Origin of the sequence: Brevibacterium linens ATCC 9172 (assembly GCF_900169165.1) — a bacterium.
Lineage (GTDB): Bacteria > Actinomycetota > Actinomycetes > Actinomycetales > Brevibacteriaceae > Brevibacterium > Brevibacterium linens.
Genome location: NZ_FXYY01000020.1, coordinates 1 through 57,671, shown reverse-complemented (window position 1 = coordinate 57,671; position 57,671 = coordinate 1). Strand labels below are relative to the sequence as shown.

Sequence of the window (57,671 nt, the reverse complement as noted above, 5' to 3'; positions counted from 1 at the left end):
ACACCAACGCATCGGCCTCTGCAGCAGCAAACGCGGACAACTCGGATGAGACCAACGCTGACACCACAGCGGCGGCCAATGCCGACGCGGCAGCAGCCGCATCGGTTGCGGCGAACGCGGACTCCTCTGCTGAAGCGTCAGCTGAAGCAGCAGCGGAAGCAGATGCTTCGGCCGATCCGGACGCAGCAGCTGATCCGGATGCTTCGGCAGCCGAGGAAGCTGACACGAACACCAACGCGTCGGCCTCCGCAGCAGCATCGGCTGATGCTGATGAGGACAACAACGCAGCAGCCGAGGCAGCGGCAGTAGCCGCCGCCGACGCTGACGCGAACGACACCGCATCCGCAGCAGCCAACGAAAACGCTGAAGCCGCAGCAGAAGCAGCAGCCGAAGAGGAAGCCTCGACCACAGCATCGGCAGATGCCACCGACGAGGCCAACGCATCGGCACAGGCAGCCGCTACCGCAGCGGCTGATGCCACCGATGAGGCCTCGGCAAGCGCTGACACCACTGCAGCAGCAGACGCTGACACGGCGGCAGCCGCAACCGCGGCCGCCAACGCCGAAGCGTCGAGCGCAGCCTCGGCAGAAGCCGCGGCCAATGCCGACGGTGACGAGGCAAACGCCAGCGCTTCGAGCGATTCTGAGAAGGCCGCCTCGGCGAACTCCTCGGCGTCGTCGGACGCAGGTTCGGCAGCGAACGCCGGATCCGCGGCCAACGCCTCGGCGGGTTCGAGCACGAACGCCTCGGGCAACGCCGGTGGCGACCTGCCGCGGACGGGTGCCGACGGCGTCCCGGCCATGGCCGGATTCGCCGCTCTGCTCATCGCCGGCGGTGCAGCAGCGGTGTGGGCAACCCGCCGCTACCGCGCCTCGGCTGGTAAGCACTGAAGCCGGCAGGCACTAAGGTGACCCAGCTCAGGCACTGAGCTGAAACCGCGAACGGCGGGATCGAAGAGAAATCTTCGGTCTCGCCGTTCGGCTGTTCCCCCGTCGTTCGTCATTGACTCGACGGACGCATCCGCCCGACGCCGCCCCAGCGAAGACCTACAACCCGCGCCCAGCCTCCCACGGCTCTTCCGAGGCACCGGTGATCAGGGCGTTGACCGACATCGCCTGCGCATCGGTGAACGAGGCGATATAGTCCACGACCGCCCGTGCCCGGCCCCGCCGCACGATCCCGGCCGCGCCCTCCTCCCCCAGCGCTTGAGGGTTGCGTGCATACAGATCCGAATACTCCTGCGTGGCCGCCTCGACGGAATCGACCAGACGCCGGGGAATCCGCGTCGCCTCATCCGGGTCGAGCAGCCACTCATGGAATCCCTCGACCAGGGACGCGATGATCCGCGTCTGCCCACGCTGATACACCGCCAGGTCAGACCGTTCGAGCACGAATCGCGCATGCACGAATTTGAGCACCACGACATCGTGCCAAGCCTCCTGGCTCAGTCGCACGTGACCGCTGCGGATATGCGGATCCGGGTCGACGACGATCGAGGCCTGCAGCCGATCGATCCACCGCCGCGTGAACCCGGTGACCGCCCGGTCCGCCTCCAGTCCCCCGTCGTAGGGAACGCCGAGCAGCCCCTCGACGAGATCCCGGTTGACCCGCTCCACCGACTCCCGGAACGCCTCCTCCGAGGCGATCCACGGATCCTTCTGCCCGATGTGCCGGCGAATCGCCTCGAGCGCATGCCCGGGCCGGCGCCGATCCAATTCCGCAGAATCCAGGGCCGCCAACTCCCGATGATCGCGCAGCCAGCGCCCGAGTTCGGCGGACACAGCCGTGTACTGGAGCACGTTCGACCGGTAGAAGTCGTCCAGGTCGTGCACCGCATACGCAATATCGTCGGCGACGTCCATGACCGCGCACTCGAGCGTCTGCTGATACGTCCCGATCGCCGGGAACGCCGAGAGCACGTCGGCCATCTCCTCGACCTCGGTGGCATAGGCGGAGAACTTCATCGCCCCCTCGCTGACATCATCACCGACCCCGCGCGGCATCCTGGCCGCCGACGACGCCCGATCGCCGATCCATTCCCCGCGCTCCCACGGGTATTTGAGCACCGCGGCCCGAATCGCTCGGGTGAGGTTGAGACCGCGCGCCGTGGCCTCGCAGCTGTCGAGGGCAGTGAGGATCCGAAACGTCTGCGCGTTGCCTTCGAATCCGTCCTCGAGGCGCAGCACCTGCCGCGACACCCGGTCGAGCTCCTTCTCGCCGAGGTGGCCGAACGGTGGGTGCCCCAGATCGTGGGCGGCTGCGGCCGCCTGGACGACAACAGGGTCACACCCGCCGAGGCGGCTGACCGCGTCCCGGGTCGCCTCGTCCGCGTTATTCAACGTGATCGCGATCGACCGGGCCACCGCAGAGACCTTGAGCGAATGCGTCAGCCGGTTGTGGATGACCGTGCCGGACCCGGCCTGCGGAATGACCTGCGTGACCGAGGCCAGGCGGGAGAAGAACGGGGAGAAACGGATCCGTTCGATATCGACGCGGAACTCGTCCTCTCCCGGGCGGGCCTCCTCGGCGACATTGCGATCGCGGCCCCCGGTCAAGTGAAATCTCTGGCGTTCCATGAACTCAGACTACCGATACCAGCCCCCACACATCCTTATTGCTACCTGACGGGGGCCCAGCAACCTGGCGCGAGGTTGCTGGGCCCCCGTCAGGTAGCAAGGGGAGTCGTTGAGACTCGTGTCACAGTGACGTATGGTCGGAATACCTATAGGAGGTGGTCACGATGACCGGAGTCAATGAGGATTTCTACCAGCCAGCGACCCAGCCTGGCGACATCATCGAAGTCGAGGACGAAGAGACCGGCGAGATGGTCAAACACATCATCTACCTCGACGAATTCGGCAACGGCACGAAGACGCGGCCGCTGACCGAAGAAGAGCTCGAAGACCTCGACGAGGCTCCCGAGGACTGACCTCGAACCAGCGCTCACTCAGAGCAGCTGCCACCGCGGACACCGGATCACCGGTGTGCGCGGTCGTGGTTGAGGGGTCCTGCTGCACCGCGTGATGGAGCAGCTCGACGAGCCGTCATCAGTCATCCGAGGTCAGACCCATGCGCGCGAACAGTCGCGCGGCGGTGGCGCGATAGCTCTGTTTGACTACCTGCCCGAGCTCTGGATCCCCGCCCAGCAGGGATTCCGCGAGGCCTTTTGCCTGTGCGAAGGCGATGTGCGCGGGCAGCGGCGGCGTGTTGCGGTCGCAGCGGACGTCGAGGACGACCGGCCGGTCGGCGGCGAATGCTTGGTCGAAGGCCGCGTCGATGTCCTCCGGATCGTCGACGGTGATGCCTCTGAGCCCGAGCAGCTCCGCATAGCCCGCGTAGTCCATCGACTCGACCAGCTGGGCCGTGTCCCACCTCGGGTCACCGGCCTCCCGCATCTCCCAGGACACCTGGTTGAGGTCGCCGTTGTTGATGACGAGGACGACGAAGGTGGAGTCCGACCATTCCCGCCAGTGACGTTTGACGGTGAGCAGACCGTTCATACCCATCATCTGGAAGGCTCCGTCGCCGATGGTGCACACCACCGGACGATCGGGATGCGCGAACTTGCCGGCCAGCGCATAGGGCATCGCGGCGAGCATCGAGGCCATCCGACCCGAGAGGCTGCCCATCTGGTTCGGCCCCAGTTCGATATGGAAGCCGTACCAGTCGGCCGTGCTCCCGGCGTCGCAGGTGATGATCGCGTTCTCGGGCAGACGTTCGTTGAGGGAGACGAAGACCCGGCGGGGGTTGATCGGATCGGCTTCGGTCTGCGCGACCCGCGTGTTCTCCTTCGCCCACGCCCGGTTCTCCTCGGCGATCTTCTCCTGCCACTCGGTCGCGTGCTGGGTCAGATGCGGCTGCAGGGCCGCCAGAGTGGTCTTCGCATCACCCCACAGGTTGACCTCGGTGGGGTAGCGCAGGCCCAAGTGACGTGGTGACAGGTCGATCTGCACGGCTCGGGCCCGCCCGGTCGGTGGCATGAACTCGCCGTAGGGGTAGTTCGTGCCGACCATGAGCAGGGTGTCGCATTTCTGCATCATGTCGTAGCTCGGCCGCGATCCCAGCAGACCCAGCTGCTGGGTGTGGTAGCCGACGTCCCCCGGCACGACCTGTTTGCCCAGGAGGGTGGTGATGACACCGGCACCGAGGCGCTCGGCGACGCTGATGACCTCATCGGTCGCTCCGATCGCGCCCTGTCCGACGAGCATGGCGACCTTCTCACCGCTGTTGAGGACTTCGGCCGCGCGGGCGAGCGCGTCGTCGTCGGGTCGCAGGCGGTCCTCGGCGTAGCCGATGCCGGTACGGGAGACGAAATGCTCGACCGCCGGCTCTTCCATGTCCATCGTCTGTACGTCGGCGGGCAGGACGACGACGGCCGGACCGCGGTAGGCCTTAGCCATGCGGACGGCTTTGTCGACGACGAGCTGCGCGTGCATCGGCGCGGCCACTGTCTGCACGAACATCGCGGCGTCGGCGAAGAGCCGTTCGAGGTTGATCTCCTGTTGGAATTCGGAACCCAACGACACTCGCGCCTGCTGTCCGACGATGGCCACGACTGGGGCGTTGTCGCCCCTGGCGTCGTAGAGGCCGTTCATGAGGTGGATGGCTCCGGGGCCTGAAGTCGAGACGCACACGCCCACGTTCCCGGTGAACTTCGCGTGGGCGGTGGCCATGAACGCGGCCTCCTCTTCATGGGTGGGGCGCACATAGGTGAAGTCCTTGCCCTCGTCCTGAGCTCGGCCCATGGCCCCGTCGAAACCGCCGATGCCGTCGCCGGGGTATCCGTACCACCGGCGCAGATCCCAGGCGATGAGTCGATCGATGATGAAGTCGCTCACGGACGTCGCCATGGCACTCTCCTCAGATGTCTCGAGTCGCAGATGTGATGCGGTCGTCGCGGTGCGCCGACCTGGCCCTCCAGGCTTGCCCTCGATATGGCTGCTGTCAAGACCCCGGGCCCTTGGCATCAACGCCTCACCGAACACCCCCGCGACCTTCTTGCGAGGCTCGGGAAGACCCGTCCGCGGGCGCGGGACGTTCCCCGATCCGAGGGGGCTTACCAGATCCGCAGGCGGCGGCTAACGTGAATGGATGAGCACATCACGACTGCAATCGTTCAGTCTCGGGGCAGCCACAGCCGTGGCTGCCGGACTCGCGGCAATCGGGTCGCGCAAGGTGGCGACGTGGGCCAAGATCGGCAAGGGGCATCCGCTCAAGCATCGGCTGCTCGACGTGTCATCGCAAGCTCTGCAGACGAAGTATCCGCTCGAGGCCATGAGCACCTATCTCGACGGCCTGCACATGTACGCAGATGACATGGGTCGGCAGGTCGAAGCGGCACACTTCTGCATTCACCTGCGCCACGAGCTGCACCAGTGCGTCATCTTCGATCGCAATGAACCCGACGCCCGACTCATCGGCATCGAGTACATCATCAGTGCAGAACGGTTCGACGCACTGCCCGCCGAAGAGAAGCGACTGTGGCACAGTCACCACTATGAGGTGAAATCGGGCATTCTCACGGCTCCCGGCGTGCCCAAGCTCGCCGAGCGCTCCTACTTCGAGGACCTCGTCTCCACCTATGGGAAGACCTTCCATACTTGGCAGTACGACCGCGACGACTTCCCCTTCGGCATTCCTCAGCTGATGATGGGCTTCACCGACGACGGTCAGGCCCAGGCAGAGCTGCTCAGCGACCGAGACGCCCGCGTGGGCGTGTCCACACAGGAGAGGCGCGCGCACCGCGAGAACATCCCGATGCCGCATGTCGCCGCCGAGGCGAACGCGTGGGAGAGCGGACACACCGTGCAGACGACGTTGCGTGACGTTCCTCTGCGGAGAGACTGAGGCGGGTCCAGCACAGGTCTGCCGATCCCGCACGGGCACCCGAATCCGTTGACGCACAGCGTGGTCTCGGAATCGACGTCACCACGACGCTCGGACGGTCTCCGTAGGTCCGTCGACCTCGGTGAAGCCGGCGTCGACGACGCTGATCTGCTGGTCGTCCGCCGCCCACGCGTCCGCCGTTGCAGTCTGCACGCGCAGACTGAATCCGGACTCACGCCAGCGGTTCCGCACATCGTCGGGCATCTGTTCGAACGCCAGCTGCGCGGCGTGACCGCATTGGGCGGCGGCCTTCCCGGTCGTCAGCGTCAGCTCCGGTGAGAGGTCGATCGTCACGACCGCCTCGGAATCGGGAACCGAGGACTCCCCCTCGTCAGGGAACTCGGTGCCGCCCACCTGGAGCTTGTTCAGCTCGTGAGGCAATGGTTCGACGGGGCCGGGTGCGAACACGAACGCCTCGGCGGGAGCGAATTCATCCGTGCCGCCGTGGGTCACACCGACACAGCCGAGGGTACGGGCGTCGTCGAGTTTCTTCCCATCACCGCGGCGCACGACCTTGCGGATGGCTCCGTCGCGCCAATACTCGACGGCATCGTGCCACTCACCGCCCTCCTGGGCACGCGGGTCGTCGAGGAACACCACAACGGCTCGGGCGGTGGCTTCGAGGACGTCGATGTGGCGGGCGATGGCGGTCTTCGACCGACGCACGACGACCGGCAGTGACCATGGGACTTCATGGTCGGTTTCGTGTCGGCGCATGTGCTCGGTCATAGAGCCGATCCTAGCTGTGCATCATCGAGTCCCGCACTGACGGCACACCAACTGCGGCGCCGAAGCCGCTGTGCCCCCGGCGCCGCAGTGGCGAACGCGCTGACGCACCCTCATCGGGTTATCAGCCTCGGCCGGGGTGCAGCAGAACCTTCGAATAGCCTTCTTCGCGTTTGTCGAATTTCGCGTATGCATCCGGAGCGTCGGACAGCGGCAGCTCCTGAGAGACGACAAAGCCCGGCTGCGCCCGTCCTGCGATGATGAGGTCGCGCAGCTGATGTGCATAGCGCTTGGCATCGGCCTGTCCGGTGCCGATCGACTGCCCTTTCTCAAACAACCGGCCGATCCTGATCAGCAGCTCCCCCTTTGCCGAATGTTCGTCGGGAGCTCCCGGATCGGAGGGCAAGTACAGACCGACGACGCCGATGCCACCGGTGTGACGGACCGTGCCGACGAGCTGGTTGAGCACTGCGGCCGGCTGCTCATCGCCGTCGGCCGCCGTCGCCTGATAGCCCACGGCGTCGATTCCGCGATCAACGCCGTAGTCGCCGAGAGCCTCGGTGATCTGTTCGACCGGGTCACCGTCGTCGAAGTTGATCGGCTCAGCTCCGATGCTTTTGACGAGGTCCAGGCGGCTGGACACGTGATCGACCGAGAAGACCCGGCTCGCCCCCTTGAGAAGGGCAGAGTAGGCGGCCATCATGCCCACCGGTCCGGCACCGTAGACGGCCACCGTCTCGCCGGGCCGCACTCCCGCCAGTTCAGTCGCACGATAGCCGGTGGGGAAGATGTCGGCGAGTAGTGAGAATTCCTTCTCGTGCTCGTCTCCGGGCGGCAGCGGCACACAGTTGTAATCTGCGAACGGCACGCGCAGGTATTCGGCCTGACCGCCGCCGTAGGGTCCCATGCCGACGTAGCCGTAGGCACCACCGGCGGTTCCCGGCTCGTTGACCGTCAGACAGAACGCCGACTTGCCGGCACGGCAGTTGTCGCAGAACCCGCAGGCCACGTTGAAGGGCAGAACGACGCGGTCGCCCTTCTTCACTGTGGACACACCCGAGCCGACCTCCTCGACGATGCCCATGTTCTCATGCCCGAAAGTGACACCCGGCCGGGCGTCGGTGCGCCCTTCGTACATATGCAGATCCGAACCGCAGATCGCTGCGGTGGTGATGCGCACGAGCACATCTGTCGGATCCTGGATCGTCGCATCTTCGACTTCTTCGACCGCGACCTCGAGCGGCCCTTTGTAGACGACTGCCTTCATCGGATATTCACCTCCGTGGCCGCCTCAGCGTCGGCCTCGTCGTTGTCGACGGTTGGTCCGCTCACCCCTGCGGCCACGGCCGCGTCATCGGGAAGTGCGAACGGAATACCGCCTGAACGCCATTGTGGACCTGCCTGCCGATCGGACGGAAGCCCCCTCAGCCGGCTGCCCGAGCAGCCGGTCCTCGACCACCGCGAAGGTTTCTGCGGGTATGGTGGAATCAGCAGTGAGGCGCACGCTGCGGCAGGGGCAGTCGTCGACACGAGCACTGTGTACGACTCGCCTGCTCTGGACAGTCGAGAGAGTTGAAGTCGTGACGGAGGAGTCTATGAAACTCGTCGGGGAGGCATCCGCTGGAGCGACATGCACTGCGATTCCCGCTGACATCCTCACCGGAATGTCTGACCAGATGCGGGCTGTGCTCGAACTCCAGGCCGCCCGCGCCGCGGACTGTGCCCAGGCAGGACTGCGGGCGGTGAAGGACGACATGGATCCCGAAACGGCACGCCTGACAGCGAACCGTGCCGAATACTGCGCCGAACGCTCCTACTGGAACGAAGGCGGCCCGACGATGGCCCGCACTGATGACGGGCATATCCGCGCCGCCGAAGTCGACGTTCCGATCCGCATCCACCGGCCCCTCGCCGAGGCGGTCCTGCCCGGGATCGTGTTCCTCCACGGAGGCGGGTTCACCGTCGGCAACCTCGACACCCATGACCGCATCATGCGGGTGCTCGCCGAGGCGAGCGGAAGTGCCGTCGTCGGAGTGGACTATTCGCTGTCCCCCGAAGCGAAGTTCCCGCAGGCACTCCACGAATGCGCGGGCATCGTCGACCACCTGGCCGCACACGGCGTGGACTTCGGCGTCGATGGTGCCCGATTGTTCGTCGCCGGCGACTCGGCCGGGGCCGGACTGACGCTGGGCACCGCTCTGCTGTTGCGCGACGACCCCACCGCCGCCGGGGCACGATCGTCGGCATTCTCCTCGCTGCGCGCTCTCATCTCGGTCTACGGCAGTCACGGACTGGTCGACTCCGCCAGCCGAAGGCTCTTCGGCGGGGAGTGGGACGGCATGGGCGCCAACGATCTCAACAACTTCAGGGACGACTACTTCGCCGTCCCCGAGGACGAGCAGTCGCCGTTCGCGTCCCATCTCACTGCTGACCTGTCCGGTCTGCCTCCGGTGTTCGTCGCCGGCGCCGGGCTCGACCCGCTGCGCGATGACAGCCGCGCCTTGGCTCGGTCACTGGCACGGGCGGGCAACGATGTCGAGTTCGAGGAGTACCCGAATGTGCTCCACTCTTTCCTCCACTTCGGCCGCCTCGTCGATGAAACCAACAAGGTGCTGGCCAGCGCTGCCGACTTCGCAGCCGACCGTATCCGTCGATGAATACAGAGCTGAGAGGACACGTTCAGCGGCCCGGGACCTGATTTCTCAACCCCGGGCGGCTCTGACTACAGGCAGCTGTGCGCCGACGACTGTCTCCATTCGACTGACCGGCTCTCTACGGAAGTCGCAACCGCTCGTCTGCGGCACCGTCGGACTGCCGCTGCCGCTCGCGTTCGATCTCAGCGTCGAACTCGGCACCGAGGAGCAGCGAGAGGTTGACCATCCATATCCAGGCGAGCCCGACGATCACTCCCCCGATCGACCCATAGGTGACGTTGTAGCTGCTGAAGTTGTTGATATAGAGAACGAAGCAGGCCGACACGGCAAGCAGCACGAGCAGAGCGACGAACGCACCGAGGCTGACCCAGCGGAACGTCGGCTGCCTGACGTTCGGGGTCACGTAGTAGAGCAGAGCGATGAGCAGCATGACGAAGAAGACGAAGACCCGCCATCTGACCACGTTCCAGATCAGCAGGGCAGTCGCGCCCATTCCGATGAGCTCGCCGAGCGTCTCGGCGATGGGCCCGGACAGCACGAGCAGCAGCCCCAGAGCGGCCAGCACGAGAAGCGTGACCACGGTCATCAGGAGCACGAGCGGCTTGAACTTCCAATACGGTCTGGTCTCCTCGACCCGGTAGACAGCGTTCAGGGCACGACCGAGCGCGCCGATGTATTTCGACGACGACCAGATCGCCAGCAGCAGGCTGCCGATGAGGGTGACTCCGGCCGAAGACGACTCGGTGAGTTCGACGATGAGTGGGCGGATCGCCGTGGCCGCCTCGGCCGAGACTCCGTGGACCAGGGAGAGCACCGCCTTCGTGGTCGACTCGGCTTCCCCGACCACGCCGAGCAGCGACACCATGGCGAGGATCGCCGGGGCAGCGGAGAGCAGAGCGTAGAAACTCAGCCCGGCTGCTCTGTCGAGGCACTCGTCGTCGAGCAGACGCCGAAGAGCGCCCTTGACGATTCGCACTCGATTCAGCCGTGGCCCGGCCCGTCTCAACGCTGTCCCACTCTGTAGTCCTTGGCCGCGTGGATCATCGCATTGAGAGTCGCGATGACCGGCACGGAGAAGAAGGCCCCGGCGATGCCCGCCACCGCTGCTCCCGCTGTCACACCGAGGATCACCGCCAAGGGGTGGATCTTCACTGTGGGTCCTGTCAGCCACGGCTGCAGGACGTGGCTTTCGAGCTGCTGGACGACGATGACGATCCCGAGCATGATCAGGCCGTGCACCCACCCGTTGAAGAGCAGCGCCAAGCCCACCGCGACCGCTCCGCCCACGATCGCTCCGACGAACGGCACGAAGGCACCGAGGAAGACCACCATGGCGATCGGCACCGCCAAGGGGACGCCGAGGATCAGAGCACCCACTCCGATTCCGATCGCATCGCTGGCCGCGACGACGAGCTGGATCCGAATGAAGTTCGTCAGCGTCTTCCAACCGGCCTCACCGGCCGCGAAGATCCGCGCATGCGCCTTCTTCGGCCAGATGTTGACGACCCAGGTCCAGATGCCGCGCCCGTCGATGAGCGCGAAGAGGGTGACGAACAGGATGATGATGACGCCTTCGATGACATGAGCCGCCGTCGTGCCCACCTCGGCGGCACCGGAGCCGAGACCGGCGGCGTTGTCCTGCAGCCACTTCCCCGAGGAATCGACGAGATCATTGAGTTTGGCTTCGGTGAGTCCGAACGGCTGCGTGGCCAAGAGCTGCTTCGCCGCGTCCAGGGTCGTCGCCACCTGCTTCTGGATCTCGGGTATCTCACTTCTGATCTGAAAGGTGATGAGGAGGACGAGCCCGGCCAACAGGCCGAGGACGACCACCCAGACGGTGACCACCGCCAACCATTTCGGCCACCGATGCCGTTGCAGGAACGTCGACATGGGGACCAGGAGGGCAGAGAGGACGAGGCCGGCCAGGAATGGAACGACGATCTGTGCGACCTGCAGTGCCACGAAGATCGCGACTGTGATTCCCGCGATGATCACCAGCAGGTATCCGGTGAAACGGGCACCCAGTCTGAGTCCCTCGGGTATCGGGTCATCGCGATTCGGAGGCGCGTTCAATGGACCTTCTGTCATGGACCAACACTAATGCCGCGAGGCACTCAGTGGGTGGGCCGTTTCCTTCTGCCCCGTTCCCTTCTGCGCCGGTTCCGGTCAGCGGCCTCCGAGAGAAATCCGAAGAATCACTCAAACTGAATCACTACGGTGTCCCGATGACCAGATTGCGACGTTGGCCCTACACCTTCGCCATGGCGCTCGCCCTCCTCGTCGGAGCGGCCGCCGTGGTCTCGTCCCTCTACCTCGACCTCCCGCTGCGGGACCCCGACGGATTCCTCGGCCCCTCATACATCCGCCTGCCGCTGCTGGTTCTCGGATTCATCGGCGGCGGGCTGCTCGTGGAAGCCGTGAGGCGACACGGGTGGCGGAACCTGCCGACGTCTGTCGTCGACATCGCCAAGAAGGAATGGAACGCCCACCGTCTGCTGTGCATCGGTGCGGGACTGCTGAGCTTCTACGTCTGCTACGTCGCCTACCGCAACCTCAAGAGCGTGCTGCCGGTGTTCCGCGAAGGCACCCTCTTCGATCAGCAGCTGTTCCGCCTCGACCAGTGGCTCATGGGCGGCAGCACTCCGGCGGTGGTCCTGCACGAACTCCTCGGCACCGGCATGGCGGCGAATCTGCTGTCGATCGCCTATCTCGCCTATCTTCCGCTCATCCCGATCAGCCTCGGCGCGGTCCTCGTGCTCAATCGCAGACACGCCGTCGGCGCCTGGTATACGACGATGCTCAGCCTCAACTGGGTGCTCGGCACCATCAGCTACTATCTCCTGCCGTCGGTCGGTCCGGTGTTCAGCCATCCCGACGCCTTCCGGGCGCTGCCCGACACCGGAGTCCGTCAGCTCCAGGAATCCCTCATCGACACGCGACTCGACTACCTCAGCAACCCGGTCGGCAGCGACTCCATCCAAGGTGTCGCCGCGTTCGCATCGCTTCACGTCTCCGTCACCTTCGCCGCCGCACTGTTCATGACGCTGACGAAACAGAACCGCGCCGTCCGAGCGATCACCTGGATCTTCTTCGCAGTGACGGTCGTGGCCACCATCTATTTCGGATGGCATTACCTCCTCGACGACATTGCGGGCATCGGCATCGGCGGGGCGTCGGTGGCACTCTCCGCATGGGTGACCGGGCACCGCAGAGCACGCCGACGGCCGGTCGCCGCAGTCTCCGAGCCTGTTTCCGTGCCCGCCGCGAAGCCCGCGAATTCTGTCTCACGCACCGCCGGGGCTATACTGTAATCACCTGCGAACCCGTTTTTCGGGTTCCCTGCGTCGTCAGGACGCCTCGTCTCTGCAGCTGGGTGAAAGAACCCGCGCATTTCCGAAGCCGTTTTCTCTCGGCGATCGAGAGCGCCGACAGCGCTCATTCCATGACCGGCTGCGGCTGCCTGCCACCATTTCACGGCACCGGCACGCCCTCCGGCACGTCGAAGGGCCACACCATCACTACTTCACAGACACGCACCAACCCCCGCACCAAGAAAGCCACCTCGGCACCGACCTCGTTCGCCGAGCTCGGCGTGCCCGCCGAACTCGTCGACTCCCTCGACCGTGAGGGCAAGACCCAGGCCTTCCCCATCCAGCAGGACACCCTGCCCGACACCCTGGCCGGCCGCGATGTGCTCGGCCGCGGAAAGACCGGATCCGGCAAGACCCTGGCGTTCTCCATTCCACTCGTCGCCCGCCTCGCCGAATCCGGCAAGGGCACCCAGAAGGTCCGCCACCCGCGCGGACTCGTCCTGGCTCCCACCCGTGAGCTCGCCACGCAGATCACCGATGTCATCGACCCGCTGGCCAAGGCCGCCGGCCTGAAGACGACGACGATCTTCGGCGGGGTCAAACAGCGCCGACAGGAGAACGCCCTCAATGCGGGCGTCGACATCGTCGTGGCCTGCCCCGGCCGCCTCGAGGATCTGCTCCAGCAGGACATCCTCACGCTCGAGAACATCGAGGTCACCATCCTCGACGAGGCCGATCACATGGCTGATCTGGGCTTCCTGCCCGGTGTCACACGCATCCTCAAGCAGACCCCGGCCGAGGGGCAGCGGATGTTCTTCTCCGCGACCTTGGACAACGACGTCGACAAGCTCGTCCGTCGCTTCCTCCACAATGAGGTCCTCCACTCCGTTGATGAGGCGACCTCGCACGTCTCGGCCATGACTCACCACGTGTTCGAGGTCTCGGTCGACGACAAGAACGCGCTCGTCCACAAGCTCGCCTCCGGCACGGGCCGCCGCATCCTCTTCACCCGCACGAAGCACCGGGCCAAACGCTTCGCCCGACAGCTCACCGCTGCCGGCATCCCCGCCGTCGATCTGCACGGCAACCTGTCCCAGGGTGCTCGCGATCGCAACCTCGCCGCGTTCACCGATGGTGACGCGAAGGTGCTCGTGGCCACGGACATCGCGGCCCGCGGCGTCCATGTCGATTCCGTCGAGCTCGTCGTCCACGTCGATCCCCCGACCGAACACAAGGCCTACCTGCATCGTTCCGGCCGTACCGCCCGTGCCGGCAGCGCCGGCGACGTGGTCACCGTGATGACACCCGATGAGCGCAAGGACACGCAGATCCTGCTGCGCAAGGCCGCCATCAAGGCCTCCCCGCAGAAGGTCACCGCCGACTCCCCTGAGGTGACCGAGCTCGTCGGTGAGATCGCCGAGTACGTCGCCCCGCAGCCGAAGGAACCGGTGCAGCCGCGCAAGAAGACCGAACCGGCGAAGTCCGGTGGTCGTTCGTCCCGCCGTCGCCGAGGTGGCCGTGGCGGACGCGGTGGAGGTGCGGGCCGCGATGGCGCCGCTGGCGAGAGCACTCGCACGAACTCGCGCAGCAGCGACTCCGGCCGCACTGGTCAGAACGGCCGCAGCGGCGAGGGCAGTCGCCGCCGCGAGACCGGTCGGGGAGGCCGCTCGGGCAATCAGAGCTCGGGAGCGCGCACCAGCCGGTCGGGCGGCCGCCGTACCGCAGACTCTCGTGGCACGAGCCCTGAGACCCGTCGCCGCAACCGCTCTCGCACCGGAGGTTCGCAGCAGGTCTACTCGACCAGCAGCTGACATCCTCACAGTGTGATAACTCTCCGCATATAGTACACTTTGGTGTACTATATGCGGAGAGTTATTCTTCTGCGATCGAGGGGCGGGAATCAGTAGGATTGCGGCATGGAGCCATCGGAGGCCGCGGGCGCTCACGACCCGATCACAGAGAATATGTACACCGGATCGCAGAACAGCTTTCCCGGCGACCTCATCGACTCCTCCGATCTGTCGAACGCCGACCGCGAGCAGATCGCTCAGCTTATGGACGCGCTTGCCCGACTGCGCGAGGCCGAACGCACCCTCGCCGAGGCTTCGCGCAGATTCATGAAGCTCAGCGAGCAGGACATGCGTGCATTGCACTATCTCATCGCAACGAAGCGGCAGAACGCAGTCGTGACCCCGAAGATGCTGTCTGCCCATATGCTCATGTCGGCAGCCTCGGTGACGAAGCTGATCAATCGCCTGGAGCGGGAGAGGCATGTCATCAGGAAGCTCCATCCCAGCGATCGCCGGGCATATGCCATCGACGTCACCGCGGAGACGGCGCGCTCGGCACGAGAGACCGTGGGGCGCGCCCAGGCCAGACGGATCCATGCCGCCGTCCGCCTCACCAGCCGCGAACGCGATGCCGTCATCCGCTTCCTCGACGGCATGGCCGACGAGCTGTCGCTGAGCAACGCCGACTGGGCGAAGCCGCTGTGATCGGAGGCGACCGGTGAGCCACAACCGTGAACACCTCACTCTCGTCTGGTTCCGCGACGACCTGCGCGTCGACGATCACGAGGCACTGACAGCGGCCCGCGCCGAGGGGCAGGTGATCGGTCTCTGGATCAGGGAGTCCCGCAGCGACGACGGCTTGGGCCCCCGTCCGCTGGGTGGGGCCGCGCGGTGGTGGGCTCATGAGTCGCTGCGCGTCTTGGAGGCCGAACTCGCGCAGCTCGGGATCCCGCTGCTCTTCGCAGCAGGCTCCGCCGCGGACATCGTCCCGCAGGCGGCCGCGGACCTGGAGGTCGATGCCGTCCGCTGGTCACGCCGTTATGCGCCGGCTGCACGTCGCCTCGACGCGCAGATCAAGACGGACCTGGCTGATGCCGGTCGTGCCGTGCACTCCCATACCGGCGCGCTGCTCGTCGAGCCTTGGACGGTCAGCCCTCAGGGCGGTGACTTCTACAAGGTCTTCACGCCGTTCTTCAACGCTGTGCGCGATCGCGAGGTCGGAGAGGTCCTGCCGCTGCCCGACGAACAGAGCCCCCTGACGGAGGCAGACCGGAAGAATCTGGACAATCACTCCTGGGGACGCAGTCTCGACGATCTCGGTCTTCTCGACGGAACCGACACGGGCTCGGGCAGCTTCGCCTCGGCGAGGACCCCGCAGTGGTGGCAGACGACCGTGGCCGAGCACTGGAGCCCCGGGTGTCGAGAGGCGGCGCGAGCGCTGGCGGACGTGAGCGACGGGGTCGAGGACTACGCAGATTCGCACGATGTCCCCGCCGACCCCGACAGCACGTCCGGCCTGTCTCCGAGACTGCGCTTCGGCGAACTCTCCCCACGGCAGCTGCTGGCCGCGGCCCTGGACCTGCCGACGGTCAGCGATGATGACCGGCAGGCATGGATCCGGCAGCTCTACTGGCGGGAGTTCTCCTGGCACCTGACCTATCACCTGCCGGCCATCGAGTCCGAGCCGATGCGGCCGGAATTCGCATCCTTCCCTTATGAGGACGACCCCGAGGCGCTTGAGCATTGGCGCAGCGGTACGACCGGGATTGCCCTCGTCGACGCCGGCATGGCGCAGCTGTGGCAGACCGGGTGGATGCACAATCGAGTGCGGATGGCCACGGCGAGCTTCCTGACGAAGAATCTGCTCATCCACTGGTGGCACGGCGAGCAGTGGTTCTGGGACACGCTCGTCGACGCCGATGAAGCCAACAATCCCGTCTCGTGGCAATGGGTCGCCGGGTGCGGAGCCGATGCGGCCCCGTACTTTCGGATCTTCAATCCCGAACGCCAACGTGAGCGTTTCGATCCGAACAGCGAGTACGTGGGCAGGTGGGTGGGCCGCGGGCCGGGCGGTCTCACCCGAACGGAACGTTCACACGGCGATCGCGAGCCGATCGTCGATCTCAAGGCATCGCGCCAGGCGGCGCTGGCAGCCTATGACCGGATGAAGAGCGAGGCGAAATGAGCACGACGAACGGACGCAGAATTCTCCTGGCCGGGTGCGGAGACCTCGGCACGCGGTTGGGACTGCGGTTGGTCGACCAGGGGCACGAGGTGATCGGACTGCGCCGGCGCGTCGCCGAACTGCCCGATGCCTTCGAGACGATCAGCCTGGACCTCTCCCTCCTCGGAGCGCCCGACCGCGGCCGGGCCGACGTCCCGGTCCGCAGCGATCCACGACTGGACGCACTCGACGCGGTCGTCATCACCCTCACTCCGGACGAACCGACTCGGGCCGGATACGAACGGTCCTACCTCCACGGGCTGAGGGGCCTCGCGCGTGTGCTCGAGTCACAGCCGGGCCGAGTCGTCCTCGTCTCCTCCACGCGTGTCCTCGCTGAGGACCAGACACGTGTGATCACCGAAGACTCTCCGAGCGCCCCGGAGTCCGGGCCGGGTGAGGTCCTCGCGGTAGCCGAATCCGAAGCGGCCGAACTCTTCGACCACGTCACGCTCGTGCGCCCGGCGGGTATCTACGGACCTGGCCGCACTCGTCTCATCGACTCCGTACGTCGCGGGCAGCAGTTCAATCATCAGCGGTGGACGAACCGCATCCACCGGGACGATCTGGTTCACGGACTGGAGCGCTTGACCCTTGACCCGGAACCGCCGAACCTGGTCCATGCCGTCGATTCCCAACCTGCCCAGATGGGCGAGGTCGCCGCCTTCATCGCCGACCGCCTCGGCGTGCCCGTCCCCGGCCATGTCGAGGACGAGAAGCCGGGCGGCAAACGGATCGACGGAACTCGCTTCCGCGCACTTGTGGGCGAACTCGGCTACCCCACCTACCGGGACGGCTTCGCGTCGATGCTGACGGCAACTGCCTGATCACGAACGAGATCGGGGAACGGTCACGCTCGCACCCGACGGCGCGCCTCGGCGGCGATGTTCTTCGCCATTGCGGGGAAGATGAATCGGTGGAACGGGGCGACGAGGGCCCAGTAGAGGCGGCCGCGCACACCGGTGGGAATGAAGGTCGCTGTCTGGTGGTACTCGCAGCCGTCGGCTGAGTCGGTCAGCGTGAATTCGAGCCACGCATGACCGGAGACCTTCATCTCGGCGCGCAGCAGCAGACGCGAGTTCCGCTCCAGCTGTTCGACCCTCCACCAATCGACGGGATCGCCGATGCGCAGGGAATCGGGCAGCCGTCGACCTCGGTTAAGGCCGGCGCCGCCGACGGCTTTGTCCCAGATTCCGCGGACTTTCCAGGCCAGGGGCCAGGAGTACCAGCCTTGAGCCCCGCCGATGCCCTCGATCACGGGCCACACATCGGCGGCCGAGAGACCGGGAATCGTTGCCGCGCGTTCGTCGGTGCAGATGCGCCGTCCCGCCCACTGCGGGTCATTCGGCAGCGGGCTGGCCGCCTCGTCGAGCTCTCCGGCGTCGGCGTCCCAGTTCGTGTCCACGGCGCCCTCGACTTCGCGACGCAGCGCGAGTCGGACGGCATCGTCGAACCTGATCAGCCCGGATTCGGGCGGTGGGATGACCTCGTCGATCGCATGTGATGTGGCCACCGCGTCCTCCTGCAGCGACTGGACGAGAGGGAGGGTGAGGCGGAACGGCAGCGGTGTCACCAGTCCGACCCAGATGCCCGACAGGGTCGGGGCGGGCAGCGGCAGCGCGAGGACATGTCGAGGCTTGAGACCCGCGACTGAGGCGAAGGTGCGCATCACGTCGGCGTATGTGAGGATCTGGCGCGAACCGATGTCGAAGGACTCATTGACCCGTCCGTCGACGTCAGCGGCGGAAAGAAGATAGTAGAGAGCGTCACGGACCGACAGCGGTTCGACGCGGTTGGCCACCCAGTCCGGTGCCGGCATCCACCTCAGCGTCAGGGCGAGATGGCGGATCATCTCGAACGAGGCGGAGCCGGAGCCGATGATGATGCCGGCGTTGAAGACGATCGCGTCGACCTCGGAGTCAAGCAGAATCCGTCCGACGGTCGCCCGCGAACGCATGTGTTTGGACAGTTCGCGTCCCTCCGGATGGAGTCCTCCGAGGTAGACGACACGGCCCACACCGGACCCGGCGGCTTCGTCGGCGAAACGCGTGGCCGCCGCGGACTCGGCGGCTTCGAAGTCCCCGCCAGAGCCCATGGAGTGCACAAGGTAGTAGGCCGTGTCGATGCCGGTGAGGCTGTCGGACAGTCCGCGACCGGTGTCGAGGTCGACAGTTCTCACGTCGACGTCGTCCGACCAGGGAACCTGTTTGAGCTTCTCCGGTCGCCGCACCCCGACCCGGACCTCGTGACCGGCCTGAAGCAGGCGAGGCACGAGGCGACCGCCGATGTAGCCGGTCGCCCCAAGCACGAGGACACGGCGCGGGGTGCGGGTCTGTCGGATGACTTCGTCACCGAGTGATTCCGAGTGGTGCGGTGTCGAGCGTTTCGTCGGGCGATTCATCCGAGGGTCCTTCCGGCCTGCCGGGATCGGCTGTCATGGACCAAGCCTACACATTTTATTAACCCATTGGATACTATCTACCGAGAGATAGTTGAACCTCAGTCCGCCAACGCAGCACCCACGTCGTATCGAAGGATTGCGGCGATGTTTTCGGACATCGGATCATGACTGAGCCCGATCTCTGCCGAGGACAGAACAGCCTGGGCGATGATGTCTGCCTCTCCCTCTGCAGCCTCGGCGTCGTCGAGCAGCAGGGTCGCCACTGCACCGCGCTCGACTGCTTTCGCGACTTCGGTGCGACCTTCGACCGCGCGGTCGTGGGCTTTGCTCTCGGCCAGCCGTTCGGAGTTATCGGCCTCGCGCTCGCCGGCGAGTTTAGTCACGAGTGTTCGCACTGCCACATCGATCGCCTCTTCGGCACCATCATCGTCGTTGCCGCCTTCTGATATCTCGTGCAGCAGCTCTTCGGCCCTCACCGACAGTTCGGCCTTGACAACCGTTCTGCCCTGCACTTCTCCTGCCAACACGACGGCGTTCGGTGCATGGTCGGTGATCAGTCGGTCGATGAAGTCGGCGACAGCGCGAGCGTTGTCTTTGATGATCTCGTCGACGCGACGCCGGATCTGGTTGTGTGAGTAGGCTCCTCGCCGCGGCTTGTTGATGTCTTCGTCGTTGTCGCCGGTCACGTGGACCGACTCGTTTTCGGTGCGTTCACGATCCGGAGTCACGCTCAGTTCACGCACGGCCGCTCCATCCTGTCCGGCGATGACAAGCACGACGTCGAACTGCCTGCATTCCTGGCGGAGGTAGGCTCCGAGTTCGGGCACGTCTCCGTAGTGCGCCGCGTCGCCTTCTCCCAACGCCGCATCCCAGTGTTCGTCAAGCAGAACTCCCCCCGAGTTCGCAACGATGGTCCGACCGTCCGTGTGCACCTCGGTGGGTTCGTCGACGAGGATGATCGCGTCAATGGGCTCGAGGAGCGACTCCTCTGCCCCGCTTTCGGACAGCTGGTCCCGCAGCTCCGACCAGCGCAGGCGCAGCTGCGTCTCGGCATCCGCTGAAGGAGCACGACCCTCAAGGTAGACCGTGGCATATGGACCGCCGCTCTCGTAGACCGTGCGCAAGTGACTGTGGTTCATCCCTTGTTCCTCCTCAGCATCTGTGTTTATCTGTCCGGACCCCGCGGGGACCCGCCGCGGTGTGCGCGGTCTTCTCAGCCTGGCATTGTGCGGAGACCCCTGTAAACAGTCTTGACAACCATGGGCCGGGCCTTTAACGATACGATCTCAGGTCAACTTCGCGGACCGGCCGGAGGCCCTCCGAAGAAGGCGGTCAGCACAGGACCGACGATGCAGGCGGCGATGAGACAGACGATGCCCAATTTGTACTCCTTTCGGAACAGAGCGAGGACGCCAGACAGCGCCAGAACTCCTGCGATGACCCACAAGACGATGAGCATGATATTCTCCTTCTCTCCGCGAGGCAGGACGTCTCGCTCGTCGGTTCGCCCAACTACACAATGGTCTTCATCGTGACACCTCTCACTCCCGCTGACAACGGCCCGAGCCTGACAATGGACCCCTGCGGAGACAGACGGTCAGCTCATCGACGACTTCGCCATCGAACAGCAGGGCCCCGCTGCACTCGGCCGCAATGCACCATCGCCCAGGGGATTGTCAGGACGGCTACGGCTTCTGAAGTGACACAATGGGACCATGAACACCGAAGCGATGATGCGCGCCGTTAGCCAGCAGACTTTCGGCAGCGCCGACGTTCTCGAAATCACCGAGATTCCGCGCCCAGAGCCCCGCCCCAACGAAATCCTCGTCAAAGTTCAGGCGGCGGGCCTCAATCCCACTGATTGGAAGCACCGTTCCGGCCGCGGCTTCATTGACACGTTGCCCTTGGTGCTCGGCTGGGATGTCTCTGGCGTAGTCGAAGATGTCGGCATCGGCGTCGCGACGTTCGCACCCGGAGACGAGGTGTTCGGCATGCTGTCGTACCCGTTCGGACTCGGCTCCCACGCCGAATACGTCGCCGCCCCGTCCAGATTCTTCGCAGCGAAACCCCGATCCGTTGATCATGTGCAGGCGGGAGCACTCCCCCTCGTCTCACTGACCGCCTGGCAAGCGCTCGTCGAGAATGCGGACGTGCAGTCGGGACAGCGCGTGCTGATCCACGCGGCCGCAGGCGGCGTCGGGCACATCGCTGTGCAGACCGCGAAGGCGCGGGGCGCATACGTGATCGGAACCGCGAGCGCGGAGAAACACAGCTTCTTGCGCGAACTCGGCGCCGATGAGGTCATCGACTACCGTACGGACGACTTCGCCGATCGAGTGCGAGACGTGGACGCGGTGCTCGACACGATCGGCGGTGACACAGCGATGCGCTCCCTGCACACTCTTCGCAAAGGCGGCTGTCTCGTGTCGCTCATCCCCGTCGGCTCCGCTGATCTCCTTCGCGAAGCAGATCAGCTCGGAGTGAGAGCTCTTCGAATGCTCGTGGACTCCTCGCGCAGCACGCTGGAAGTCGTCTCCGGACTCGTCGACGATGGTGCACTGCGTGCCACCATCGCCGGGACGTTCCCTCTCACAGAGGCAGCGGAAGCCCACCGAGAGGGCGAGACCAATCGCACAACCGGAAAACTCGTACTCACCATGGACGAGTAAACGAAACGCAGTCCTCACCGAGCTGGCGGCGGGGCCGCCGCGGCTTCGAGCTCCGTCTCGGCGGCAAAACAGGGCCCGGCACCTGTGCAACGGTGCCGGGCCCTGCGATTACGGGTGTCAGTAGTGCGCCGGCGGATCACTTGCGGGGAAGGACTCTTCCTCCCATTCATCGACCAAGTTGTCTTTATGCTGTATCGACGCGGAATCCGTGCCGGGCCTTTCTGCAACATCATCTTTGGCGTCCTCGGGGATCTTTGTCGGGTCCTTCTGGTCTTCGCTGGAATCGCTCATCACGATCATCCCTTCTCTATCGAGTGCATGCACCCATGCTGACACTGTTCCGGGCAACTCGGTAGGGGTGCTGCCCGGTACACCGATCGTGTCCCAGTCTGACCGCCTGAGCAATTGCCCGAAACCGATTTTGGGCGCAGCACCAGCCTTGCGTAGGATGTTGCAAGGTTAAGCAGGCGGCCTCCAGATGTGAGGACCCCTGATTGTGTATCGCCTTCCCCTTTGCCCGCAGATTCTCGCGCGGATCATCAACGCCAGCGGCTCAGAACTGAACCGCCGACGTTGAAAGACACCGTTGCTGCGTCCGACCCCCACCACGAATCGGTCGCAGAACTCCTCATCAGGCTCCTGGCCTCAGAAGACGAGCTCGGCACCTTCGTGGATGAGCTCGCAATCATGGCCGCCGCCGAAGTCAGTCAGGATTCTCCGGTCTCGTGCGGGATCACGCTGGTCCGCAACAGACGCAACACCATTGTCGGCGGCAGCGACGACGCAGCGAGACGATTCGAAGACATCCACACCTACCTCGGAGCCGGCCCGCGTGTGGAGGCAACGAAGAGCCGCACGATCATCTGTGTCGATGACGCCGAGGAAGAGAAGCGCTGGCGAGACTTCATGGACATCGCTGTGCTTGACGATCTGCGAAGCTTGGTGGCGGTCCCGCTCGACATCGATGACACTGCGCAAGCGGTCATGACCTTCTACGCCATGCAACCCCGCAGCCTCGGGGAGCCGATGCTGTCGAAAGTGCAAAGATTCGTGGAACCGGTGAAGAGGTCACTGCGCGTGGCAGTCCGAACCGCGCGCTTCGCCGAAGCAGCCGAACACCGACAGCGGGCGATGGAATCGCGTACCGTCATCGACGTGGCCATCGGAATCACCATGGCCCAGGCGGCCTGCAGCCAGGAGGAAGCTGTCGCCATTCTCAAGAAGGCGTCATCGCATCGCAATATCAAACTGCGCACGCTCGCCGGTGACCTCGTCGACTCACTCGGTCAACCCGAACGCCGTTCACCGAGTGAGTGACCGGCCCTCCACCGGATTGTCGAAATGTTCGGTCGACGCGCTCAACACCACCCCGTAGACTGACTTTCCACCCGCGCTTTCCAGCGAAAGGCGACTTTCATGTCGACCGAAGACAACAGCACTGACGACAGCACCGCAGGCAGTATGCGCAAGGCTGCGGAGAATCTCGACCACGATGCCGGTGGAGCGCCGTCGGCGGCCTACCTCGACAACGTCGATCCCGAGGAGTTCGGTCGGCACGACGATGCCGACGACGATGACGACAGCGATGAGGGCCCCAACGCCGACGTCGACTAGAACTTCGGCACGTCGCCGGCCAGAGCCCGCGCGGGGTCCATAGCTGTCGCCGCCACACTTTCAGCTGCGTCTACACTTGAGCGTCGCCTCTCACAGCGTCCTCGTCGTCGAGCTCCACGGCAATATCGCCACGCGGAATGATCGGTATGTACAGCGCCTTGCCGAACACTTTCGCGGTGATCGTGGTCATCCCCTCACGGAGGTAGGGCAACACGGTCATGACAGCAACTTCATTGACGAACTGCTTAATCGTCCGACTGCTGGGGTCGGCGCCCTCAGACATCGAATACTCGCCCGCCACGCTGACGACGGCTTCGCCGATTGCCACTTCTGCGGTGGCTATCAACCGAACGCCGAACCCGCCTGACCCTTCTCTGATCTGCACTTCGATCGAGATCTCCCCGTCCTCCCCGTCCGAACCGGAGTCGAAACGGCGGGCAGACACTTCATGGAATTCCACTGATTCAAGTTGCACCTGGTCAATGAGAGCTCGAACTTCATCAAGAGGGTCGTCGCCTTCAAATGTCATGGAAGATCACCTCGCAAGCCCGAAGTCGGACTGCTTGACGGTGCGCCATGATCTACCAGCGGCAGGTGCACCTCCACCACCAGCCGAAGACACTGAAACAGTTGTCGTTCGCGCAGTCTCCCACTCGCGGCGGGCTGCAAGCCACACCGACTGTCCCTGATCCTTCTGCACCTGGTGTTCATAAAACGCGCCGAGGGCATTCGCGTATCGTCGCAACGTCGACGCTTTCGGATCAGAGTCATAGCGCTCAAGTTTGTGAATAGCCTGCTGCGTCACTCCCATGATGTCGGCGAGCTCTTTCTGAGTAAGACCGGACTCTTGGCGGATTCTGATCAACTCTGCCTTGAGCTCCCGATCTTCACGCGCAAGAACTTTTGCGCGCGCTCGCACGAGCTCTGGATTCAGGGTCGACAAAGCATTCTTCCGCGCGGCAGTCATATCGTTCATTATACAGAAACAACCTACAGGTTGTTAGGTGGCGAGGAGCGCGGTTGCCAACCGTTCCCCGCACCAGCTCGGTAGCGCTCTACTGCAAAATCGATCTCACTCTGCTGGCTCGGAGAATCTGACTTGATATGCCGGTGCAGTGAGACCAATGCTGTCGGCAGTTCGACTGGTTCAGCGTGATAGAAGCGCAGTGCTTTGGTCAGCGCCCGCCTCCGCAGTTCGTAGACATCAGGATCACTGTAAATGGGCTTGATTCGGGCTGTCTCGTCGCCGCTGTCCCACAGTTCCCCGGCCGCGGCCGCCTCCATCAGCTCGGCGTTCTCCCCTTCTTGATGGAATCTCTCGAATGGAACAAGGCCATCCAACCACCGGTCCATTGCAACAACGGAGGGGTGCAGATCATCAACATAGTCCCGCCAAATCAAGGGAGGATCTTGCCGGGTGCAGCATCTCGAATCGCTGCCAGCGCGTCTCTGCTGTGCCATAGATCGACTGTATCTGTCGTCCCTGACATAGGGGACGCAGTTTGACTGCGCCCTCCCGGTGCAGTCGTCCCCGCCCCTCAGACGCAGCAACCAACTGCCTCAGCAAGAAAACGGGCGGGGGCCGTACCGCGCTGACCTCGCCCCGCCCGCCCGGATAGCTGCCCCTCAGAACTTCGGCACGTCGGCGATCAGCGCCCGCGTGTACTCGTGCGACGGATCCTCGAGCACCGAGGCAGTCGGCCCGTAGTCGACGATCTTGCCCTTGTTGAGCACGGCAAGATTGTCCGCGATGTGCCGGGAGAGTGCGATGTTGTGGGTGACGAAGAGCATCGCCAGCTGCCGCTCCTCCCGCAGGGTTCGCAGCAGGGCGACGATCGAAGCCTGGACGCTGACGTCGAGCGCAGAGGTGATCTCATCACAGACCATCACCGACGGCGCGTTGACCAGGGCGCGGGCGATCGCTGCCCTCTGCCGCTCACCGCCGGAAAGGTCGCCGGGCCGCCGGTGGTAGAACGTCCGTCCCAGCCGCACCGAGTCGAGCGCCTCCTCGACAGCGGCCTTCCGGCTCGCGGCCGTTCCCTGACCGCTCATCTCCAATGGCACCGTCAGCGACTGACCGATGGATCGTCGCGGATTGAGTGAGGAGAACGGCGACTGGAACACGTACTGGATGCCCACGCGCTCCTCGTTCGTGCGCTTGCGCGTCGACCGTGCCAGTTCCGTGCCGCGCAGCTTCACCGAGCCCTTGTAGTCGTCGTTGAGCCCGGCCACACACTGCGACAGAGTTGTCTTACCCGACCCGGATTCTCCGAGCAGCATCGTGCACTCCCCCGGCTCCAGGGTCAGGTTGATCCCGTCGAGGATCTGCGTCTTTCCGTAGGCGAGCGCCACATCTTTGACCTCGAGCAGAGGCGCAGTCACCGAGGGGGCCTCACCGCCCCCATCCCTCACCGAGGCGGCCGCCCCGTCAGCATCGGTCCGTTCCGTTTCCGAATCGCCGGACTTCTCCCCCGCCGACACGAGGATATGTGTCTTCTCATCGGCCTCGGCAACGGCTTTCGCCTCCGCGGCCCCGTCACCGATCGTCTTCCGTCCGGCCAAGTCCGGCACCGCTGCCATGAGCATCTTCGTGTACTCATGCTGCGGACGTTCGAGCACTGCCGACACCGGTCCCTCTTCGACGAGGTCGCCGCGCAGCATCACGGCCACTCGGTCGGAGATGTCCTTGATCACCGCGAGGTCGTGGGTGATGTAGAGGCCGGCGACGTTGTTCGCCACCGTCATCTGCCGGATCGTGTCGAGCACGACCGACTGCGTGGACACGTCCAGGCCGGTCGTCGGTTCATCGAGGATGAGCACATCAGGGTACATGGCGAAGGCCATGGCAATGCCGATGCGCTGCTGCTGACCGCCGGACAGCTGATGGGGCCAACGCCGCTGATAGGCACGATCCGCGGGCAGACCGACGTCGACGAGCACCTCTGCGACGCGATCAGCTCGCTCACGATCCGAGACTCCGAAGTCGTGGATGTCGAGGACTTCCCGGATCTGCTCGCCCACGCGCATGGCCGGGTTGAGCGAGAGGGCAGGATCCTGAGGGATGTACGCGATGCGGGATCCGCGCAGATCTCGCAGGGCCACCTCGTCGAGTTCGCCGACCTCAAGGTGGGTGGCGTCGCCGCGCGGCCAGATGCTCACGGACCCGGATCCGAACTTCAGGCCCTCTCGGAAGTGACCCATGCAGGCCAGACCAGCCGTGGTCTTACCGGAACCCGACTCGCCGACAAGCCCGAGGATCTCTCCTCGGGACAGGGCGAAGTCGACACCGTGGAGGATCTCGTCCCCGGCGTTCGTGAGCACGCGCAGGTCGGACACGCGCAGAACGATCTTCTCGTTCGGTTCGTTCGCATCATCGTGGCGAACGGTCTCTGTCTTCGGGCTCATCATGCCTCCACGGATGTCGATGCGGTGGCTCGGGCGAAGGAGTCCGCGAGCAGGTTGGTGCCGATGGTCAGCAGTGCGATCGCGATGACCGGCAGCAGCACACCCCAGGGTTGGATGGACAGGGCGATGCGGTTCTCGTTGATCATCAGACCCCAGTCAGCCGCGGGCGGCTGCAGGCCGAGTCCGAGGAAGGACAGCGAGGCGATGTAGCCGATCGAGTAGGTCAGGCGCAGGCCTGCCTCCACGCTCAGCGGTCCGGTGATGTTGGGCAGCAGCTCACGGATGAGCACCTTCCACCGGGGCATCGCGTACATCTCCGCTGCCTTGATGTAGTCCTCGGTGATGACGCCCAGCGTCGCGGACCTCGCGACGCGGGCGATGCGTGGTGCGTGGGTGAGACCGATGACGGTCACGAGCACCCATCCCTGCGGTCCGAGCACGGTGATCGCCAGGAGGGCGAATACGAGCTGCGGGATGGCGAGGATGACGTCATTGAGCCGCATGATCACGGCGTCGAAGGTTCCTCCGACGTAGGCGGCGAGCATGCCGATGATCGCGCCGACGACCATGCCCAGCGCCGTGGCGAGCACCGCGTAGACGATGAGGGTCAGTCCTCCGGCCAGGAACCTGGAAAGCACATCGCGGCCGAGGTTGTCCGAGCCAAACAGACCATAGGGACTGAACGGCTTCGTGACGAATTCGGTGGCGGTGTTGCCGGTCGCCCAGGGCAGCAGCAGCGGTCCGCACAGGGCGAGCGCCACGACGACCACGGTGATGATCAGGCCGATCTTGCCCTGTTTCTGGGCGAGCACCCGCTTGTAGAAGGGCACATAGGTGGTCTGGGATTCCTTGGGCACCTCGGCGGCATCGGTGGCCGCGGACTTGAGGTCATCAAGACTGTTGGCGTCGGTGCTCATGCTGCGCTCCTGAGTTTCGGGTTGGTGAGGATGCCGACGACATCGGCCGCCAGATTCACCACGACGTAGACGGCGGCGACGAGCATGGAGATCGCCTGGACGACCTGCACGTCACGGTAGGTCACCGCGTCGATGAGTGCTTGGCCGAGTCCCGGATAGCGGAAGAGGAACTCGACGACGACCACACCGCCGGCCAGCCAGGCCAGCTGGATCGCGACGACCTGAGCGACCGGGCCGAGGGCGTGAGGCACGGCGTGACGCATGATCACGCGCTTCTCCGGGACGCCTTTGAGTCGCGCCATCTCGACGAATCCCGAGTCGAGGACTTCGATCATCGTCGCTCGCATCATCCGCACGATGTAGGGGGTGACGACGAGGATGAGCGTCAGGGTCGGCAGAATGAGCTGCTGAGGTCGGTTCCAGACGGGTTCGCCCGGCGGTGCCAGGGTCACGGCCGGCAGGATCTGGAATACCGAGGTGGCGAAGATCGCGATGAGTCCGATGCCGATGACGAACTCGGGCATGGCCGCCAGCACCAGGCTGATGCCGGTCATCGCCTGGTCGCGCCGCTTCCCGCGATGTAGGGCCTGAAAGACACCGAGTCCGATGCCCAACGGCACGGAAATGACCGCGGCCAGTCCCATGAGGATAAAGGAGGCCCACACACGATCACCGAGGAGTGCCGCCACGGAGCCGCCACTCGCCGAGGAGGTGCCGAAGTCGCCGACGAAGAGGCCTCCCAGCCAGGTGAGGTACCGCTGCCAGGCGGGTTGGTTGAGTCCCAGCTGTTCGTTGAGTGCCGCGATGCGTTCGGGTGTGGCCTGTTGGCCGAGGATCGCGCGTGCCGCGTCACCGGGCAGCAGCAGGGTGGCGCCGAAGACGAGCAGGGAGACTGCGATGAGGATGAAGGCGGAGAAGAGCAGCCGCTTTCCGATCACTTTTCCGAACATGTCACACCTTTCCAATCCACACGCGGTCGAATCTCCAACCGCTCAGCGGACGTCCTGTGGAGTTGGGGACGAGCCCTCCGACGTATTTCTGGAAGGCGTCGACCTGGTTGGCGAAGCCCCACACGATGTATCCGCCTTCGTCGTAGAGCATCTTCTGCAGCTCGTGCTCCAGGTCCCGGCGCTTCTCAGCCTCCGGAATCGCGCGGGCCTTGTCGAAGACCTTGTTGAACTGCGGGTCGTCCCAGTGGGTTTCGTTGAAGGGCGATTCGGACAGGGAACAGGAGATGACCTGCGGCATGAAGTCGCGGGTGTACCAGAAGTCCTGGGCGAAATCCCATTGGAGGTATCCGTCGCCGAAGAACGTGGTGGCATCGACTTTGCGGATCTTGACCCTGATTCCGGCGTCGGCGGCTTGCTGGGCGAAGACCTGGGCGGCTTCGACGGCTCCGGATTGGATGGGAGCAGTGACGAGCTCGACGTCGAGTCCGTCAGGATAACCCGCCTCGGCGAGGAGCTTCTTCGCTTTGTCCAGATCCTGTTTGCGCTGCGGGAACTTCGGGTAGTTCTCACTCAAGGGCCCGAACATGTCGTTGCCCAGGGTTCCGTAGCCGGAGAGCACCTGTTCGATCATCTGTTCGCGGTCGACGACGAGCCGGAAGGCCTGTCGAACCCTGACGTCGTCGAAGGGCTTCTTGTCCACTCGCATGGTGAAGGGCAGCCACATGCCGGTCTTCGAGTTGAGGATGGACATGCGCTCATCGGCGGCGATGACTTCGACGAGGGCCAGCGGGATGCCGGCGATCGCATCGACCTGGGTGGACAGGAGGGCGTTGATGAGAGCGTCGTCGTCGTTGAAGTTCAGCACCTCCACCTCGTCGAGGTACATCTTGTCGAAGTCGAAGTAGTGCTCGTTGGGCACAAGCACGGTCGACTGGGCAGCGGTGAAGGATTTGAGTTTGAACGGTCCCGAGCACACCGGGTTCTCCGGATCGTAGCCGACGGGGACGATGGCGGCGGTGTATTCGGCGACGGCGTCCTGGAACAGACCGTTGGGTTCGTTCAGCCGGAATTCGACGGTGCGATCGTCCTTAGCGACGACCTTCTCGAGCATGGAGAAGTTCGCGGCCGCGGTCTTCGGGTCGCCGGGGTCGTTGATCCGCTCGAAGGTGAAGACGACGTCTTCGGAGGTGATCGGTTTGCCATCGGAGAACTTGATGCCCTCCTTCAGCGTGCACGTCCACACGGTGGAGTCGGAGTTGGCTTTGATCGATTCGGCCAGCAGCGGTACGACCTGGGAGTCGTCGTCCCAACCGTAGAGGGCGTTGTAGAGGTTGACGGTTCTCGCGATGTCACCGTTGTTGACGGGGATGTGGGCGTCGATGGTGTCCGCGGAGTTGCCGCCGGTGACGCCGACCCGCAGGCTTCCGCCCTTGACGGGGTCTCCGGCGTCGGCGGCGCCGACTTCCCCGCCGCCGCAGGCGCTCAAGCCCGCGACGCCGGCGACGGCAAGGCCTGCCCCCAGCGCTTGTCTTCGGTTCGGTGTGTTCATGTGCCTTCTTCCTGGGACGTCGGTTCGGGCCGGCTGCCTGAGGCGACCCGGTCTGACTTCGGGATTGGACTGCCAAAGGAGTGCGTATCGTCGCTGAGGACGTGGGCGGCGAGGTAGTTCTCGAGCATGGTCAGCGCTTCGTCATCGGTGATGGGCATGTGTTCGGTGGTGCGGGCCACGCCGAGGCCGTCGATGAAGATCGACAGGGATTTGACCATGAGTGCGGTATCGCCGGAGCGGATCCTGCCGGATCGTTGGCCGCCGTCGATGACGGTGGTGATCATGTCCATCCATTCGCCGTAGACGGCGGTGAGGTTCGCGCGGGCGCTTTCGTCGGTGGCCGCACGGGCCCAGCACTGGAGCCAGATCGACCACACTCTTCGGATCTTCGGGTCGACTCCGGCATGGATGCGTGCGAAGTGGCGGAGTACGCCGATGGGGTCGTAGGAGTCGTTGAGGTGGCGGGTCTCGGCGATGACATCGAGGGAGTGCCGTAGGGCTGACTGCAGCAGCTGGCCTTTCGTCCGGAAGTGGTAGTTCACCGCCGAGGCGCTCACCCCGGCCGCGTCCGCGACATCCTCGGTGCGGACCTTGTCGATGCCGAGATCGGCATAGAGCCGCCAGGCGGCCGCGATGATCTTCAGCCGATTGCGAGTGCCCTTCGACATCCAGTCGGGCACCGATGTCCGCGGCGGCGTCTCGGCCGCCGGTAACGAACCGGTGGTGTGATCATCACCCGGATCAGCGGGCCCAGCTGGAAGGTCAGCGACGATGCTTCGCCGAGGCGGCCGTGTCGTTCTCCCGGTCGTGAGCCAGTCCGTGGTGACCTCGGTGAGTTCGGCGATGAGCGAGATCTCTTCGACCCTGAACTTCCGTGTCCCGGCCAGAGATTTGGAGAGTTTGCTGGCGTCGAGTCCGATCCTGCGGGCGACTTCACTGTGGTTGATTCCAGCTGTTCTGATGGCATCACGGACTCGGGTCTCCAGCGACGTCTCGCTGGTCTCTGCATCTCTGCTCGTCGCGACCACTCATACAGTCTGCACACAAGTTGCGATTTTGGCAATGTTTGCTGGAGTATTGATGAGTTTTCTTGACTCCACTTGTGCCGTTCACCGGGTTCGGTTACGTGGCGTCATCCCTATCGAGACAGAGCGCTTTGCTGAAGTACAAGACGCACGCCACACGATTCCTTTGCCGCGACCCATCACGACTACACTCGGAAGCAAGGAAATGATGACCATTAGGGAAATTTGCGGTAAACATCAATGTTGCATGTGCCAGAAGCACTGAATCTGATCAGCAGAATTGCCCAGAAGATGGGCAGATCTGTCGAAACGGTTCGCCATCGGGCCCAGTTGCGGGCTCTCGCGCAGTATCGACCGATCCCCGAAGGAGAGGTCGACGTCCTCCTGAATTTTCCGGGCGAACCTGTCAACATGTACCAAATCAGACAGTGGTATGGCCCTCTCGAACATCTGGCGAAGACCCATACGGTCGCGATTCTCTGCTATCAGCCGTCGACTGCCGAGCTCGTCGCTCAAGAGACGGGCCTCAAAGTCGTGCTCACTCCCAGCTACTCAGACTTGAGCGAAGTCGAAGACGAACTCAAACCGAAGGTCATCCTCTACCCGAATCAGAACTACGCCAACTATAGGATTCTCGGTCTCACTTCGGCGGAACACGTCTTCATCTGCCACGGCGAGTCCGACAAAATCTATATGGCATCCAATTGGGTAAAAATCTTCAATTACTTCTTCGTCGCTGGAGACGCCTCACGTGAACGTCTTCGCGCGCATGTGAGAAACTATGATGTCGATGCCCGAACCATTGCCATCGGGCGACCGCAGATCGACATCAAGCACCGTTCCCCATTGGAAGATTGTCGCGACCGAATTACAGTCCTCTACTCCCCCACGTGGGAGGGCGGGCGACTCACCATGAGGTACGGATCGGTAGCCTCTCATGGTGTAGAGATCGTCTCATCCCTCCTCAGCGACGATCGATTTCGGGTGGTCTACCGTCCGCATCCTCGCACAGGCGTCCTTGAGGATGAGTTTGTCGAAGCCGACAGGAAGATCCGCGGTCTCATCACTCGCGCCAATGCAGGCGAGGGCGGACCGCACTTTATCGACGACACTCCATTCGGCTGGCAACTCGACGCGGCGGACGCGATGATCACCGACATTTCAGCAGTCGCCTATGACTGGCTGACTACGGCGAAACCATTGATCGTCACTCTTCCGCAGGAGCCCGAAGCCGTCATGCCCGACGTCGGTTTCATCCCGCAAATGCCGTTGCTGTCGGCCGACGAGGCGAAGCACACAGCAGAAATGCTCGAGACGCTCCTCAATGACGACGAGGAACGCGAGAGATTGTCTGAATGGGCCGACTTTTACTATGGCGACCGTACTCCTGGTGCTTCGCTTGCTCGTTTCGTTCACGCCGTGGAACAGGTCATCGAAGAACGCGATCGGGCGGTCAAAGTCGCTGATCCCGTGGGTGAGCAGCTCAATGGTCGGCCGAAAGGAGGGACCACTGTCCGACAACGACCGTCCGTGCTGAAGTCGGCATCCAGAGGCCTCACGTTCATTGGACGTAGCTTTGACTTCGCGGCGACTGGAATCGCCAACATGGCTGCGCAGTCTCGCGTGGATTCACACTTCATCAATTCCTCGGATTCCGCGATGACTGTAAGGGGGGCGGAGATCCTCGTCTCCACGATGGCTGGACCGCACGACATCAACCTGATCATCGAATGGCTGCCGTCGCTGGAACGCTTGAACAAGTCCCATTCCGTGGCGTTGCTGGCGGGCAATCATCGCACGTACGAGAAGCTCCGAGAGCTGACCACGCTGCGGGTCTACATCGGTCGGTCGGCGTCAGAGACAGAAGAGGTCTTCACGTCGCTGAACCCCGATCTGCACCTGCAGTTCGAACAGGCGAACCTCAATCTGCGGGAACTAACTCACCGCAATGTGCGGCATGCCTATATCGGGGAGGCTGAGGACGATCGCTGGATCAACAACCGTCTGCGTGCTTTTGACGCTGTCGGCGTGGAGGCACACATCGGTTCGGAATTGCTTTTCGACCGTCTCATCGATTTTCCGCTCCAGACGGAGATTGTATCTCCGGAATTCGGCGAAGACGCAGAGAGCGCCCGGGCCGGAATGATTGCCGCGCTTCTTCCGACCCGACGACCGTCAGGAGATTCGAACGGAACACCAGTCGATCCTTCATCCGGAAGACTGCACTCGTCAATTAGTCGAATTGCACGTCGAGGGCTCGCCCGTTGACCTGAGCATCGGAGAATCCCAGAGACCCGTCAGTTCGGAGCTCCGAGGATTCCTGCAGCAAATGAAGACACGCATTCGGACAGTCTCGTCTGATTAGACTTGCGCATGGCAAACAAGCCCAGACGTTCTCAGCGTCGACTGAACAACGATCCACAAGGAGCACTGACTACCGCAGTGAGTATCGATCTCAAAGAGCTTCTCTTCCCAGCCAGAGCCACTGGTGACAACGGCACTGCTTCAACCGCGGCGTCCAAAAAAACCCTTCGAATGGAACAGCACAAGACTAAGCTCACCGCCGATGTTACTGTCTCGGACAAATTGTCGATCGTCAACGTGTGGGTGTTCCTCGACACTGGCGAATGGTACGTCCTGAATTCTGCAGCGCAGGATATCGGCGCAGGCGCAGCAGTTCTTGCCATTGAACTCGCCGAAGTGAGCTCTCTCCTTGTCGCTGAATACTCTCGCTCGTCAGAGGACTTGCGCCATACAGACGAGAACAAGGGACGGATGACGTTCTACCTGGAGGTAACCGGGCCAGTAGACGCGATCTCCGAGACGGCCCGGCAACAGGCCGTGGCGAACGGCTGCGGCCAAGAACCTGCGGCCGAAGGGGCAAAGCGGAGCGAAGCCGAATACCCGGCAGTCGTCCATGGCCTTGTCCCGCTTGGTCGCTTTCACCATACCGAGATTCCGACCTTCACACCCGTGGAGATTGACGGCAACACGGTGACTCCATATGTCACCAAGAAGGGAAACATCGCCGTCGCAGTCAATAATGATCTGCGCCCATTCATGCGCGTTCACGTTGATGAGGTGACTGTCGGCGACTCGCGCCGAGTGCTCCTGAACGGCCGCATCTATACCCGTCACTCCTCGATCAGCGAGCTCCAGCTTCAGCTGGCCGCGCGGACGGCCGAACACGTCATCACGGTTCCGGCAACATTGACTTTTAACCAGGAGGAGACCGAACAGAGGTTCGGCCTCAATCGGTACTGGTTCACAGCGGAACTTCCACTCTCCGAGTTCCTCGCTCTTGACGGACGCGCCGACGACATCTTCGATACATGGTTGACCGCCGCGATGGCAGGTAGAGCTGAACGCCACCGTGTGCGCGTCGGAAAGAACCGATACCTCGTGAGACGAAAAGCCGCGCCGGGGACTGCTGCGGTCGGCGAATCAGCAGTGTCGGTAGTCCCCTATTTCACCATGAAGGCGAAGAACATCTCGTTTCAAGTGGAGTATTTCGACCGTCGCGCATTGGAGCTCATTGACGGTGCGATCAGTCGACCGAGAAAGTTCCGGAGCATTGCACGACAGGCCTTCTCCGATCGGCCTGTCTGGCTGGTAGGGGAAATGCCCTTTAAAGCACAAGACACCGGACTGTCTCTATTTAAGTATCTCATCGACAATCATCCGGAGATCGACGCTCGGTACGTCATCGACCTCGAAGCTCCAGAGCTTTCCAACCTTGTCGGATATGAAGAACATGTCGTTCGGCACAGGTCTGAAGAACATGTTCTGTTGTCACTAGCCGCCAGCAGGATCATCGGCTCGCACCATCCCGATTACATCTACCCGACTCGGCGCAAAGAGTTCGTCAAGGCATGCAGAGGGCTTGAAGTGTTCCTGCAACACGGAGTCATGGGCATGAAGTGGATGACTCAGACTTACGGCAAAGACGCATCCGGGTTTGCAACGGACCTGTTCTTGACCAGCTCTGAACGGGAAAAGAAGATGATCGTCGAAGACTTCGGTTATTCCCCTGCTGAAGTCGAAGTCACCGGCCTGTCGCGATTCGACGCGCTATTCGACGATGATGTCCGAGTTCGACCCAACCAGGTGCTGATTCTCCCGACTTGGAGAGACTGGCTGACTACGACAGATTCCTTCGAAGAGACTAAGTTCTTCGAAGAATGGCACGAGTTCCTCAACAGCCCCGAACTGCTCGACCTGTGCAGAAGATTTGATCTCGATATTGTCTTCGGCCTCCACCCGAACATGCGGCACCATATCGAGAAGTTCTCGGACTCCCCGGCTCGGATCTTCGTCCAAGGCGAAGTAAATGTTCAGACGCTGATCAAGCAGAGCGGCATTATGATCACAGACTATTCGAGCGCGGGACTCGACTTCAGTTTTCTGCATAAGCCGCTACTCTACTTCCAATTCGATCGTACGCGATTCTTCGGAAAGTCCGGGTCGCACTTCGACCTTGAACGTGAGCTGCCCGGACCGGTGTGTTGGTCTCGTAACGGGTTGCTCCGTCAGCTCGAACGCCTGATTACAGCCGGCGAGCAATCCTTTTCTGAGTACTTCGCGCGAGCCGACTTGCTCTACCCGTTCCGGGACCAGAACAACAGAGAACGAATCGTCCAAGCTATTCTCACTGCGTCGCCGAGAAGCACGCTCGACAACGTCACACATTCGGAACCCGTGCAGCTGCTTCAGAAACGACTACGCCGCAGCAAGCACTACTTCCCTGCGATGAAGCGGATGTTCTCGGCCGCGAAGAAGCTTCCGATGCTCGACGATGTCATCGTGTTCGAATCCGGGTTGGGTCGGCAGTTCGCTGACAGTCCGCGGAAGATCTACGAAGAACTCGTTCGACGTGGCGACGGGCGAACCAAGGTGTGGGTCTACGACAAGAAGCTCCCGACCGTCGATCCTCACACTCTCGTCGTCAAACGCCTGTCGCCTCAGTACTTCTGGTACCTAGCTCGTGCGAAACACTGGGTGAACAACCAGAACTTCCCCTACTACATCACGCGCCGGAAGAATGGTGTCTACCTCCAGACCTGGCATGGTACTCCTCTGAAGCGAATGCAGCACGATCTCGACAGGATCGAGGGACGAGATGCCGGCTATCTGGACAGAGTGACCCAGGCGAGCGCTCAATGGTCCTATCTTCTGTCCCCGTCGCCATACGCGACAGCGGCGTTCTCGACGGCTTTCCGACACGATGCGGCCATCATCGAGAAGGGCTATCCGCGCAACGATGTGCTGAGCAGCCCTAATTTGCAAGAGCTACGAGAAGAGGTCCGACTGAAGCTGGACCTCCCTGAAGGGAAGAAGGTTCTTCTCTACGCACCGACATTTCGCGACGATCAGAACATCTCGGGGAATCGGTTTGCCTTTACCCTGCCGTTCGATCTCGAGTCTTTCGCCGCCGAATTCGGAGACGATTATGTTCTCCTGCTGCGGATGCACGTCGTTGTCAGGAGCAAAATCACCATCCCTGACCACCTCACCGATGTGATTCGCAATGTCTCAGCACACGATGACATCAACGAATTGTATCTCGTCAGTAACGCACTGATCACCGACTACTCATCGGTGTTCTTCGACTATTCCATTCTGCAGCGACCAATCATCTTCTACGCTTACGACCTCGAGAAATACCGGGACCAGCTGAGAGGCTTCTACCTCGACTATGAGGCCGACCTTCCTGGGCCCATCGTGACGAGCCAGAGCGAATTGTGGGACACACTCACGACCTTGGACCGGCAGTCGCCAGAGCTCAGCGCACGTTCCTCAGCGTTCGCCGCAGAGTATGCGCCTCACGACGACGGCCGTGCCGCAAGTCGCGTCGTAGACGAGGTGTTCTTCACAGAACAGACAGACAAATAGTCCAGCTTCCACATCAAAGAGCACGACTTCCGGTTCGTCAGTGCTAGCCCATCGCCGGAGCGCTCGATTCGGGCTACTCCCAGTCTGTCCGATTAGCAGAACGGCATGGTCCGGAATCGCCGCCTGCATTGGCAGTGCCTATCCGTAGAAGATGTAGCGAACGATTGGGGTGCATCTCGCAGATCTGAGTATTCGGTGGTGTGAGCGCCACTGACTATTGTGGTTGAGCGCCACCCGATATTGCCTTTCAGCGCCACCGGGTCGTGGCGGTGAGCGCCAGGCCGTCACCCGACGCTCACCGACAATTGGTCACTGCGTGGCTGTACTGATGTGTTCGCGCATGTTCATCTCCCCGGTCGTGATCCAGATCGTGTTGTGAACGATACGATCCATGATCGCATCCGCGTGGACACCGGACCCGAGTCGTTGATGCCAGTCTTTCTTCGCATACTGGGTGCAGAACACCGTCGATGTCGTATCGTAACGACGTTCAAGGAGCTCGAGCAGCATCGAACGGACATCGTCATCGGGTTCGTCGAGCAACCATTCATCGATGACTAACAGCGTGAACGCCGAGTATTTGCGTAACCATTTCTCCCGGCCGCCCGGCTTGTCCTGCGCAGTGGCCCACGATTCTTCAAGATCGGGCATGCGAATGTAGTAGGCACGGTAGCGATGCTGACAGGCCTGCTTCGCCAGCGCCGACCCCAGATACGACTTGCCAGACCCGGTGAACCCCTGGAACACAACGTTTTGCTGCCGGGTGATGAACGAGGCGGTTCCGAGTTGAGCGATGACGTCACGGTCGAGGCCGCGCTGGTCGATCAGCGCGATCCGACGCAGATCCGCATCGGGATATCGCAGTCCAGCCCGGCGGATGAGCCCCTCGACTTTCGCATGGGTGAACGCAGCATGAGCGTCATCGACAGCGAGCTGGATGCGCTCTTCGAATGGCATTCCCAGGGTGAGAGCGTCGTCTTGGGCATCGAGTGCGCTCAGCAGGCTTGTTGACCCCATTTCACGCAGTTTCCGTTTCGTTTCGTCATCGAGACGAGTCATCGTTGTCCTCCTGCGTAGTAGTCTGGCCCACGAACGAAACCGACCGTGGGCGTTGGTCCAGCAGCGGGCAGCCCGGACGGTTCAGGGCTTCGTCTGCGCTTGCTGGAAGGCGTGTCTTGCCCACTGTCGAGAATCGGCCGCAAATGCGCATACCGTGGTGATCGAATCCGACCCGATAACGCGATACCAGCGGCGGCTTCGACTCGTTTAGGAGAGAAGCGGCGCGACAGGCGCAGCACTGCTAGTGCCGCGTTCAGTCCCTGTTCCTCAACGGGCACGGACTCGAAGATCCGGTTGATCACCGTCGTCGTGTCTTGTCCGATACGAGCTGCCCATTCCCGCACGCGAGGCCCGTCCCATTGTTGATACCTCTCACCATGGGGCAGGTCGCCATCGTGTGTGTGATGGGTGTTGATGACTCCTGCCATCGGAAGCAGGTGACTCGAAAGCCGCGTGTGCCCGTCGAAGATCTCGACTGTCGTTTCCGTGATCCGTAAGTCGACGCTGGAACCGACATGCGCATAGGGCACGGAGTAGAAGTTCTTCTCGAACACCACGTGCCCGTCTTTGCGGACTTTCCTCCCATAGATCCAGCGGCTGATCTCATAAGCAACCGCCGGCAACGGCCGCAGCAGGGGCCGTTCCTCGGCGTCGAAGACCGATGCCCGTGATCCAGGGCGTTTCTGAAACGGTTGGGCGTTGTAGGCCCGCATTCGTTCATAGATCGCCTCACGTAGCTGAGGCAGTGTTCGAAAGGTCTGTCCGCGCAGTGCCGCGATGACCTGGGTGGCGATATTGCCGACCGTGTTTTCAACACTGGCCTTGTCCTTGGGTTTCCTGACTCGGCCCGGCAGGACGGCTGCCGAATAGTGTGCAGCCAGCTCACGATAGGCATCATTGAGGATGATCTCTCCTTCCCGAGGATGGGAGATCACGCCGGTCTTGAGGTTGTCGGGCACGATCCGGGGCACGCTGCCGCCGAACCAGTCGAACATCGCTATATGCGCCCGCAGCCAGGTGTCCTGCTTCATATCCAGGGCCGGTTCAACAAACGCGTAGCGCGAGAACGGCAGGCAACCGACGAAGAGAAAGACTTTCGTGTGCGTCCCCGCGACCGGGTCGGTAAGCGTCATCGTTTTGCCCGACCAGTCGACTTCGACGCTTTGGCCGGCCTTGTGTCCGACTCGAGAGGCCAGGCCGGAAACGAGCACATGGTGCTGGTAGGTCTTGCAGAAGCGGTCATAGCCCATCGCCGGCGAGTCTGTGGTGGCGCAGGCGTCACGGTACTCGCTATGCAATAGTTTCAGCGTGACCCCGACGCGCGCGAGTTCGCGGTGGACTTCACTCCAATCAGGTTGGGCGTAGACACTCTCATGCTGGCCACGGCCAGGAAACAGTCGAGCGTAGACATCGGCATCCGGCATCCCGGCTGCCTCGTCGTAGGACAGCCCCACGGCGTCAGCGGCAGCGATGACGGCGTCGACGGAATGTCTCGACATGCCCTGAGCGGCAATCTGGCGGCGAGAGAGTCCTTCAGATCGGAGGCGAAGCACCAACTTCGCTTTGATTTTGCGTACCATTCGTTTTGCTCCTTCTACCGCGTGAGTGGCCACGCGGTAGAAGGAGCCTAGAAACAGGTGGCGCTGAAGTCGAATATTCGGGGGCGCTCACGACGCCGGTCGACACCCAAGACAGGTGGCGCTCAAAGACGAGCGCAGTGGCGCCCAAGAAGCCGAATATTCACAGATCAGTGCAAACGCGAGAATCAACAGCCGAAGAGGTCACAGGCTCAGGGTGCTCCGCAACAGGCGGAGTTCCGCTAAGCCAGCGAAGCTTCCCGGTTGGGTGCGCTAAGTTTAGTGATTCGAGTCTGTTTTCCTCTATGTTTGCGCCACGCATACGATCTCAAAAAATTGCGAAGACAGCCTCCGAGGTTTCCATTTCCACCACAAGAAGGATGTATCAGGTCCTCTGCTAAAGACTCAGCTCGAACTGTTCGCGGCGGTACCCTCGCTGAAAGACCACGGCAGCTCCGCGCAGTTGTCCCAAGCTTCTTCAGACTTCGCCCGTCGATTCGCACCGAGCTTTGACGGTCGCGCAATCTGACTTGCTTCACCTGGGCCGATTTTGGGCATCGACGAACATCGCCGCTGACGTGATGTCGGCGAACGACGTCGTTGGTTCGTATCACGACCTGTGGCATGTCCAGCAGTCTTTTCGGAATACTGACCTTCGAGCCCGTCCGATCTTTCATCGCACTCGTGATCGAGGCGCACCTGACAGTTGTGTTCACGGCATTGGCATATCGAGGTCCATGCAGGAAGCGACGGGGATGTCATTGAAGAAGATCCTCACCACGCTGCGGCCTCTTCGTGAGTTCGTGGGCGAGATCGATGGACACGAGCTCGTGTTCCCACCCGAACTCCCGCCGTCGGCCACGCAACTGATCGAAAACGTCGAAAACTTCGGGCCAGAGCCGGGACACTAAAGTAGAGCGACTCAGGACGGTCCAGATAAGTCGACTGCTCTGCGCAAACTGCTCGAGTCTAAAGACTCGGCAGTCCGAGCAGCACTCGACGCCTGAGCTCGCGAATGAAATTGGCCCCGGCCTCACCTCACGGTGGGGTCGGGGCCTTTCGTCGTTCCTACGCCCTGCGCGGGCTCCCCGACGCAGCGTGGATCCGTGCACTGAGGTTTCCATGAGCCGTTGTGTACAAGCTCACCGATTCGGATTCGTTCGTGATTGCCGAATTGTCGCTTGCGAGGCGCGCACGGTTGAAGCTACGTCCGTGGACAAAGTCGATAGAGATATCGACGAGTCCTGGTGGGATGGTTGTGAGACGAGAGGTGGGAATCGTCGCGTGCACTTTGTGCCCTTCGAGCGTTGCGTGGACTCTACCGAAGAAGGCACCGGCCCGGGAGCTCCACGACACGAACACGCTTTCAGGGATGTCGTCCCCAATTCCCGGCACCTGAATGTCCAGGACTATCGAGTCGTCTCTGACAGATGCTGAGGAGATGGTCGCGTGCGGGTTATCCAGCTTGATGATCGGGTCGAAGGTTTTCTCTGCGAGGACTTCACCCCACCTCTGGACGATGGGCCGCTCAAAAAAGTCAGCGGCTCGAGCGATAGCAGCGCGCCGCATCTTCTCGACCTCGCCGTCGCTCATGGCCACGGTACGCAGGATCGTAGCTGCACAAGCCTCCGTGTCACCGGGAGGGACAAGGAACCCGTTGACTCCATCCTCGATGATGTCACCCGGGCCGTAGGCAATGTCATAGGCGATCGGAATGCATCCTGCAGACATGCTTTCCAGGATCACGAGACCCTGCCCCTCGAAGCGGCTCGTGAGGAGGCTGAACGAGGCTGTGTGGAAGTTCTGCTTTGCTCCCGGCGTGTGACCGTGGAGGATCACAGAGCGTTCCACTCCGAGATCGTCAACGAGGCGCTCAAGCATTGGTCGGTCAGTGCCGTCGCCATACACGTCGAGACGGATACCTGGGTCGCTGGAAACGGCTGTGCCGATTGCTCGTACTGCATCCTCGACACGTTTCTGCTCGGCGAGCCGAGCGATCATGGCACCACAGCGACGGTCACGAGGAGCCGTCGGATCTCCGTGCAGGTCATCGGTGAGATTCGAGACAGTTCGTAACCGGCCCGCCGAAAGCCCAGCATTCGTCATGTCTACCTGCTGCTGATCGGTCAGCGTGGTCACGAGGTCAAACGAATCGAGATGTTTGAGGAACTCCGACTTCCCCCGAGACAGCTCACCGTGGATATGGTCCCGTGGATTTTGCAGGAACGGGTTGTGCATCACCTGGCACAGAATCACGTTGTCCCGACGGTAGTCGTGGATAAGCGCCCCGGTGAACGAAGAGTCCGATATGAGGTAGGTCGGCTTCTCATCGAAGACAACGTCAAGCCATGCATGATAGAACGCTCGAGCGGTCGGCCACTGGCCGATAACGTTCTGCGCCCGATCGAACAGTGTGATCCGTCGACCGCTGCGTTTCCCCCGCTTGCCCATGTCCAGTCTATCTATGACGAGTAGGTGGCCACGGTCGTGATAGCGGTCGACTTGCAACAGGACTCCGGCGTCTGTTCTACGGTACTCAGACCAACCGTCCTCGACCCGAGGCATTGCGTCGTCGATCGCACATTCCTCGACGTCGAGCGTGCCGACCATTCGCCGCAACTTCCGATCCGGGCACGCCGTGAGGTCTTTCCACAGGTTGCGGATCTTCACCCGCCGATCAATTCGCTTCTCTGTGTGCAGCTCCTTGTCCCGGTCCTGTGTTTTCATTTCCGGGCTCAACGTCAGGATCTCGACCCGCCGGTTGTCTTGGCGCGCAAACGCTGAACTTCTGTCCAGAACGACAGTCGTCATTCCGCCGAATTCATACGCAATACCCCATGTCAAAGCGTAGTGGCGGCCTTCCGGAAGGAGTCCTTTGTGGGGAAACCGACGCCGGATGCGCGGGGTGAGGGGGTGTCGTTGCGAGGAACCGAGCATGATCATCAAGACTACTCGTGTGGTTGCCGAGAACTGAAGTATCCCACGCGCCTGTGATGCTTTCGTTATATCGCCGCATCATCCGAATGCGCCCTGTGTCGTGTCCTCGCCTCATAATCGAACTATAACCGAGGATTACGGCAGCGCCACCTGACGGTACTGGCAGAAGATTCGCAACGATGTCGGCGACCGACGTCGTTGGTTCGTATCACGACCTGTGGCATGTCCAGCAGTCTTTTCGGAATACTGACCTTCGAGCCCGTCCGATCTTTCATCGCACTCGTGATCGAGGCGCACCTGACAGTTGTGTTCACGGCATTGGCATATCGAGGTCCATGCAGGAAGCGACGGGGATGTCATTGAAGAAGATCCTCACCACGCTGCGGCCTCTTCGTGAGTTCGTGGGCGAGATCGATGGACACGAGCTCGTGTTCCCACCCGAACTCCCGCCGTCGGCCACGCAACTGATCGAAAACGTCGAAAACTTCGGGCCAGAGCCGGGATACTAAAGTAAAGCAACTCAGGAGCGATGACGGTCGCGCAACCCACCTCGTGGGTTATGCCAACCTCTCCAACCCCGAGCGGACGCCCGTGACAGCAACCGCGGGGGCACGAAGACGTCAGCGTTATTGGGCCTCGGGTCGAGCGGCGTCGTGGAAGGCATTCTTGTAACTTGCGGCGATGTGGCCAATGTCCAGCGCCAATTGCCCTTTCGCTGCCAATCTGTTCGCCAGAACAGTACCCGTTGGGCCCATGCTGATGAGCACCACGTCAGAGTTTGCCGTCAACGCCGCATTTTCAAGCTCATCAATATCGAAGTAAGCGTTGCGATTAGCTCCATAGACGAACTTGGCGCTGTTGAGGGTGTCGAACAATTCGGGGATGAGATCGAAGCGCGACTGGGAACCCGTCACCACGCATGCGTCCATTCCGTCCCAGACTTTTCTCCAGGCGTCCACGGCGCTCTGCTTCCATCGTCGGAAGTAGATTGGCCTAGTAACGTGGGTGCAGCCGTATTTAGCTTCGTCCGGGTAGAGCTTCTTGAGCTGCGGATAGTAGTTCGCCCACACATTAGACCAAAAGGGATCCTTGATGACCGTCGGCATTCCGACCAGTGTTGTGGAACTGGACCCGTGCGTCAATACCTGTTCAAGCTCCAACTGTATTTCCGGAACGATGTCTTGAAAGACGTGATTACCGTCAGGACGGAGCATAACCTTGAACTCCCCGTCTCCAAAACGAGCGAAACTGACCTTTTGGGTAGCAAGCCGCCTCATCGTCTCTTCGTAGCCTAGGAAGTGGCTGCTGGAGTAAGATTCGAGCTCTGCATAGATTGGCTCGATTGCCACGAGCCGTAAAGTGTCGAGGTTAAGGCGTTCGGCCCGAGTTAGCTGGACGTCGGTGATGTGGTGACGGTCTTTCGCGATTACCGTTAGGAACTCACGAATCTTAGTTAAATCGTTCACGGCCTTATTGAGCAAATCGCGCCCCAGCGCGATCTTCAATTGCTGTTTCAACTTTTCGCCACCGTTGGGTCTCATTACTGGCACCTATCCGCCCTAATCAACTCTTGAGTATACAAGTCTACGCCAATCACCGCGTCGAGATCTTCTCAACACTTCAGGTTGCACATCCCGCGCGTATATAACTCTTGTGAAGCTAGAATCTTCGATTTTTTTCAAACGGGGTTCCATGACGAAGGTGGAATCCACTCAGTGGCAACGGCTGGGCTATAGGACGAGGTGCCGCACCGGGCGTTCAGAAAACTGCGCGCTTCCGGCGACGCCGCCTGCCTTCGCCGCCGACCGCGTCGCCATCCACGGTTCTGCCCTGGCGATTCCCGCACGCGTTGAAGAACATTTGTATGCTGCGCCGACATACTGTTGAGTAATCGCCGATCGAGCGAGTGCATCCGTCTAGCTTGTCCAGCGTTGACCAAGTTCACAATCAACCGTTTGATGCCCGTACCATTGATTCAAAAGCCACGTCTGTGTGGATTCAAGTGCTTGCCTCTACATCGAAAGGAACATCGTGAGAAGCCTGATCCGAAAGCCGGCTCTATGGGCCGTGCGCTCGTCTGCTTGGAAAAATGTGAGCAAATGGATCAGAGGCACCGAGCGGTGGAACCGGCTCGAGGGCGAATTCGATGGCAGCTACGCCCAGGGCGATGTGGTCGTGTATTTCGGTGATCGCAGTTCCAAGTTCTATCAACTCGAACAGTGGCTTCCCGTCCTCGAAGAACTCCACAAAAAGCACCGGGTCGTTCTTGTCCTGCGCAAGGGATCGGCACTGCTGCAAGCCCTCGAGTCCACCCACCTACCTGTCGTGTTCAAACGGCGCTTCGACCCTCTCCACACCTTCTACCATGCCAACGATTTCAAGCTGGCGCTCTACGTCAATAACGGTGTGACGAACTTCCAGTCCCTGGCCTTCGCCCCGATGGTTCACGTTCATGTCAATCATGGTGAGTCTGACAAGCTGAGTATGGTGTCCAATCAGGCGAAATCCTACGACAAGGTGTTCGTCGCCGGCGATGCTGCGATCGAACGACATCGCAGAGCGCTCATCGATTTCGACGAATCGGCGCTGGTCAAAGTCGGTCGCCCGCAGCTGGACATCGACAGGCCGCCGGAGCTCGAGCCGTCGTCAGCACGGACGATCATGTACGCGCCGACGTGGGAAGGTGAGAACGAGTCGAACAATTACACCTCGGTCGACCTCTACGGCCCCCAGATCGTCGAGGCCGCGTTGAGGGTCCCGAACGCCCGACTCATCTATAAGCCTCATCCCCGGGTCGAAGCTTCCAACGACCCCGCTATGACGGAGGCGAACACGCGTATCCTCGCACTCATCGACCACGCGAACGAAACCATCGACGACCCGACGCAACAGCACCAGGTGCTCATGCAGGGTGACATTCTCGCCATGTTCGACACGGTTGACCTGCTTGTCACCGACGTCTCCAGTGTCGGACTCGACTACCTCTACCTCGAACCGCACAAGCCCTTGGCGCTGACTGACCGCCGCACCGACACGAACAAGCTCAATGCCGAAGCCCCCATCAGCCGAGCAACCCCGATCATCGACGAGACGACGGTCGACAGAGTGGAATCGATGTTGCTGGAGATGTCCTCCGATGACACGGCCGCCGCTGCCAGGCAGGAACTCAGGCGACACTACTTCGGAGAAGGTGAGAAAGGGACGTCGACCGCCCTGTTCACCGCTGCCGTCTCCGATCTCATCGCCGATCGCACCGTCGAACTGAGAAAGTTCCACTCAGAGAGCACCAACGCGGAGTCCAGCGACGACTGAGGTCCCAATCTCAGCTCACGAGTGTGGACGGACCGACAGGTTCCCATGCTTCGTCGAATACCATTCTCTGTCCCCTGCTTGCACAGCACGGAACCGCCTCGGTGCCTTGATTCTCCGCTTGGCTGTCCACATGTCGTGGGCTCTGCGCAGGAACACGTCGAAAGTCTCGTCGGGAGACTCTGAGAAGCCCGCGTAGTCGACGTCGAAGGTAAGAACGACTTTGTTGCCGAATCTGCGGGTTGAGATCTGCGTACTGCTGCTGACGAAGAAGGTGCTGAGCTTCCGGCCCGCAACGACCAGCTCCAGGCTCTCAGCAATCGCCGGATGGATCCGGTCGAGTTCGATCTCGATGCGGCAACCCTGAGTTGTCGCCTCGCAAGTGAGCTTCTTGGCGGCGATCGACGGTGCCGATTTCTCGTCACGGTCATCGGGCAGGTTCACCACCACCACTTCTTCCAGCGCGTCCTGCCAACGCTGGTAACCCGCTTCAGGAAGGTAGCGTTCGACGGTCTTCCGTGCCTCCCGACGCATGCCCTCGACGCGGTCCTCGTCCAATGTGAGGAAGGCGTCGATCTGGTCGGACAGCGCGTCGATGTCGCTCCACGGTGTGATGAAGCCGTTGCGGCCGTGCTCGATCAGATCTCGCGGGCCATAGGTGATGTCGTAGACGATGGGGATGCATCCGGCCCCCATGGATTCCATCATCGACAGCGGCAGGCCCTCACTCGTACTCGTGAGCATCGAGAACGACGCTGACTGCAGTCTTTCTGACACATCGGTGACATACCCGGGCAGTCCGACGCGGTCACCGAGGTCGAGGTCGTCGATGAGTTTCTCGAGTCTGCCTCGTTCGCTGCCCTCGCCAAGGACGGTCAAGGAGACGTCGATTCCGCGGTCTCTCAATTCGGCCACCGCACGGATCGAATGGTCGATGCGTTTGAGCGCGATGAGATTGGCGATCATGACGGCCGAGTTCAGTGGTCGCCGGCGCGAAGCCTCCGGCAGCATCGCCGATTCTGGAAGCTCCCCCGTCAGCAGGCGGATGTTCGCCTCCGTGAATCCCAAGGCTTGGACCGCCTCGGCCTGCTGTTCGGTCTGCACCCCGACGATGTCGAAACGGTCGAGGTTGCGTATCGTGTCCAGCCGGCGCGGCAGGATCTGACCATGGTTCCCGTTCCACGGGCGGCGAAGGTGAGTCCCGTGGAGGAACAGAATGAGGGGGAATGCCCGGTCCGAGATCTCGTGGATGAACTCGCTGACCTTCTTCTCATCGACGATGACGACGGCAGGTTCCTTCGTCACCACTGCCGAGACCCAAGCATTGTAGAAGTCTCGGGGTCGTCGCCATTCCGTCATCGGCCGTCCGTCCGGCGAATGCAGGACGAACCGTCGGCCGAGCTTCGAATCGTCGATGTCGGCAAGCAGCAGACTTCCGTCCGCTCGCCGGTAGTTGCGTCGGATGACCGCTCCGGTCTGCGTGTTGCGGAACACATCGTAGAAAGCGGTGATGTTCTCGAGCTCGCCGCCCTCGTCGGGGATCGGCATCCTCGGGGGTTCTCCCTCAAGGCGGGCCAGCTCGGCTTCGCTTCGTCCGCGAAGATCCTGCCAGATGTTGACGAGCTCGACATCGTCTCGCATCTTCCCCTGTACGATCAGCCGGTCCCTGATTTCATCGGTGTCCATGCGTGGGCTGAACGTGAGAATGGTCTGCGACAACGGGCTTCCATAGTTCTGGAAGCTCCGAATCCGACGCAGCGCAGCCGTCGTCATGCCGCCCATGGATTCCGGGATGCCCCACAGTACGTTGTATACGTGGACTGCGTCGGTCCCGAATGCGGGACCGACTGGTTCAACGTCCTCGCCGCTGCCGTTTGGGGTCGTTCGGGCTCGCAACCTCACAAGTGGTACCTTTCCTCAACGCTCATCGACGACGGTCAGACAATCAGCGCGTCAGCGCCATGTGGCCGAAGTGGCGAGCCTGACGGCGCCAATTGACGATTTTGGGAGCGTCCGCTGCTTCCCACTGGGCATGGATGTTCCAGTCGTCGCCGAGATCGGCATACCGGCCTTTCACGATCATCTGCATCGCGTCGATATGGCTGAGGCCGTTCTGCTGCACCAGACCTAGGACTCGTTCGACGACGCCTTCGCTGCGCAGTCCGGCCAGATTGAGCACGGCGATCTGCGGGTCGAACGGCACGAAGTCCTCGCTCATCCCTGCATGGCTGGCGAAGACGAAGTCGAGGGCACCCGTGTGATCGTCACCGAACGAACTCGCGATCCGTCGCATCAGAGTGAGACCGCTGGATCGGCTCTTCCTGACGTCATGTTTTGCAGCCAGCAGCGTGTCCTTGAAGTCGACGGTCGAGAGTTCGGTGATGTCTGCAGAAACCTCGACGGTTGCGGGCACGACGATGAGACGCTCGTGGTCCGCAAACAGCGCAGGCAGAACAGCCGACAGCACTTCAGACGAGCTCCTCTCGTCGCCCAATGCCACAGGCGGGAGGATGTCGATGCTTCCCTGAGTGAGCTCGCTGCGGATCTCGTCGACTTCGGCTGAGGTCAACGCACCGTTCGGCAGCCACACGCGGTAGGCGGCTCCCGCGTGGGTCTCGATAGTCCGGAGTGCCTGCCCGACCAACGGTGCTTCACCCTTCTCAACGGTCATGACGATGTCGGTGACATGCGCTTCGGGTGCGGGTCGTTCTATCCCGCTCAGTGCCGAGGCAACTGACCCGCTCTCCGCAACGGGCAGTTGGGCTGATGCCAGATATTCGTCGGCGGCAACCATATCATCTGCTGTGATCTCGACCCATTTGCTGTAGATCTCGTCTTCTGATGCTCCCGTGGCGATGAGGGGAAGAAGCACGGAGAGCTTGTCGAGGATTCCATTGCGAATCGCGTCGAATTCGTCTTCATTGATGCCGATCAGTCCGCCGAAACGAGAATCGGACTTGTTCTTGGGTTCGAACTCGACGTCCGCGCCCACCGAGCGTGCGGGAAGGTTGGCGTGCAGGCGAGACGTGAGGACCTGCTTGTACTTATACGCATAGTCGGCGACCCAGTTGCGCGCGAGTTCGAGGTTCTCCGGGAACGATTTGTCGCGGATCGCGGTGACGGTCTGCTTCTTCTTCGGCCCCTTATTGTCCTTCGTCCAGTCGACGCGCAGCGTCCCCGAGCGACGGTCGGGTGAGGGTGTGGGGAAGAGAGTATCGACCGTCGTCGTCAGACAGCCAGAGAAGAAAGCGGGCACGCCGACTGCGCGCAGCACGGCAACGGACTGCCAGTCACGGCAACCGACCGGTCCATACTTCTTGAGATAGGCGACGGCTTCGGGAGTGAGCATCTCGGGGTACCGCACGAAGACCGACAGCAGGATCGGGCGCAGATTCGGGTGAAACGGAATATTGAACGACTTCCCGAAGATGTCATGCATGTACCAGCCGAAGGCGATGTACCAGGTGTCCTCTGGGATGTCCTGATAGACGTTGCCGTCACGATAGACCTCGACCAGGTTGAGTTCAGCCTCAGGTCCCCCGTATTTCCGCTCTTCCTTGACCGACTGGCGAAGCTTCGCGAAGAGGTCGGTCAGTCCATTGTCGCCTGTGAAGCTGAGGTTCTCGTAGCGGAGCAGGTGTCCGATCGACGCAATCGTCTGGATGTAGTCGCCGATGTTCCGCGAGCGGATCCCCGGCTGGTCGTAGCTGAGGACGCCGAAGTTGCGCTTGCCCGCAGTAGTTGGAAGTGGTTCGAGGTGCTTTCCTCCCGGGAGCCAGTCGCGCATGCGGTTGAGTTCGTAACGCACGGCCGAATCGGCGTCGTCACCCATCCGGTCGAGACGAGCTTCGACCAGAGTCCGGACCTGGTCGAAGGCATCGATGCAGAAAGCCGATTCGGCGGTGCGCAGCACTGCCTTCGCACTCCACTTGTCGGTCTCCCCCGCTTTGTCCGCACTCTCCAAAAGCGGCAGTGCCTCGTGTCCGAGCGTGTCGATCGCGGTCGGGTAGTACTCCTCGGCGGCGGCGACGATGATCTCCCGGTCTTCGATCTTCTCGAACTGTGCCCATGCGACCTCGGGGTCCGATGACCGCTGGTAGGCCAAGCCTAAGAGAACTCTTCCGGCTTCCTCGGTGGAGGGATTGCTGCGGAGGTTGAGCCCGACCGACACGGTGTCTGCCAGGTGTCCGGCGGCGACGAGAGACCGTCCGGCCTTCACGACAGCGGGACCGAACGACGATCCCTGGGTCAGGGATTCGGATAGTGCCGCGTGTGCCTTGAGGCGTGCCAGCTGCCGTGCCTTGGCGTCGACCTCGCGTGTGGATGGGGCGACAGTCCATCCATCAGTGTTCTCTGCTGTCGCACCGTGCAGTCCCGTTGCCAGTTTCCGGTAGGCACGAGCGGTTTCGGTCGCGATCTTCTTCGGCTTGCCGGACGATTTTCCAGCACCGGTCGCACGCTCACGCACGTACTTGGTCCCTGATGCCCGTTCGACCACAGGCAGAGCACGCCGGGCGATCCCGTGGACAACAGGTTTCACCAGTTCTCTTCCCTTGCTGAGGTAGCGGTCCGCGGCGTTTCGTCCAGTGGTCACTCGTTTCGTCCTTTACAGAGGTTTCGGTGAACGGTCGTGGGCTCAGATGTGAGGCTCAGAGTCAATCCGCCACACAATATCGAACTTCACTGTCAGTTCGATGAACCAGTGACCGATTTCCTTCCGAAGGTCAGCCGAAGGTGTCCAAACCTGTCCGGCTGAGTCTCGCACCGAGTTCAGGTGCGAGGGTCTCCGCATAGGTCGCAGTGATGTGTGCAGTGTCGAAGTAGGTGATAACGCCGCCGATGACAGGCTCACAGCGTCCGTCGGGACAGAACCAGTCCTCCGGATAGATGACCGACACCCGTTTCGAATCGATCGATTTCGCCGAGGCTGCCAAAGGATCCATCCAGTGCCATTCCTCCGGAGTACCGGAACAGGCATCGAGATCATCTTCATGTTTGGCTACACAGTCCGGCACATTGATGTCCTGCCCACCCGGGTATGGGGTGTCCCGGATGACGACGACATCGAGTTCCGCATCGATCCAGCGTTGCAGGATCTCCTTGTGCCCTTCGGGCGCCTTCGCTTCGGTTTCGTCCCAGTCCATCCCGTCCAGCGGCGTCGACTGGCGCTCCGAGGTGATCACTGCGTCGAAGCCGCCTTGGGTCGTCCGCTCTGTGACCCAGTCGGCGTAGTCCTGACATCCCTTGGTCTCGTCGGGAGTCGAAAGATCCTGCGGCAGTGTCGAAATGCTGCAGTTCGAAGCGAGGAACGTGGTGATGGTCAGGTCTTTCTCCTCGGCCAACCGTTCGAGCGCCGGCAGCCAGTGACCGGCATGCGAGTTGCCGACCAAGGCGACGTGCTTAGAGCCGTCTCCGTAGGTGCACTCGGGTTTGCTTGCGTAGGGGGCGCTGGCCCAGCAGCCGTCCGCGTAGGCTTTGGACTTGTCCTTCTTCGCCGCGGCCGGTTCCATCTGGAGAGATTTCATTCCCTCGCAATTCGGATTGTCCTTCGCACTGGGCAGGAGGATCCTGCCGCCGAGGCACGAGTCGGGGTCATCCAGCTGAGCTTGGAGTTTGTCCTCATTCTGCTCGACGAGGTTGTTCGCGATGACCATCTGGCTGAATCCGAGGGCGACGACGAGTGCCATCGCCACAGCGGCGAAGCCGAAGGCCTTCTTCGAACTGCTGAAGAACGCTGATTTGCGGAATCGGTTCTCCACCCAGGCCGTCGACGCCCAGGCGGCGACTATCGAGACCAGAATGATGGCGATGTTGTCGATTACGCCGAGGCTCTCTGAACGGCCCAGCTTGACCGAGGCGTAGGGCACAAGGACGATGAGCGGCCAGTGCCAGAGGTAGACGGAGTACGAGATATCGCCGAGGAAGCGAACCGGTCGCAGCGAAAGCAGCGGAAGTACAGACGTGCGTCCACGGGAGTCGGCGAGGATGACAAGGGCAGTCGACAGCACCGGTACGAGCGCAATGTATCCGGGGAAGGGCATGTCCGCGCGAATGAGGAATGTGGCGGCCACGATGCCTGCGAGACCGATCCATCCGAGCAACGAACTGAACGGCAGTCGTTCCGGTCGAATATAGAGCACGAAGATGGCGACAAGGCCTCCGGCTGCCAGCTCCCACATCCTCGTCGGGGTGATGAAGTAAGCCATTGCGGGTTCCGCGGCCGTGTACCAGATGGAGAAGACGAACGAGGCGAGGAAGATTCCGAGGACAGTGAACCCGACGATTCGCTTCGATCGACCGAGCTTTGTTCCGATGAGGAACGCCAGGCCTATGATCATCGGCCAGACGAAGTAGAACTGCTCTTCGACCGACAACGACCAGAAATGCTGCACCGGTGAAGGAGCATTGTCTGCGGCGAGGTAGTCGACGCTGGAGACGGCGAAGTCCCAGTTGACGACGTAGAGGCCCGCGGAGAGGATCTGCCGACCCGTATCGGCCCACACCGACTGCGGAGCGACGAGGAAGGTGGCGATGCCGACGAGGAAGAGAACGAGCAGGGATGCCGGCAGCAGTCGTCGGACACGTCGTGCCCAGAACTTTGCTACGTCCGTCCAGCTGCGCGGAGGAGATTTGATGAGGTGGCTGGTGATGAGGAATCCGGAGATGACGAAGAAGACATCGACGCCGACGAACCCGCCGACGAAGCGGTCCGGCCACAAGTGGTAGAGCAGAACGATTCCTACAGCCAAGGCTCGAAGCCCTTGGATGTCTGAACGAAACCCAGAAGGTTTGGGTGCAGGAGTGCTTCGCGGTGAGTTTTCAGCGACAGTGGCTGTCGACTGCATCAAATGGCTCCACTCGGTTTCTCAGTCGGTCAGGACGTACCCGACTGCGGTCAGTGTCATGTTCAAAGTTTGACTTTCACACGTCTGGCGACAACCACGCACGGTGAAGATTCCAGCTGGACGTTATCAACCCTGGTTCAGCTGAAGAACTAAACGACTGGCGGTCGGCCGTGCCGGGACATGCGAAGTACGCCTCTCTTCGACAGCTTCTGCCGCTCTTCGTCTTGGCCCCACGGGTCCAGACGCCAGCCGGCGCGCCATCCTTCCATCCAGGCTTTGAGCTGGTGAGGCTTATTCGCCCACTTGACGAACTGCATCAACGTCCAGGAGCCCACATAGGCCCAGCTGAAAGGCCACGGCAGGTTTCGTCGGGCCAGCCAGACTCTGTTTCTCGCATTCATGTAGAAGTATTCGTCGTGGCGCCTCGGGTCGATCACTGGGTGAGCGACGGCGAGGTCGCCCATATACCAGACGATGTAGCCGGCGTCCCATACCCTCCACGCGAGTTCGATTCCCTCGTGCGCGTACCAGAAGGGGGCTGGCCATCCGCCGCACTCGTCGAAAGCCCGCCGCTGCATGCAGACTGCGCCCTCCCACACCGAGAACACGTTCGATGAATGGTCGGCACTGCCTTTCTTCAGTCTGGGAATCCACCGTTTCGGTGCATCCGGCCCACCGGGCTCTTCGACGCGCGGCTGGATCAGCCCGATCTGCGGTTTCGTCCGCATCAGCTGTGCCATCCGCATCAGCGAAGTGTCATCGGGAAGCCAAGCATCATCGTCGAGGAAGAACAGGAATTCTCCGGCGACGTGGGGAACGCCTGCATTTCTGCCGGCGGGGATTCCGAGGTTCTCCGGCAACCCGAGCTTCTTGACTTGGTCCGGGATGCCTTCCGGCTCCCAGCCGTTGCCAACGCAGACGATGTCGAGGTTGACGCCCTTCTGAGCCAGCAGTGATTCGAATCCACGGTTGAGGTCTTCGAGTCGTTTGCCCTGGCTGAGGACGACGACGCCGAAAGTATAGCGCTTACTGTCTTCGAAGCGCTGAGCGAGACTCCGCGATGACTCACTCATGACAGCCTCTTCGATGCCATGATGGACAGGAAATGTCCGATCACTGACAACAGGCACAGCGGCGCCATGATGAGCACGAGCCAGCGCTCACCGAACAGCGGCGCCGCGCCGGCCGTCACTGCGATCGCGGTGACGATGCTCGACAGCAGGGCCATGAGCGACATTTCGACGGAGTGGTAGATCCGGTGGAACGGAACAAAACGTGCGACGCGTTTGAGAGTGGCGATGGCTCCCGGGTTGAGCGCGGTTGCCTCATTCGAATCCGCGAGTTTGTCGAGTCCGTTGAAAGCGCGGGAGACATGGACCATGTCATTGAGCGCCTTGTTGAGAAGCACTAATCCGGCGAGGACGGTTCCGGCGAGCAGGAAGGGATAGGTTCCAGCAGGATCGTCAATGAGGTTGTTCCACTCCCCCACGGCTCGAACACCGAGAGCGACTGCGACGAGGCCTTCTGTGGTGTAGTGACCGACCTTGTCGAGGAAGACACCTTTGGCGCCGCTGGTGCCGCGCCACCGTGCGACTTCGCCGTCGCAGCAGTCGATGTACATCTGCACTTGGGAGAAGAACACGGCGAGCACCGCTCCCCAGATCCCAGGAATTAGCAGGCTGCCGGCAATGCACCAGCCAGCCACGATCATCAGGCCGGTGACGCCGTTCGCGCTGATCTTCGTGCGCACGAGCAGCATCGTGAAGTAGATCGAGATGTGGCGGAGGTAGAGCTGCGCAGACCAGTGTTCGGCGTTCTTGCGACTGCGGACCTCCGGAGGCTGTGCTTTGGCCCGAAGCTCCGACAGTGTCGGATGTTTCGCCGAAGACTTTTCGGGCACGTCCGTTCCTCTCAGCTCCATGATGATGTCCCGTCACGATAGCGCGAAGTCCGCGCCATCACAGTCAGGACTTGCCCAGCTCGCTCTTGATCCGCGTCGTCGAGATCTCAGGAGTGCGCGGCAGGTAGACGACCTCGCACTTGTCTTTAAGGAAGTCGAATTCCCCTTCCCAGTCGTCGCCCATGACGAAAGTGTCGATGTGGTATTTCTCCACGTCGGTCGATTTCTGTTCCCAGCTGTCTTCAGGAATGACGAGATCAACATAACGGATAGCTTCGAGCATGTGCTTTCGCTCTTCGTAGGAGAAGTACGATTTCTTGCCCTTACCAGCATTGAATTCATCGCTGGACAGAGCAACTACCAAGTAGTCGCCCTGCTCTTTGCATCGCTGGAGCAGTCGAATGTGCCCGTAATGGAGCAGATCGAAAGTTCCGTAAGTGATGACTCGTTTCATTGCTGATTCCATCCAGAGATCAAAGCTCACATCGTGAGCGGCAGAACTAGTTCCGCGTTAGTTTATCATTCTGTTACTTCAGGTTAAGAAAATGTCATTTGGCTCACTCGGCGTGCTTCATACGGTGTTCTTCCGAACGGTTTCTGATCACTTCTTCGCTCGACCGGATGAACCGTGCAGTCTGCTCGCCTGCCGCCGTGTCACCCAGATAGAATTGAGCCAGTTCAGCAACTGATCCAGTTCTCGCGTCGGCTTCTTCGATAACGTCGACGACTCCGCGCCTGCTCATAGGGTCAACCGTCGGACATTGATCCAGAAGTCCCCCGTCGAGCACTTCCGCAGCAGGCTCGTGGGGTTTGACCATAACCAGCGGTTTGCCGGACGCGAGCCAGTCGAACGCGACCGAAGTCATTTCGACTACGGCAAGGTCTGCTTCGTCCAGTTGCCATGACACGTCCGGACTCCTGTCGAGGAATCCCCGAGGGTCGGCCTCGACGATGTCTGCTACGTCTTCTACAGCTTTCTCAAATTCGTGACGCATAACTCCGGTACGTGGATGCGGCCGGAAAATCACTCGATAGCCAGCTTCGAGAAGTGAGGTGACGATCTCCTCTCCGTTGTAGGCGATGGTTCCATACGCCATTGACGGAGAATCACCCTCCCACGTCGGTGCATAGAACACCGCCCGACCATCGGGGTTCGTCTTCTTGAACTCTTCCCATTCGGGCGGGACAGATCGGGGACAATCCAACTGGGGCCGCCCGACATCGAACATGCGGTCCTCAGACATTCCGTACAGTGCCTGCGCAATGCGGTCCCTCGCCGCCTGTCCGGCAGTGAACACGTAGTCGTAGCCTTTGAGCTGATTGGAGATCATCGAGATCTTCTCGCTCTCACCGTGGCTGAGGTGCACATGAGCCGGTTCGGGATAGCGGAGGGCCTGAAAGTTGCTTGTCCCCTGGTTGACATAGAACACTGCCCGCAGACTCGGTGCCTGCATGAACTCGTCCAGTCCCTTCGTCAGGCGTGAGAACCGAACAGGAAAGTCGGTGACTTCTTTGAGATGCTTGGCGACCATAGCGTTTCGGACGATGATGCCTATGGGCCGGTCGCCGTGGCCGAGCTCTTTGAGCCGGGCCTCCAGTTGCTCGAAGGGCCACAACCACTGTTCGAGCTGATAGACCGAGCTGAGATCGCCCGCAAAGTAGGCGGCCGCCACGAAATGGTCGGTGTCCTGAGGGTGAAATTCGTCAGGCAGCCGGGACTCGCGAACACGTTCACGCAATCTCAACGCTGCGAGTTTTACCGCCGATTGGGCAAATGCGGCACCACGGACTGCGGTATGCGGCAGTTCTGCCGGTAGGAAGGTCATGGAGACTATTGTGCATGCCTATCTGTGTCCGACCTGAAATCGACCTCCGTTCCAGGTGAAACGCTGTCCGATCGGCAATCGACTCATCGAGCATCAATCGGCTAGTTTTGGGTGAGATTCTGCGAGAGGGAACACATGTCACCTGAAAACCGGCAACGGTTCGATCGGCCGTCATTGCGTAAACGCGCAACTCCCGTTTCCAAAGAGACCGTGCCACGGGCCACGACACTATTCAGTCGCAGGATCGTCAACAGCGAGCCTCAAGAGTTGCATTCTGCGCATACTTTCAACGACGCTCTGACCGCACCAACTGCTGATAGTTCTGCGTCGAACGCGAAAGGGTCGACCACTCAAATGTGGGACTGGTGCACGATTAGGTGACACATTAGGTTTCACGCTGCGAGTGCAGCGGGTTCAATAATTGCTTCGTACTCGATAGGTGTCAAGCGACCCAACCGAGCTTGTCGTCGACGCCGGTGATAGGTCCGCTCGATCCAGACCACGATCGCCATCCGCAGCTGGGCACGAGTCGTCCATCGGCGCCGGTCGAGCACGTTCTTCTGCAGTAGCGCGAAGAAGCTCTCCATGGCCGCGTTATCGCCAGCTGCCCCGACTCTGCCCATCGATCCGATCAGGCCGTGTCGGGCCAGGGCACGGGTGAACTTCTTCGACCGGAATTGTGAGCCGCGATCGCTATGGACGACGCACCCGGTGACGTCCCCGCGTCGGGCCACTGCCATCTCGAGGGCATCGACAGCCAGTCGGGCCTTCATCCGCGAGCTGATCGAGTAGCCGACGATCCTCGCCGAGAACGCGTCCTTGATCGCGCAGAGGTACAGCTTGCCCTCACCCGTGTGGTGCTCGGTGTAGGGTCGGACCGGGGCGCTCTGCCAGCCTCACGACTGGTAAGTTTCCCCGGCCCGCCCTCCGAACCGGACGTGCCCATTCCTGAGCATCCAGCTCTCCATGCCAATCAAGCCGCAGCACTGTCCCATGGCGTGGGAATACGAGTTCCCCGGAACCGATAGCGAGTCACTGGAACCCGACAGGCCCGGAAGAACTCGACTCCTTCCGTCCGTATCTCCCATCCAGGGAGGAAACGACGCACCACAGTATGCTTATTCAGCTTGGGGTGACGCTTATTCAACCAATTGACGATCCGCCAGAACGCGTAATGGTCAACGTAACTGAATGTCGCTTTCGACACC

General features: G+C 61.9%; 45 protein-coding genes and 3 pseudogenes (1 of these 48 running past the window's edge). 17 read left to right on the top strand and 31 right to left on the bottom strand.

Going from position 1 to position 57,671, the window contains the following annotated elements; translation table 11 throughout:
- A protein-coding gene (locus BLIN9172_RS18190; protein WP_170286919.1) for a hypothetical protein crosses the window boundary here: on the top strand, window positions 1-890 show its 3' portion. 526 nt of this gene lie to the left of the window's left edge; only the last 890 of its 1,416 coding nucleotides appear in the window; its start codon lies beyond the left edge, outside the window; its stop codon occupies window positions 888-890.
- A gap of 156 nt (window positions 891-1,046) precedes the next feature.
- Here BLIN9172_RS18190 and BLIN9172_RS13870 read toward each other — a convergent pair whose 3' ends face one another.
- Complete coding sequence (locus tag BLIN9172_RS13870) at window positions 1,047-2,576, bottom strand: deoxyguanosinetriphosphate triphosphohydrolase family protein (protein ID WP_101555579.1); 1,530 nt, start codon at window positions 2,574-2,576, stop codon at window positions 1,047-1,049.
- A 164-nt stretch (window positions 2,577-2,740) separates the two neighbouring features.
- On the opposite strand from BLIN9172_RS13870, the gene BLIN9172_RS13865 reads away from it, so the two are divergent.
- Window positions 2,741-2,929, top strand: a complete 189-nt coding sequence (locus BLIN9172_RS13865) for a hypothetical protein (protein WP_101555578.1) — start codon at window positions 2,741-2,743, stop codon at window positions 2,927-2,929.
- A gap of 118 nt (window positions 2,930-3,047) precedes the next feature.
- Here BLIN9172_RS13865 and BLIN9172_RS13860 read toward each other — a convergent pair whose 3' ends face one another.
- The gene (locus BLIN9172_RS13860; protein WP_101555577.1) at window positions 3,048-4,850 is read right to left on the bottom strand and encodes a thiamine pyrophosphate-requiring protein; all 1,803 of its coding nucleotides are present in this window, start codon (window positions 4,848-4,850) and stop codon (window positions 3,048-3,050) included.
- A gap of 241 nt (window positions 4,851-5,091) precedes the next feature.
- On the opposite strand from BLIN9172_RS13860, the gene BLIN9172_RS13855 reads away from it, so the two are divergent.
- Complete coding sequence (locus tag BLIN9172_RS13855; RefSeq protein ID WP_101555576.1) at window positions 5,092-5,847, top strand: OBAP family protein; 756 nt, start codon at window positions 5,092-5,094, stop codon at window positions 5,845-5,847.
- 78 nt (window positions 5,848-5,925) lie between these two features.
- Here BLIN9172_RS13855 and BLIN9172_RS13850 read toward each other — a convergent pair whose 3' ends face one another.
- Both BLIN9172_RS13850 and BLIN9172_RS13845 read right to left on the bottom strand, forming a co-directional pair.
- Window positions 5,926-6,615: an aminoacyl-tRNA hydrolase gene (locus tag BLIN9172_RS13850; RefSeq protein WP_101555575.1), complete on the bottom strand. Its 690-nt coding sequence runs from the start codon at window positions 6,613-6,615 to the stop codon at window positions 5,926-5,928.
- Between the two features lie 121 nt (window positions 6,616-6,736).
- The gene (locus BLIN9172_RS13845; RefSeq protein WP_101555574.1) at window positions 6,737-7,879 is read right to left on the bottom strand and encodes a glutathione-independent formaldehyde dehydrogenase; all 1,143 of its coding nucleotides are present in this window, start codon (window positions 7,877-7,879) and stop codon (window positions 6,737-6,739) included.
- A 328-nt stretch (window positions 7,880-8,207) separates the two neighbouring features.
- Here BLIN9172_RS13845 and BLIN9172_RS13840 point away from each other — a divergent pair, with 328 nt between their 5' ends.
- Window positions 8,208-9,269 (top strand): alpha/beta hydrolase fold domain-containing protein, encoded by a 1,062-nt coding sequence (locus BLIN9172_RS13840; protein WP_240812157.1) that lies wholly within the window; start codon window positions 8,208-8,210, stop codon window positions 9,267-9,269.
- Between the two features lie 115 nt (window positions 9,270-9,384).
- Here the strand turns inward: BLIN9172_RS13840 and BLIN9172_RS13835 are convergent, their stop codons facing one another.
- Window positions 9,385-10,242 (bottom strand): YihY/virulence factor BrkB family protein, encoded by an 858-nt coding sequence (locus tag BLIN9172_RS13835; RefSeq protein ID WP_170286920.1) that lies wholly within the window; start codon window positions 10,240-10,242, stop codon window positions 9,385-9,387.
- Between the two features lie 26 nt (window positions 10,243-10,268).
- On the bottom strand, window positions 10,269-11,354 hold the full coding sequence (locus BLIN9172_RS13830; RefSeq protein WP_101555572.1) for an AI-2E family transporter: 1,086 nt from the start codon (window positions 11,352-11,354) through the stop codon (window positions 10,269-10,271).
- Between the two features lie 137 nt (window positions 11,355-11,491).
- Between BLIN9172_RS13830 and BLIN9172_RS13825 the strand changes: the two genes are divergently transcribed.
- The 5 genes from BLIN9172_RS13825 to BLIN9172_RS13805 all read left to right on the top strand — a co-directional run bounded on the left by BLIN9172_RS13825 (window position 11,492) and on the right by BLIN9172_RS13805 (window position 17,415).
- Entirely contained in the window at window positions 11,492-12,577 is a 1,086-nt protein-coding gene (locus BLIN9172_RS13825; protein ID WP_240812158.1) for a phosphatase PAP2 family protein, read from the top strand.
- Between the two features lie 131 nt (window positions 12,578-12,708).
- Window positions 12,709-14,388, top strand: coding sequence for a DEAD/DEAH box helicase (locus tag BLIN9172_RS13820; protein WP_101555570.1), 1,680 nt, complete (start codon window positions 12,709-12,711; stop codon window positions 14,386-14,388).
- Window positions 14,389-14,493: 105 nt separating this feature from the next.
- Window positions 14,494-15,072, top strand: coding sequence for a MarR family winged helix-turn-helix transcriptional regulator (locus BLIN9172_RS13815; RefSeq protein WP_101555569.1), 579 nt, complete (start codon window positions 14,494-14,496; stop codon window positions 15,070-15,072).
- A 13-nt stretch (window positions 15,073-15,085) separates the two neighbouring features.
- Window positions 15,086-16,552 (top strand): cryptochrome/photolyase family protein, encoded by a 1,467-nt coding sequence (locus tag BLIN9172_RS13810; RefSeq protein WP_101555568.1) that lies wholly within the window; start codon window positions 15,086-15,088, stop codon window positions 16,550-16,552.
- Complete coding sequence (locus tag BLIN9172_RS13805; RefSeq protein WP_101555567.1) at window positions 16,549-17,415, top strand: Rossmann-fold NAD(P)-binding domain-containing protein; 867 nt, start codon at window positions 16,549-16,551, stop codon at window positions 17,413-17,415. Before BLIN9172_RS13810 ends, BLIN9172_RS13805 begins: the two co-directional genes overlap by 4 nt.
- A 23-nt stretch (window positions 17,416-17,438) precedes the next feature.
- Here the strand turns inward: BLIN9172_RS13805 and BLIN9172_RS13800 are convergent, their stop codons facing one another.
- The 3 genes from BLIN9172_RS13800 to BLIN9172_RS18185 form a co-directional block, all read right to left on the bottom strand.
- Window positions 17,439-18,989 (bottom strand): SDR family oxidoreductase, encoded by a 1,551-nt coding sequence (locus BLIN9172_RS13800; protein ID WP_101555566.1) that lies wholly within the window; start codon window positions 18,987-18,989, stop codon window positions 17,439-17,441.
- 98 nt (window positions 18,990-19,087) lie between these two features.
- On the bottom strand, window positions 19,088-20,128 hold the full coding sequence (locus BLIN9172_RS13795) for a baeRF2 domain-containing protein (protein WP_101555565.1): 1,041 nt from the start codon (window positions 20,126-20,128) through the stop codon (window positions 19,088-19,090).
- 152 nt (window positions 20,129-20,280) lie between these two features.
- Window positions 20,281-20,448 carry a GPGG-motif small membrane protein gene (locus BLIN9172_RS18185; RefSeq protein ID WP_162835618.1) on the bottom strand — a complete coding sequence of 56 codons (168 nt, stop codon included), beginning with the start codon at window positions 20,446-20,448 and terminating at the stop codon, window positions 20,281-20,283.
- Window positions 20,449-20,704: 256 nt separating this feature from the next.
- On the opposite strand from BLIN9172_RS18185, the gene BLIN9172_RS13790 reads away from it, so the two are divergent.
- Window positions 20,705-21,658: an NADP-dependent oxidoreductase gene (locus BLIN9172_RS13790; RefSeq protein WP_101555564.1), complete on the top strand. Its 954-nt coding sequence runs from the start codon at window positions 20,705-20,707 to the stop codon at window positions 21,656-21,658.
- A 117-nt stretch (window positions 21,659-21,775) separates the two neighbouring features.
- Here BLIN9172_RS13790 and BLIN9172_RS18180 read toward each other — a convergent pair whose 3' ends face one another.
- Window positions 21,776-21,949: a hypothetical protein gene (locus BLIN9172_RS18180; RefSeq protein WP_164742825.1), complete on the bottom strand. Its 174-nt coding sequence runs from the start codon at window positions 21,947-21,949 to the stop codon at window positions 21,776-21,778.
- Window positions 21,950-22,231: 282 nt separating this feature from the next.
- Between BLIN9172_RS18180 and BLIN9172_RS13780 the strand changes: the two genes are divergently transcribed.
- The gene (locus tag BLIN9172_RS13780; RefSeq protein ID WP_101555562.1) at window positions 22,232-22,975 is read left to right on the top strand and encodes a GAF and ANTAR domain-containing protein; all 744 of its coding nucleotides are present in this window, start codon (window positions 22,232-22,234) and stop codon (window positions 22,973-22,975) included.
- Window positions 22,976-23,074: 99 nt separating this feature from the next.
- Window positions 23,075-23,272 (top strand): hypothetical protein, encoded by a 198-nt coding sequence (locus tag BLIN9172_RS13775; RefSeq protein WP_101555561.1) that lies wholly within the window; start codon window positions 23,075-23,077, stop codon window positions 23,270-23,272.
- A gap of 70 nt (window positions 23,273-23,342) precedes the next feature.
- Here BLIN9172_RS13775 and BLIN9172_RS13770 read toward each other — a convergent pair whose 3' ends face one another.
- From BLIN9172_RS13770 to BLIN9172_RS13735, 8 genes are all read right to left on the bottom strand, one after another.
- Complete coding sequence (locus tag BLIN9172_RS13770; RefSeq protein ID WP_101555560.1) at window positions 23,343-23,801, bottom strand: hypothetical protein; 459 nt, start codon at window positions 23,799-23,801, stop codon at window positions 23,343-23,345.
- A 6-nt stretch (window positions 23,802-23,807) separates the two neighbouring features.
- On the bottom strand, window positions 23,808-24,239 hold the full coding sequence (locus tag BLIN9172_RS13765) for a helix-turn-helix domain-containing protein (RefSeq protein WP_101555559.1): 432 nt from the start codon (window positions 24,237-24,239) through the stop codon (window positions 23,808-23,810).
- Window positions 24,240-24,262: 23 nt separating this feature from the next.
- Entirely contained in the window at window positions 24,263-24,733 is a 471-nt protein-coding gene (locus tag BLIN9172_RS13760) for a hypothetical protein (protein ID WP_101555558.1), read from the bottom strand.
- Window positions 24,734-24,898: 165 nt separating this feature from the next.
- On the bottom strand, window positions 24,899-26,677 hold the full coding sequence (locus tag BLIN9172_RS13755) for an ABC transporter ATP-binding protein (protein ID WP_101555557.1): 1,779 nt from the start codon (window positions 26,675-26,677) through the stop codon (window positions 24,899-24,901).
- A complete protein-coding gene (locus tag BLIN9172_RS13750) occupies window positions 26,677-27,594 on the bottom strand; it encodes an ABC transporter permease (RefSeq protein ID WP_205751062.1) in 918 nt (305 codons plus the stop codon). Before BLIN9172_RS13750 ends, BLIN9172_RS13755 begins: the two co-directional genes overlap by 1 nt.
- Window positions 27,591-28,544, bottom strand: a complete 954-nt coding sequence (locus BLIN9172_RS13745; RefSeq protein ID WP_101555556.1) for an ABC transporter permease — start codon at window positions 28,542-28,544, stop codon at window positions 27,591-27,593. The genes BLIN9172_RS13750 and BLIN9172_RS13745 overlap by 4 nt, the downstream gene beginning before the upstream one ends.
- A 1-nt stretch (window position 28,545) precedes the next feature.
- Window positions 28,546-30,093: an ABC transporter substrate-binding protein gene (locus BLIN9172_RS13740; RefSeq protein ID WP_101555555.1), complete on the bottom strand. Its 1,548-nt coding sequence runs from the start codon at window positions 30,091-30,093 to the stop codon at window positions 28,546-28,548.
- Window positions 30,090-31,121: a TetR/AcrR family transcriptional regulator gene (locus BLIN9172_RS13735; protein WP_240812159.1), complete on the bottom strand. Its 1,032-nt coding sequence runs from the start codon at window positions 31,119-31,121 to the stop codon at window positions 30,090-30,092. Before BLIN9172_RS13735 ends, BLIN9172_RS13740 begins: the two co-directional genes overlap by 4 nt.
- A 246-nt stretch (window positions 31,122-31,367) precedes the next feature.
- Between BLIN9172_RS13735 and BLIN9172_RS13730 the strand changes: the two genes are divergently transcribed.
- Together BLIN9172_RS13730 and BLIN9172_RS13725 are read left to right on the top strand one after the other, a co-directional pair.
- Complete coding sequence (locus tag BLIN9172_RS13730) at window positions 31,368-33,386, top strand: CDP-glycerol glycerophosphotransferase family protein (RefSeq protein ID WP_170286921.1); 2,019 nt, start codon at window positions 31,368-31,370, stop codon at window positions 33,384-33,386.
- A gap of 105 nt (window positions 33,387-33,491) precedes the next feature.
- Window positions 33,492-37,010 (top strand): CDP-glycerol glycerophosphotransferase family protein, encoded by a 3,519-nt coding sequence (locus BLIN9172_RS13725; RefSeq protein WP_145997970.1) that lies wholly within the window; start codon window positions 33,492-33,494, stop codon window positions 37,008-37,010.
- 309 nt (window positions 37,011-37,319) lie between these two features.
- Here BLIN9172_RS13725 and BLIN9172_RS13720 read toward each other — a convergent pair whose 3' ends face one another.
- A complete protein-coding gene (locus BLIN9172_RS13720) occupies window positions 37,320-38,069 on the bottom strand; it encodes an ATP-binding protein (protein WP_101555552.1) in 750 nt (249 codons plus the stop codon).
- A complete protein-coding gene (gene istA / locus BLIN9172_RS13715) occupies window positions 38,066-39,649 on the bottom strand; it encodes an IS21 family transposase (protein WP_101555551.1) in 1,584 nt (527 codons plus the stop codon). The genes BLIN9172_RS13720 and istA overlap by 4 nt, the downstream gene beginning before the upstream one ends.
- Before the next feature lie 557 nt (window positions 39,650-40,206).
- Here istA and BLIN9172_RS18970 point away from each other — a divergent pair.
- Window positions 40,207-40,557: pseudogene (locus BLIN9172_RS18970) on the top strand (IS1634 family transposase); the annotation flags it as partial.
- A gap of 157 nt (window positions 40,558-40,714) precedes the next feature.
- On the opposite strand, the gene BLIN9172_RS13705 reads toward BLIN9172_RS18970, so the two are convergent.
- Window positions 40,715-42,457, bottom strand: a complete 1,743-nt coding sequence (locus tag BLIN9172_RS13705) for a glycosyltransferase (RefSeq protein ID WP_170286923.1) — start codon at window positions 42,455-42,457, stop codon at window positions 40,715-40,717.
- 302 nt (window positions 42,458-42,759) lie between these two features.
- On the opposite strand from BLIN9172_RS13705, the pseudogene BLIN9172_RS18965 reads away from it, so the two are divergent.
- Window positions 42,760-43,092: pseudogene (locus BLIN9172_RS18965) on the top strand (IS1634 family transposase); the annotation flags it as partial.
- A gap of 117 nt (window positions 43,093-43,209) precedes the next feature.
- Here the strand turns inward: BLIN9172_RS18965 and BLIN9172_RS13695 are convergent.
- Entirely contained in the window at window positions 43,210-44,124 is a 915-nt protein-coding gene (locus BLIN9172_RS13695; protein ID WP_101555549.1) for a GT-D fold domain-containing glycosyltransferase, read from the bottom strand.
- Window positions 44,125-44,674: 550 nt separating this feature from the next.
- Here BLIN9172_RS13695 and BLIN9172_RS13690 point away from each other — a divergent pair.
- The gene (locus tag BLIN9172_RS13690; protein ID WP_240812160.1) at window positions 44,675-45,895 is read left to right on the top strand and encodes a CDP-glycerol glycerophosphotransferase family protein; all 1,221 of its coding nucleotides are present in this window, start codon (window positions 44,675-44,677) and stop codon (window positions 45,893-45,895) included.
- A 15-nt stretch (window positions 45,896-45,910) separates the two neighbouring features.
- On the opposite strand, the gene BLIN9172_RS13685 is transcribed toward BLIN9172_RS13690, so the two are convergent.
- From BLIN9172_RS13685 to BLIN9172_RS13645, 9 genes and pseudogenes are all read right to left on the bottom strand, one after another.
- Entirely contained in the window at window positions 45,911-47,611 is a 1,701-nt protein-coding gene (locus BLIN9172_RS13685) for a glycosyltransferase (protein WP_170286924.1), read from the bottom strand.
- A 226-nt stretch (window positions 47,612-47,837) separates the two neighbouring features.
- A complete protein-coding gene (locus BLIN9172_RS13680) occupies window positions 47,838-50,486 on the bottom strand; it encodes a glycosyltransferase family protein (RefSeq protein ID WP_101555547.1) in 2,649 nt (882 codons plus the stop codon).
- A gap of 130 nt (window positions 50,487-50,616) precedes the next feature.
- Entirely contained in the window at window positions 50,617-52,737 is a 2,121-nt protein-coding gene (locus BLIN9172_RS13675; RefSeq protein ID WP_101555546.1) for an acyltransferase family protein, read from the bottom strand.
- A gap of 149 nt (window positions 52,738-52,886) precedes the next feature.
- Window positions 52,887-53,810, bottom strand: coding sequence for a glycosyltransferase family 2 protein (locus BLIN9172_RS13670; RefSeq protein WP_101555545.1), 924 nt, complete (start codon window positions 53,808-53,810; stop codon window positions 52,887-52,889).
- The gene (locus BLIN9172_RS13665) at window positions 53,807-54,637 is read right to left on the bottom strand and encodes a CDP-alcohol phosphatidyltransferase family protein (RefSeq protein WP_240812161.1); all 831 of its coding nucleotides are present in this window, start codon (window positions 54,635-54,637) and stop codon (window positions 53,807-53,809) included. The genes BLIN9172_RS13670 and BLIN9172_RS13665 overlap by 4 nt, the downstream gene beginning before the upstream one ends.
- Before the next feature lie 64 nt (window positions 54,638-54,701).
- Window positions 54,702-55,091 carry a glycerol-3-phosphate cytidylyltransferase gene (gene tagD / locus BLIN9172_RS13660; RefSeq protein WP_009885413.1) on the bottom strand — a complete coding sequence of 130 codons (390 nt, stop codon included), beginning with the start codon at window positions 55,089-55,091 and terminating at the stop codon, window positions 54,702-54,704.
- Window positions 55,092-55,194: 103 nt separating this feature from the next.
- Window positions 55,195-56,463 carry a CDP-glycerol glycerophosphotransferase family protein gene (locus BLIN9172_RS13655; protein WP_101555543.1) on the bottom strand — a complete coding sequence of 423 codons (1,269 nt, stop codon included), beginning with the start codon at window positions 56,461-56,463 and terminating at the stop codon, window positions 55,195-55,197.
- A 392-nt stretch (window positions 56,464-56,855) separates the two neighbouring features.
- A pseudogene (locus BLIN9172_RS13650) lies at window positions 56,856-57,329 on the bottom strand (IS3 family transposase); the annotation flags it as partial.
- A gap of 107 nt (window positions 57,330-57,436) precedes the next feature.
- On the bottom strand, window positions 57,437-57,670 hold the full coding sequence (locus BLIN9172_RS13645; protein WP_240516171.1) for a group II intron maturase-specific domain-containing protein: 234 nt from the start codon (window positions 57,668-57,670) through the stop codon (window positions 57,437-57,439).
- Window position 57,671: the final 1 nt, after the last annotated feature.

Excerpts from the sequence above, each read along its gene's own strand:
- BLIN9172_RS13870 (WP_101555579.1), bottom strand. The coding sequence starts at position 2,576 with ATGGAACGCCAGAGATTTCACTTGACCGGGGGCCGCGATCGCAATGTC.
- BLIN9172_RS13865 (WP_101555578.1), top strand. The coding sequence starts at position 2,741 with ATGACCGGAGTCAATGAGGATTTCTACCAGCCAGCGACCCAGCCTGGC.
- BLIN9172_RS13860 (WP_101555577.1), bottom strand. The coding sequence starts at position 4,850 with ATGGCGACGTCCGTGAGCGACTTCATCATCGATCGACTCATCGCCTGG.
- BLIN9172_RS13855 (WP_101555576.1), top strand. The coding sequence starts at position 5,092 with ATGAGCACATCACGACTGCAATCGTTCAGTCTCGGGGCAGCCACAGCC.
- BLIN9172_RS13850 (WP_101555575.1), bottom strand. The coding sequence starts at position 6,615 with ATGACCGAGCACATGCGCCGACACGAAACCGACCATGAAGTCCCATGG.
- BLIN9172_RS13845 (WP_101555574.1), bottom strand. The coding sequence starts at position 7,879 with ATGAAGGCAGTCGTCTACAAAGGGCCGCTCGAGGTCGCGGTCGAAGAA.
- BLIN9172_RS13840 (WP_240812157.1), top strand. The coding sequence starts at position 8,208 with ATGAAACTCGTCGGGGAGGCATCCGCTGGAGCGACATGCACTGCGATT.
- BLIN9172_RS13830 (WP_101555572.1), bottom strand. The coding sequence starts at position 11,354 with ATGACAGAAGGTCCATTGAACGCGCCTCCGAATCGCGATGACCCGATA.
- BLIN9172_RS13825 (WP_240812158.1), top strand. The coding sequence starts at position 11,492 with ATGACCAGATTGCGACGTTGGCCCTACACCTTCGCCATGGCGCTCGCC.
- BLIN9172_RS13820 (WP_101555570.1), top strand. The coding sequence starts at position 12,709 with ATGACCGGCTGCGGCTGCCTGCCACCATTTCACGGCACCGGCACGCCC.
- BLIN9172_RS13815 (WP_101555569.1), top strand. The coding sequence starts at position 14,494 with ATGGAGCCATCGGAGGCCGCGGGCGCTCACGACCCGATCACAGAGAAT.
- BLIN9172_RS13805 (WP_101555567.1), top strand. The coding sequence starts at position 16,549 with ATGAGCACGACGAACGGACGCAGAATTCTCCTGGCCGGGTGCGGAGAC.
- BLIN9172_RS13800 (WP_101555566.1), bottom strand. The coding sequence starts at position 18,989 with ATGAATCGCCCGACGAAACGCTCGACACCGCACCACTCGGAATCACTC.
- BLIN9172_RS13795 (WP_101555565.1), bottom strand. The coding sequence starts at position 20,128 with ATGAACCACAGTCACTTGCGCACGGTCTACGAGAGCGGCGGTCCATAT.
- BLIN9172_RS18185 (WP_162835618.1), bottom strand. The coding sequence starts at position 20,448 with ATGCTCATCGTCTTGTGGGTCATCGCAGGAGTTCTGGCGCTGTCTGGC.
- BLIN9172_RS13790 (WP_101555564.1), top strand. The coding sequence starts at position 20,705 with ATGAACACCGAAGCGATGATGCGCGCCGTTAGCCAGCAGACTTTCGGC.
- BLIN9172_RS18180 (WP_164742825.1), bottom strand. The coding sequence starts at position 21,949 with ATGAGCGATTCCAGCGAAGACCAGAAGGACCCGACAAAGATCCCCGAG.
- BLIN9172_RS13775 (WP_101555561.1), top strand. The coding sequence starts at position 23,075 with ATGTCGACCGAAGACAACAGCACTGACGACAGCACCGCAGGCAGTATG.
- BLIN9172_RS13770 (WP_101555560.1), bottom strand. The coding sequence starts at position 23,801 with ATGACATTTGAAGGCGACGACCCTCTTGATGAAGTTCGAGCTCTCATT.
- BLIN9172_RS13765 (WP_101555559.1), bottom strand. The coding sequence starts at position 24,239 with ATGACTGCCGCGCGGAAGAATGCTTTGTCGACCCTGAATCCAGAGCTC.
- BLIN9172_RS13760 (WP_101555558.1), bottom strand. The coding sequence starts at position 24,733 with ATGGCACAGCAGAGACGCGCTGGCAGCGATTCGAGATGCTGCACCCGG.
- BLIN9172_RS13755 (WP_101555557.1), bottom strand. The coding sequence starts at position 26,677 with ATGAGCCCGAAGACAGAGACCGTTCGCCACGATGATGCGAACGAACCG.
- BLIN9172_RS13750 (WP_205751062.1), bottom strand. The coding sequence starts at position 27,594 with ATGAGCACCGACGCCAACAGTCTTGATGACCTCAAGTCCGCGGCCACC.
- BLIN9172_RS13745 (WP_101555556.1), bottom strand. The coding sequence starts at position 28,544 with ATGTTCGGAAAAGTGATCGGAAAGCGGCTGCTCTTCTCCGCCTTCATC.
- BLIN9172_RS13740 (WP_101555555.1), bottom strand. The coding sequence starts at position 30,093 with ATGAACACACCGAACCGAAGACAAGCGCTGGGGGCAGGCCTTGCCGTC.
- BLIN9172_RS13725 (WP_145997970.1), top strand. The coding sequence starts at position 33,492 with ATGGCAAACAAGCCCAGACGTTCTCAGCGTCGACTGAACAACGATCCA.
- BLIN9172_RS13720 (WP_101555552.1), bottom strand. The coding sequence starts at position 38,069 with ATGACTCGTCTCGATGACGAAACGAAACGGAAACTGCGTGAAATGGGG.
- istA (WP_101555551.1), bottom strand. The coding sequence starts at position 39,649 with ATGGTACGCAAAATCAAAGCGAAGTTGGTGCTTCGCCTCCGATCTGAA.
- BLIN9172_RS13705 (WP_170286923.1), bottom strand. The coding sequence starts at position 42,457 with ATGACGACTGTCGTTCTGGACAGAAGTTCAGCGTTTGCGCGCCAAGAC.
- BLIN9172_RS13695 (WP_101555549.1), bottom strand. The coding sequence starts at position 44,124 with ATGAGACCCAACGGTGGCGAAAAGTTGAAACAGCAATTGAAGATCGCG.
- BLIN9172_RS13675 (WP_101555546.1), bottom strand. The coding sequence starts at position 52,737 with ATGCAGTCGACAGCCACTGTCGCTGAAAACTCACCGCGAAGCACTCCT.
- BLIN9172_RS13670 (WP_101555545.1), bottom strand. The coding sequence starts at position 53,810 with ATGAGTGAGTCATCGCGGAGTCTCGCTCAGCGCTTCGAAGACAGTAAG.
- tagD (WP_009885413.1), bottom strand. The coding sequence starts at position 55,091 with ATGAAACGAGTCATCACTTACGGAACTTTCGATCTGCTCCATTACGGG.
- BLIN9172_RS13655 (WP_101555543.1), bottom strand. The coding sequence starts at position 56,463 with ATGACCTTCCTACCGGCAGAACTGCCGCATACCGCAGTCCGTGGTGCC.